The sequence below is a fragment of the Bacillus sp. C-3-6 genome, from assembly GCF_054509685.1.
The window spans coordinates 32,501-80,000 of the sequence record NZ_CM137247.1 but is presented as its reverse complement, the minus strand read 5'-3'; the positions used below and the strand labels follow the sequence as shown (position 1 = coordinate 80,000).

Sequence of the window (47,500 nt, the reverse complement as noted above, 5' to 3'; positions counted from 1 at the left end):
TATAGGAAGTGTGTAGAAGAATGTCAATCTTCTCCGTCCTCCTTATTAACCAACGTAAATTGTTTGTTGTTTCGCCTCTACTTCTTCTACAAATGCACCTAATACATTCGCAAGGTCTTCACGCGTGTTGCAAGTATTGATACCATTACGCACACTCGCATTACCACGAACACCTTTTAAATACCAAGCCGCATGCTTTCTCATCTCTCTTACAGCAACATTTTCATTCTTTAAATCGATAAGACGATCTAGATGCAACATACATACATCAATTTTCTCACGGACTGTTGGTTCCGGCATTAATTCACCTGTCTCTAAATACTTTACCGTACGATAAATCATCCATGGATCCCCAAGAGCTGCACGACCAATCATAACACCATCTACACCAATCTCATCAAGCATACGCTTCGCATCTTGCGGTGTTTCGACATCACCATTTCCGATAACCGGGATATTCACAGCTTGCTTTACTTGTTTAATGATATCCCAATCTGCTTTCCCTTCATACATTTGCACTCGCGTACGTCCGTGAACCGCCACAGCTTGTCCGCCAGCACGCTCAACAGCTCTAGCATTTTCTATTGCGAAAATATGTTCTTCATCCCAACCGATACGCATTTTAACCGTAACCGGCTTTTCAACAGCATCTACAACCGCTGCTACCATTTCGTATATTTTATTTGGATCTAGAAGCCACCTTGCCCCCGCATCACATTTAACGATTTTCGGTACTGGGCAACCCATATTAATATCAATAATGTCTGCTGTCGTATATTTATCTACGTATTTCGCAGCATCTACAAGCGTTTCTTTCTCTCCACCGAAAATTTGTAAACTTAATGGTTTTTCTCTCTCATCAATATATAACATATCTAATGTTCTTTTGTTATTCAGTAATATTGCCTTATCACTTACCATTTCAGCACAAACTAAACCTGCACCAAATTCTTTAACTGTTAAACGGAATGCAGAGTTACACACTCCCGCCATCGGTGCTAATACAACCGGATTTTTCATCTCAATATTTGCAATCTTTAACAATCAACCTACTCCTTCCTGCACAGTTACTTTGGCATTAATTCATCTATCGAAACATTTAACGCCTTAGCAACTTCTACTACAAAATCTTGAGAAGGCGATCGATTCCCTCTCTCAACTTCACCTAAAACAGATACTGATACCCCTAATTCTTTAGCAAAACCTTCTTGCGTGTAGCCTTTTAGCTTTCGAAAAGCACGAATGCGTCTTCCCCATTTTTCTGCTTCCATACCGTTACTCCCTCTCGCCTTTTCATTTCTTCTACTTGTGAACGTGAAATGTTTTGTTTTATATCTTGATTAATCTCTAACAACGGAACGATAACAAAAGCTCTTTCGAACATCCGCGGATGCGGAACAATAAGATTCTCTGCTTCAATATTCTCTTGATTATAAAGTAAAATGTCAAGGTCGATAGTCCTCGGCCCCCACCTAATTTCCCTTTTTCTTCCTAGGTCATTTTCTACTTTTTGTGTTACTTTCAATAATTCTTGCGGTGATAAATTGGTAGAAATTTTTATAACTAAATTTAAAAAACAACTTTGGTCAGTATAGCCAACTGGATCAGTTTCATACACTGACGAAACATCATCAACTTGAATATACGGACTTTTATTTAAAAAATGAATGGCTTCAGTTAAATACGTATAACGCTCTCCAATATTTGACCCTAATGCAATGTACGCTATATTATTCATGGACGTTCTCTCGTAATTTCTACTGCTACAGCGCGATAATGGCCCGGTATCGGCGGATCTGGTTTAATCACCTTAATTGTACACCGTGAAATACTTTTATATTGCTTTAATATATCTGCAGCAATATTTTCAGCGATACTCTCCACAAGCTTATACTTTCTATCCTCAACAACTTTTCTACATAATTCGAAAAGCTCTCCATAATTGACCGAATGCTCTAAGTCATCACTTTCCCCTGCACGCTTTAAATCCAACTCCACCGTTAAGTCAACTTTAAATCTCTGACCTAATCTATTTTCCTCTGGAAACACACCATGATAACCATAAAATTCCATATCGTGGATATAAATTTTATCCAATTACCTTACCCCCTTACCAATCATCGCATCCATCATTTTAGCCATACGCGCCATTTCTTTCACATCATGGACACGAACAAACTCACAGCCCTTTTCAATACCAAGACAAACAGTAGCTCCCGTTCCCTCAAGGCGTTCCTCTACTGGCAAATCTAATACGTGCCCAATAAAGGACTTTCTCGAAGTACCTAAGAGAACCGGATAACCTAGCACATTTAACTGTTCTAAATTACGCATCGCCTCTAAGTTCTGCTCCGGTGTTTTAGCAAAACCGATACCTGGATCTAAAATAATATTCTCATCTCGCACACCAGCATTTTTAGCAATTTTAATACTGTCATACAAATCAGCAATCATATCCGCCATTAAATTACGATAATTCATATTATCACGGTTATGCATTAAAATGATGGGTACATCATAACGGGCTGCGACTTCAGCAATTTTCGGCTCCGCCTTCGCCCCCCAAATATCATTAATAATATGAGCACCAGCCTCAATTGCTTGCTTTGCAACTTCAGCTTTATATGTATCGATAGATATAGGTAATTTTACTTCTTTTGAAACTGCTTGAATCATCGGGACGACTCGCTTTATTTCTTCTTCTACTGATACTTTAGCAAAACCTGGGCGAGTAGATTCGCCACCAATATCAATAATATGAGCACCTTCACCTTGCATTTCTTTTGCGTGACGTACCGCAGCATCTACCTCGTTGTAACTCCCACCATCAGAAAACGAATCTGGTGTTACATTTAAAATCCCCATAATTAATGTCTTTTCATTTAAATTCAATGTATATTCGCCGCAGCGTAAATCATAATCCCACTTCAAACTACACATCTCCTCTTCGTAATTCATTTCTGCTCCATAATTTCTCTCTTTGCATTCCATAAAGGTACATTAAACTTTTTGTAACCACTCCTACTTTACCCGGGAAATCCTGCGCTTCTATACGATAAAGCGGAACAATTTCTTGAATGGAGTTTGTTACGAAGACTTCATCCGCTGAAAGTAGCTCATCTTTTGTAAAGAAACCTTCCTTTACTTCTATGTTTAATTCTTCAGCACTCTTTATAATAAACGCACGAGTGATACCATTTAAAATACCTGTCTCTAACGAAGGTGTATATAAAACATCACCTTTCACAAAAAATAGATTCGAAACAATACCCTCTGCAACATAACCTGCTTCAGTAAGGAAAATGCCTTCCTTGCTCACAACATTTCCAATTTCACGCTTACCTAAAATATTATTTAAATAGTGATGAGACTTCAGGCGAAATGTCCCTTCCGGTGTATTTCGCACTTGTTTTAAAATAACACCTTCTTTTTCTACTACATCTCCTGGAGCTGTTAAAGGTTTTATAAAAACAATAACCGAAGGCTCTTCGTATATTTCCGTTTGTAATCCTATTTCATCTATACCCGCCGATACATTAAAACGTACATATGCATGCTTCAATTCATTCTTAGCGAGTAAATCTTTCAAAATAAGCATCACATCATTTTTTGTCATTGTCCATTTAATTTGCAATGTATCCAGCGCCTCTATTAAACGGTCATAATGATCATCCAATAAGAAAGGATGACCATTATAAATACGAAACGTTTCAAAAACTCCAAGACCATATAAATAACCATGATCATAAGGAGAAATTCTCGCTTCACTTGCTTCTACATACTGACCATTTACGTAAATTAACATAATGTCGCACTTGGACTGTATTTACGAATGAAATTCTGCAATAACTCTTTCCCATGAGAAGTCATAATAGATTCCGGATGGAATTGCACACCCTCTATCGGCAATGTCTTATGACGAAGTGCCATAATTTCCCCTTCCTCCGTCCAAGATGTTACCTCTAAGCAATCTGGTAACGTCTCTTTCTTAACAATAAGGGAATGATAGCGCGTCGCAGTAAACGGATTAGGAATATCCGAAAAAATCGTCTTTCCATCATGATGCATAAGCGAAATTTTCCCATGCATTAATCGCTCTGCACGAACAACCTCTCCACCAAACACTTGTGCAATAGATTGATGCCCTAAACAAACTCCAAAAATTGGAATCTTCCCCGCGAAGTATTTAATAACTTCCATACTAATCCCCGCTTCATTAGGACTACATGGACCTGGAGAAATCATTAGAAAATCTGGTTTCATATTCTCGATATCTGAAATCGTCACTTCATCGTTACGTTTAACAACGAGCTCTTGTCCAAGTTCTCCAAGAAACTGCACTAAATTAAATGTAAAAGAATCATAATTATCAATCATTAATATCATTTCTCTCACCTAACCGTTTCTTCGCTACGTTCTTTTGCACGCCATAAAGCAATCGCCTTTTTTAACGACTCTTTATATTCATTTTCCGGATTTGAATCAATTACAATTCCCGCCCCCGCTTGTACATGAGCTTTTCCATCTTTAGCAAGAAGTGTTCTAATTACAATATTCAATTCTGTATCTCCAGAATAACCAATCCAACCGATTGAACCTGTATAAATCCCTCGGCGAACAGGTTCTAATTCCTCAATAATTTCCATTGTACGTATTTTCGGGGCACCAGTAATTGTTCCACCAGGGAATACAGCCTTCACCAAATCAAAAGCATCTTTATCTTCTTCCACCTCACCACGCACATTAGAAACAATATGCATAACATGTGAGTATTTCTCAATTACCATAAATTCATCTACTTCTACAGTGCCATATTTACAAACACGCCCTAAATCATTTCTTTCTAAATCCACAAGCATTACATGCTCTGCTCTTTCTTTTTCGTTCTCAATTAATTCTCTTGCTAATTCTTCATCCTCTTGCTCATCCGCGCCTCTAGATCTCGTTCCAGCAATTGGTCTTGTACTTACTTCAGTTCCTTGTTTCTTAATTAACAACTCTGGCGATCCACTAACAATTTGAAAATCCCCAAGCTCCAGGTAACCCATATATGGAGATGGATTAATTTCACGAAGACTTGTATAAATTTCTAGTGGATGCGTTTGTAAAGTTCTTTCTTGTCTCGTCGACAAGTTTACTTGGAACACATCACCCGCCCCAATATATTCTTGAATACATTCAACTGCCTTCATAAAGCCTGTTTCTGTAAAGGCAACCGCTTCATTTTTCTTTTTAGGACGTTCAAACGGCATAGTCACTTCAGGCACTTCTGCCACCCAAAGATCCTTCCATTCATTTAAACGTTCTTCTGCTTCTGCATGCTTATCTACATAATGTGTAATAATCCACAATAGCTTTTCTTTTTGATCATAGACAAACACATCGTCAAATAATAAAAAGTATATATCGGGTATATTCAGATCATCCTCTGCAAGAGAAGGGAGTTTTTCGATATAACGGATACAATCATAACTAAAGTAGCCAATTGCACCACCTTGAAAAGGCGGGTACTGTGGATTGTAGTCTGTTTTCCATTTCTCCATATATTCTTGCATTAAATCTAATGGATTCCCTCTTTTTATTGTTTCCTTACCGCTTTCACTTATATGTAACTTTTCACCCTTCCCTTGGATTACCGCTACCGGGTTTAAACCCACTATGTTATAACGACCGCCACGTCCACTTTCCAGCAAAATATGTTGCGGCTTATCCTGAGAAAGAAATTTATATTGCTTAAAGAAATCTAACTGATATGGAATAGAAAGCGCTAAAGATTTTCTTCGTTGCATATCAACACCCCGTCTTCTTTTATCCCACCCTCTTAGATGAACCAGCTCCAACTACATAAGTTATTTATATAGAGATTGATTATACTCGAAGGCTAGTGAAAATAATTTAATTATACTACCTCTTATTTTACATGAAGTTTTCTAGTCATTCACTCTTTTCCTATTTCCAATCCAAAAAGAAAAAGCATCCTTTTTCAAGGATGCTTTTTCAATCGCATTTAATTATGATTCAAATTGATAAAGTGGTGTACTTAAATAACGTTCACCGTTACTCGGAATAATAACAAGTACCTTTTTCCCTTTACCTAACTTTTTCGCAACTTCTGTTGCTGCATAAATAACTGCGCCTGAAGAGATACCAACTAAAATACCTTCCTCTTTAGCCACTCTTCTCGCATATTCAAATGCTTGCTCTGTTTTCACTTGAATAATTTCATCATATACTTCTACATCCAACGTCTCCGGAACAAATCCCGCCCCAATTCCTTGGATTTTATGTGGACCTGGTTTCCCACCAGATAATACTGGTGAATCTGCAGGTTCTACTGCATAAATTTTAATATCTTTATACGCTTCCTTCAGCACTTCACCAGCACCAGTAATCGTTCCACCTGTACCAATACCTGCAATAAACGCATCTAATTGGTCGCCCATTTGTTCAATAATTTCTGGACCTGTTGTTAAACGGTGAATTTCTGGATTTGATTGGTTTTTGAACTGTTGTGGTATAAAGTAGCCATGCTCTTTCGCTAATTCAGTCGCTTTACGAATTGCTCCACCCATCCCTTCAGGACCTGGAGTCAATACTAATTCAGCACCGTAAGCACGTAATAAATTACGACGCTCAATACTCATTGTTTCTGGCATTACTAAAATTGCATTATATCCTTTAGCAGCCGCTACCATCGCTAAACCAATCCCTGTGTTACCACTTGTTGGCTCAATGATTGTATCGCCCTCTTTTAACAATCCCTTTTTTTCAGCATCTTCAATCATAGCTAGTGCAATACGATCTTTAACGCTACTCCCTGGATTCATAAATTCTAGTTTTAAGTATATATCTGCGCTGTCTGATTCTACGATGCGGTTCAACTTAACGATCGGCGTTTTCCCGATTAATTCTGAAACTGATTGTGCCACTCGCATTCCTGTCACTCCTAACACCGAGTATTTTTATTGGTTTTATCTATATTTAGATTTTGTCAGAAAATTCCCTGTTTGTCAATCTATTCGGAGGGTTAATCCCCTTATTACAAATTCTCAATTAAATTTGTAATATCTTCTTTAGAGAACTTGTATCGTTCATTACAGAAATGACAATGAACTTCTGTTTCTTCTTCTTCTTCACGAATTTGCTCTAACTCTGTTTTACCTAAACTAATTAACACACTCTCAATACGTTCACGTGAGCACGTACAATTAAATTGAACATCCATTGTTTCTAATACTTTTACTTTATCTTCTCCAAGGACTGCATATAGTAGCTCTTCTGGAGAAAGACCTTGTTCGATCAATGTTGATACAGGCGGGATTTTTTGCAAACGATCTTCAATGAATGAAATTGTTTCTTCCTGTGCGCCCGGCATAATTTGAAGGATAAATCCACCCGCCGCTAATACGCTGTCATCTCCATTTACAAGTACACCCACACCAACAGAAGAAGGCGTCTGCTCAGAAACTGCGAAATAATACGTGAAATCTTCCCCTAGTTCTCCCGAAACGATTGGAGATTGACCGATAAACGGCTCACGCATACCAATATCTTTAATTACTGTTACAAACCCTTCTGTACCTACCGCTTGATATACACGTAATTTCCCTTGTTCCGTTCCTTCAAAATCAACATGTGGATTCGTTACGTAGCCACGTACATCTCCATTTGCATGAGCATCTACTAAGATAGGGCCAATCGGACCATTACCTTCTACCTTAATCGTTAACTTTTGATCACCTTTTAACATCGCACCCATCATTGTACCTGCAGTTAAAGAACGACCAAGTGCCGCCGAAGCTGTTCTCCATGTATCATGACGTCTTTGTGCCTCACTTACTGTATTCGTTGTACGTACACTATACGCACGTACTTCTCCATCAAACGCTAACGCTTTTACTAAATAATCTTTCATACTTATTTATTCACCTTTCTCATGCTGTAAATTTGCATTACGCTCATATAACATATACAAGCCTTTTAACGTTAAAAATGGATCTACAATATCAATTACATTCGATTCTTCTGAAATTAATTTCGCCAATCCACCTGTTGCAATAACTTTCGGTTCTTGTTTAGCTTCTTCTTTCATACGCTTAACAATACCTTCCACTTGTCCTACATAACCATAAAGAATACCTGATTGCATCGCACTTACTGTATTCTTCCCAACAACACTGCTCGGTTTTGTAATTTCAATACGAGGAAGTTTTGCTGCCCTACTATATAAAGCCTCTGCTGAAATCATAATTCCTGGCGTAATAACTCCACCCATATAATGCTTTTCTTCATTAATATAACAATATGTAGTAGCCGTACCAAAATCAACAATAATAAGTGGACTTCCATACAATTGGATTCCCGCTACTGCATTTACAATTCGATCTGCGCCTACTTCACGTGGATTTTCATATTTAATATTTAGCCCCGTTTTTATTCCAGGCCCTACTACAAGCGGTTTAATTTTAAAATATTTTTCACACATACGTTCTAAAGCGAACATAATTGGTGGTACGACTGAAGACACAATAATACCTTTCACATCTTCAAACGAAAGACCCTCATGATCAAGTAACTGTTTTACAAGCATTCCATATTCATCTTCTGTCTTATGACGATCTGTTTCCATGCGCCAATGCTGACGAAGTTCCCCCTCTTCAAACACGCCTAGTACAGCATTTGTGTTCCCTACATCCAATACAAAAATCATATTCTCACCACTTATCTTATTTAATCTATATTTGTGTAGTATGTATAAAACTTATAAAAACATCATATCACACATACTTATATAATCAGCTTTCCTATCCTCATCATTTTACAAAAAGATTGCTCTCTATTTCAATTTTTAATACTAGTTTTACTTAAATTACTTTATCCACTAAGCCCTTAATAGTAATTAACAAAAATCTTAACAAACAAAAAAGGAGTGACGATAGTCACTCCTTCATTTCTTACTTATCTTCTTTATCTTCATCGTCTTTCTTCATATTGATGTTTACTTTCACATCATCTGAAGATGTTGGACGCTCAGGTAATCTGCCATAATCATATAAATGATTAATTTGCTCTGCGTCTAATGTTTCTACTTCAAGTAACGTTTTCGCGATAATATCAAGCTTATCTCGTTTTTCAGTAAGAATATGTTTCGCACGAGCATAACATTCTTTAATAATTGTTTGCATTTCCACATCAATTTCATGTGCGATTGCATCACTGTAGTTTTGTTCTGAATGGAAGTCTCTTCCTAAGAATACCTGACCACCTTGCGAGCTACCAAATTGCATCGGTCCAAGCTTATCACTCATACCAAATTCCGTAACCATACGTCTTGCAATACCAGTTGCACGTTGGAAATCGTTGTGAGCACCTGTACTTGCTTCACCAAATACAATCTCCTCAGCTACTCGACCACCAAGTAAACCAGTGATTTTATCAAGTAACTCTGGCTTTGTCATGAAGTAACGATCTTCCTTCGGAAGCATTACCGCATATCCACCAGCCTGACCACGAGGGACAATTGTTACTTTATGAACGACATCAGCTTCATCAAGAACAACACCAATTACAGTATGGCCTGCTTCATGGAAAGCAACGATATTACGTTCTTTTTCAGAGATAACACGACTTTTCTTAGCTGGACCTGCAATAACACGATCCGTTGCTTCATCGATATCACTCATATCAATCTTCTTCTTATCTCGACGTGCAGCTACTAAAGCAGCTTCGTTTAATAAGTTTTCAAGATCCGCACCAGAGAATCCTGGTGTACGAGTCGCAATTGCTCTTAAATTAATATGCTCATCAAGCGGTTTATTACGTGCATGTACTTTCAGTACAGCTTCACGGCCATTTACATCTGGACGATCTACTGTAATTTGACGGTCAAAACGACCTGGACGTAATAACGCTGGGTCAAGAATGTCTGGACGGTTTGTCGCAGCAATGATAATAATACCTTCGTTTGCACCGAATCCATCCATTTCAACAAGTAACTGGTTCAATGTTTGCTCACGCTCATCATGACCACCACCAAGACCTGCGCCACGTTGACGACCTACTGCATCAATTTCATCAATGAAAATGATACAAGGAGCATTTTTCTTTGCATTTTCAAATAAATCACGTACACGTGATGCACCGACACCGACAAACATCTCTACAAAGTCAGAACCACTGATAGAGAAGAATGGAACGCCAGCCTCACCTGCAACAGCACGTGCTAATAAAGTTTTACCTGTACCTGGAGGTCCAACTAATAGGACACCCTTCGGAATACGGGCACCAACTTCAGAAAACTTACGAGGGTCTTTTAAGAATTCAACTACCTCGACAAGTTCTTGTTTCTCTTCATCCGCCCCAGCAACATCTCTGAAACGAACTTTTTTCTTTTCATCATTATATAACTTCGCCTTACTTTTCCCGAAGTTCATAACACGGCTACCGCCGCCTTGAGCCTGGTTTAATAAGAAGAAGAATAAAATGAAGATGATGACAAACGGAATGATTGAAGTAAAGAATGTTACCCAAGCACTTGTTTCTTCTGCTGGTTGATACTTAACTTCGGCACCTTTCGCTTTATCATTGATTTTCTTTTGTAATTCCTCAGTATTTGGTGCATAAGTAACAAATTGTTCTCCTTGGCTAGAGTTATTGAATTGTCCTTTTACCTCAAATACACCATTTTTCGGTTGAAGTTGCACATTACGCACTTCACCGCTTTCTAGTTTAGTAATGAATTTGTCGTAGCTAACTGATGTCGTTTTTTGTGTCGAACCATTAAAATAGCTCACGATTCCAATTACTACTAAGAATATCAGTAAATAAAAGATGGTATTACGGAAGATACGATTCATTCCTAACCTCCTCTCACGGCATAAACACTATAGTAAATCGTAACATAGAAAAACTTTCCTATACAATTGTAAAGCCTGTATTTAATTAATTTGAGTAAACGCTTGGTTTTAATACGCCTACATAAGGAAGATTACGGTACTGCTCTTTATAATCTAATCCATATCCTACTACAAATTCATGTGGAACAGTAAATCCAACATAATCCGCTTTCAGATCAACCTTACGGCCTGTTGGCTTATCTAATAATGTAACAATTTTTACAGACTTCGCTTTACGATATTTGAATAAGTCTACTAAGTAGCTTAGTGTAAGACCACTATCAATAATATCTTCGACGATTAAAATATCGCGACCTTCTACAGAAGTATCAAGATCTTTTAAAATTTTCACTTCGCCTGTTGAAACTGTAGAGTGACCATAACTAGATACAGCCATAAAATCCATTTCAAGATATGTATCTGTTCTCTTTAATAAATCTGCCATAAATGGCATTGCGCCTTTTAATACACCAATTGCAAGAGGTACTGTGTTTTTATAATCCTCTGCAATAACTGCACCTAGTTCGCGCACCTTTTCTTGTATTTGTTCTTCAGAAATTAATACTTTTTCGATATCTTGATTCATCATTTCATTATCCTCCCGGAAGACTCCTTGCTTTTGTAGTGAATAATCATATATTTACCCTTCTTTGCCATCTCTTTCGAAATTGCAAATGCAGATCGCTTCAACAAGGGTACCCAAATAATGTTCCCACTTGCATCACAAACGACCGGCCATTCTTCTCTTTTTTCTTTTGGTACTTTCGCTTCGATAAAAATAGCTTTTATCTTTTTCGTGCCATCCATACCTTGTATTGACATGCGATCTCCATTTTCCCTAGAACGAATACGAAGTGGATATGATATATCATTATACTTAGCAACAAATACTGTTTCATTCATGTTACTTGGTATATCTTCGCTCACCTCTGTTACAAATTCATCCCCGTTCAATAGTGTAATGGTCCCGGGTACTGATAAATCTTGCAAAAAAGGAGAGACAATTTCTTGTTTAAATCTAAAGCTACACTCCTCGTATGTGCGAACAATTTTCAAATCACCTGGAAAATCAAGTGAACCTGAAGGTTGTGTCCGCTTAAAAAACTCAATCACCTTGTCAATATGTATAGAAGAAAGAGAAGATGGAATCTTATATTCATAAAGATAGTTTAATATTAGTTGAATCCCTCTTCTTTGTAAAGGCATAGACATGGATTCAAAGGCAGGAATTGATAAGCTAATTTGTTTATCACTTTTTTTTGTAATTACTTTATTCATTTTCTCAAAAGCTAATTCCTGCAAATAAGCCTCATCCTCTTGCATCTGCACGCTAAATTTTTGGAATTTCTCATGCATTTGTGGATTTTCTTCTTTTAAGTGAGGAAGGACATATTTACGTAATCGATTCCTTGTATATACTTCCTTTTTATTACTCGGATCTATACGTGGAATTAAATTTAGCTTATTACAGTAATCAACAATTTCTTCCTTCGTTACCCCAAGTAACGGCCTAATTAAATATCCATTATGAAAAGGACGCTTCACTGCAATTCCTGCATATCCTTTCGGAGTACTCCCTCTTACAAGACGCATTAAAATTGTCTCGACTTGATCATCTCCATGATGTCCAAGAGCAACATATCTTGCATCATATTTCTTCATTATTCTTTCCAAAAATGCATATCTGCATTCTCTAGCAGCAACCTGTGCATTCATTCCGTATTGCTGTTGATATTGTGATACATTAATCCTTATCGTTTCACAAATAATTCCCAGTTCTTCACAAAGGTCCTGCACAAACTGTAAATCCTCATGAGATTCATCACCTCTAAACATATGATCCACATGAGCTACTACAATTTCCAACTGTTTTTCCGCTCTTTTTTCTAATAAATAATATAAAAGGGCTAACGAGTCAGGACCACCAGAAACTCCCACAACAATTGTTGAATTATTCTTTAATACATCATGCTGCTTTACAAAGTCATCTACTTTTTCAACAAATGTATCTTTCAACTTCGCAATCACCTTTCATTAAACAAGAACAGCAACGTTAGTTACCTTGTCTATAATGGTACAACTTTTACAAACATTGTGCAAAAAAAAGATATACAAAAATTACATTTTTATCTTACATCCTCCGTGTATATTCATAAAATCAATAACATTACCTTTTCCCACAAAAAAACCTAGGTATTCACCTAGGTTTTTAAAATCAAATTATAGATAAACATTCCACTTATATTTTACTGCGCCTGCATTCCTACAATCGGAATCGTAGCCCACTTCGGCATATTTTTCTTCACTTTTGCCACCACAATAGTCATATCATCATTTATATAACCATCACAAGAGCGAATCACTTCTTCCATAATGATATCAGCAATTTCTTGCGGGTCTTCGGTTTGCAATTCTTTAATTTTCCGCTTCATCCATAATTCATGATTCTCTACATGCTGCGCGCCCTCAAAAATCCCATCGCTCATCATAATAAGGATATCGCCCGTTTTTAATTGTTCACCCACCACATCAACTTCAACATCTTCGATGATTCCCATCGGTAAATTACTTGCTTCAATTTTCAAAATATTATTCGCGCGTTTAACAAAACTCGGCGTTGATCCAATCTTTAAAAACCTAGCACTCGCATCCCGCAAATCTACCATAGCTAAATCTAATGTTGTAAACATCTCTTCTGTCGTTCTCAAAGAAAGAATTGAATTGATAGACTTAATAGCTATTTCTTCATCAATACCCGATTGGAGTATTTTTTGTAATAATTTCACCGTTTCCTTACTTTCCATATGAGCTCTTTGCCCATTACCCATACCATCACTAATCGCAAGTGCGTATTTACCAACACTTAAATCCATCATTGCATAAGAGTCACCCGAAACAAACCCACCGCCTTTTGCGGCTGTAGCCAATCCTGTATCAAGAGAATACGTCTTCGCCGAACCAAATGATATTAAACTGTGGCCATTCGGATAAGAAGACTTTTCTTCATGTTTAACGACAATATTTTCTTTAAGGATATCCGAAAGCATCGGTGCAACTAACTTTTCACATTCACCATGTTCATTAGATGCAACTGGAATCAACATTTCAATATCAATACTTCCTCTATCTAAACAATAAATATCAACATGCTCTACTTCGACACCAAAATCACGGAACGCTTGCATAATCTGCTCTTCCTGCACTTGATGATTTTCACGCTCTCGTTGTATCTCCTTAGCAAAATCTTCCATAACTTTTGATACACCTAATAGTTGCTCCGCTACTATTCTACGATTTTCCTTCATTTGTTTTCGCAATTTTTGTCCCTCATAGAAGTGATCTAATTCACCCGCTACTAAATCCGTCACTTTTTTCCCTCTCACACAATGCTTGTCCCACTCACGAACTAATTTACGATTATGTTGCAGGGTTCCTTCTTCCGTTTCATTCATTATTTGTTTCATATAATCGTACGTTTTATCGAAATTCACTACCCAGCATTGATCCTTTTTAAAGCACGTTTGACATGTTTTCGCAGTAATTGTACTCAAAAACAAATCTGCTTCTGTCTCTTTATCTTCTTCCTCTACATACCCATATACAGAAAAACTATTAGATAAAGCAGCAAATACATTTGCGAATTGGTTGATTTTGTTCGCTGTAACATCACGCATCCTTCTTAAATATTGTTGTTGATCTTGCGAATGCTCTTGTGTACCCGGCATAAATTTAGCAATACGATCCAAAACAAGCTTTGGCGTTAATAAGAAGATAGCAATCGCTACACCTGACTCAATTAAAGTTGTTACAATATTTGTCTGCTTGTCTACATATAATGTAATTAAGCTTGTCCCTATTAATAAACCTAAACTAACACCTAAACGCTTCCCTTCTTTTAACAACCCACCAAGTAATCCAGAAAAAGCGAGAAGGCTAAGCTGAGACAAACTAGACACATTTGCTAAACTTAATATCAATCCTGTTACGACCCCCACTGTAGATCCTGTAGCAGCACCCGCAATAAATGCAAATACTAGTACTAAATACCTTGTAAAAATATGTTGAATAGAAGCATCATATACAAACCAATCTGTTGTACCCGTTAAAACAGATGCTAGTAATATAATCAAACAAACAATTTCTTCTGTCTCTAACGCCTGTTGTTTTCCTTTCCTTTCCACTAAAAGCGGGACACTTTGTAAAAATATCATAGTTAATACGAAACTAAGCCCAGCCTCAATGGTACTAACGAGTAAATCGTACATGGTGACAGTTTGTTGCGCAAAATATACAACAACTAAGTGTGCGGTTAATGCGGAGATAAATACTTGAAACGGAACAAGTCCAACGGTTTTACGTGTAAATCTACTAAAGAAGATATTATAAATGAAGAAAGTAAAGATAGATGCAAAAGTAAAAAACAAATTATCTATCGAGACTGAAAGAGCTCCTCCCATTAGAGCTAAAAATGCTAGCGGCATCTTATCCCGCTTCATAACATAAACAGCAGCAAAAAACGGTAGTGCAAACGGTAAAATATTTGTTAATATATATGCTCTTCCCAAAAGAAAACCAATAACAACAATAATAAATCCCCATCTAAAGAAAACTTGTTCGAATTTCATTCGCAACTTACTCGTCCACTTTATTCCTCCAAGCTGACTCTCATTCATTGCCAATGCACTTGTATTCATAGTATTCCTTCCTGCTTTAGGCATATTTTTAACACCACCTGCATAGTTTAATTACTGTCATTATAAAAGATGATTGTTGGGATTTTTGTCAAAACAACAGTTTTCACTTTTATAATCGTTCGACTTTTTATTCGAAATAACTCTACAGATATACACGGTATGTAAGTTATCCTTGATTTTTTAATTAAATATTCAGAAAATATAGGGTGATTTTGTAGAAGTGTTGTATGTCTTAATCCATTTAACAAAAAAAGATCATGCAAATTTGCATGATCTTTTTAGATGACCCGTACGGGATTCGAACCCGTGTTACCGCCGTGAAAGGGCGGTGTCTTAACCACTTGACCAACGGGCCGTTAAAATAAATATAGCGGCGGAGGGGATCGAACCCCCGACCTCACGGGTATGAACCGTACGCTCTAGCCAGCTGAGCTACACCGCCATGTCGTCTTATTTAACGGACAATTAGTATCTTACATCAGATATTATTTAAAGTCAACACATCTTGAAAACTTTTTTAAAATATATTTTCACATATAAAAAAGCACCCTGAGCCATCACCCTGGGTACCTCTCTATATGTTAAAAACTAAACGGCCTTATTATCCGCGACGTGCGCCACGGCCACCACGTTTAGACTCTGTGTTACGCTTTAAAGAAGTTAAACGATCTTCGCTATCCTTTAAGAAGCGTGCCATCTTTTGCTCAAATGTTTCTTTTGGAGCTCGGTCGTTACCGCCACCACGATTATCTCTGTTGAAAGAGCGATTATTACGTTGTGGACGTCCAGAACGTTGTTGATCACCACCGCGTTGGTATTCACCGCGTGGACGATCTCCTTCTGTTTTTTCACGTTCTTTCGCTTTTTTGATAGATAAACCAATCTTTCCATCTTTTTCAACATTAATAACTTTTACTTCTACTTGGTCGCCCACTTTTAAGTGATCGTTAATATCTTTTACATAGTTATCAGCAACTTCACTAATATGAACAAGACCAGTTAAGCCTTCTGGCAGCTCCACAAAAGCCCCAAAATTTGTAATACCTGTTACTTTACCCTGTAACTTGCTGCCTACCTCGATTGACATAAAAAAAATGCTCCTCCTTAGTGGTTAAAAAGTCAAATTTTACTTTATTATATATAATCCTAAAATATAGTGTCAATAAGACATACTCTACTTCGAAACAGGAAAAATTATCTCCCCTTTACCAGAGAAGAAATAATCCCTTCTAGCAATCTTTAATACGTACTCTTCATCATTTAACTTTTGAACTTCGTCTTTTAGACTTTTTTCTTTATTCGTTAATGAATCCAGTTCTTTTTTCATGTCCTTAACTTTTGCTTCTTTTGCTTTAATGGAACTGTTTTGTTGATAAAACGTTACACTAATACTCGCAATAATTGTAAAAGTAAAGACAAGAAAAACCGCTAAACGGCGATAAAGTCGCTTCCTGTTCTCATCCGTTTGTATTATATGCTCTTTAACAGGATTTGGACTCTGTTTTTCGATTGTTCTTTGTCTCAGTTCCCTCATTTCCGAGGTCCCCCTAACTTCTTTTTTATACGCTCCCATATTTGGAAGATATGTCCCTTCAATTTTGCTATATATTGCAGGAACCCTATATGTTTCACTATAAAAAGTTTAACACGATTAGGGAGAAGTTTCCATATGAGCGAAGCAATAAATCGAACAGGCCAGAAAAAAACTTTCCATATGAAAAGTAATATCCAAATCACAATTTTCCATAACACATGTCCAATTGAAAGCAGTATACGAAATAAGAATAATATAAATGCAATAAATAGCTGCGCTATAATAATAACAGGTTTTATCATGAGTAGCTGTATAATTCGAACAAAAAAATATGTTGTTTGCATAAAAATATAGATGAGAAAATTTAACAGCTTCATGTATAGTGCTTTCAGTAAGCTTTGATATGCCGCAAAACCACATAACAATGCCAAAAACACATATATACGTAGTTCAGCTTCATTTACGAGAAGCAATACATAAAAGACGAATAATGCTTGGACAATCCAAAATAATATATCTTGTATAAATACAAGCCAACGTTTACGTTCTTGGCGCTTTAAAAAACGTTGATATGTATCTAAAGACGCTCCAATCCAAGCACCCATTCCAATCATTGAAAGCATTGTATACAACTGAATTGTTAGACTCATTTAAACAACTTACTAAAGAAACCTTTAGTTTTTTCCCCTTGATTTTCATCAATATACAGCATCTCATTAACTTTCCCTTTAATCGACACAATACCTTTTTCTACATCTAAATTTTTCATTTGTAAATTTTGACCACGAATCGTTAAAAAACCCATTACGGTCTCTAGCAAAAACTCTTCGCTATCAAAACTCTCTACCTGCTTCACACCGGTAATATCAATTATACGCCTGCCACGCATAATAATGTCATGTTCTACAGAAACATTTTGTTGATTAGAAGACGTAGGTGAGTAACCATTATTCACGTAAATCCCCCCATAGGTTTTTACTAGCTAATAGTAATGTATGAGGGGATACATAATTTTAGAACAAGCCTTCTTCCGCTTTTACTTTTTCTTCACGAACTAAGCTATACATATTTGCTGCATCTTCTTTTTTAGTTGTTTCTTTCAATTCATTTATTTTTACAGTCACTATTTTTTGACCAAAACGAATTGTTAATTCATCAGCTACTTTCACATCAGAACTCGCTTTTGCCACTTGACCATTAATAGATATTCTTCCTTGATCAGCTACTTCTTTCGCTAATGTTCTTCTTTTAATTAAACGTGACACTTTTAAAAACTTATCTAGACGCATATCAAATCCCCCTATTAACGCTCTGTTTGTTTCGCTTCTTCCCATAAAACATCTAACTGTTCTAATGATAAATCTTCCATCTCTTTATTCATTTCAGCTACTTTTGCCTCCATGTATAAAAAACGACCAGTAAATTTCTCATTAGTTGAACGTAACGCCTCTTCTGGATCTATTTTATAATGACGGGCTATATTAACAAATGCAAATAGTAAATCACCAAACTCACCTAGCATCTTTTCCTCATCCATGTTTGTAACTTCTTGCTGGAACTCTTGCCATTCTTCCAAAGCTTTCTCTATCATCGGCTGCACATCAACCCAATCAAATCCAACCTTACCAGCTTTCTTCTGAATTTCAAAGGCGCGTAGTAACTGCGGCAAACTTTTAGGAACGCCATTTAAAACAGATTCTTTCACGAATCCTTTTTCTTGTTTTTTAATTTCTTCCCAATTGGCAATCACTTCATCAGCATTGTTTACATCCGCATTTCCAAATACATGTGGATGGCGACGAACCATTTTCTCAGATAGAGTTCGAATGATATCATCTATAGAGAACCAACCTTCATCTTCTCCGATTTGAGCATGAAGCATAACTTGTAATAATATATCACCTAATTCTTCTACTAAGTGATCATCATCCTCTTCATCAATTGCTTCCAACACCTCATAAGCTTCCTCAATTAAATATTTCTTTAATGATTGATGCGTTTGCTTTTTATCCCACGGACAACCATTTGGACCACGCAGGTCTGCAATAATTTCTCTAAGAACATCAAACTGTTGATACAAGGACGCACGCTCCTGAACAGGTGGCACGTACACACTTGTTAAATTATTCAATTCCGTTTCATGATCTAACATGTACAACGGTACCTTCTTTACTTGTTCAAATGAAGTTCCTGCAGCTGTTACGATATACACTTCATAATCATCTGGCAACATCTCCATTAATGTTAATTTCACATCAGATGCAACGAATGCATCATATACTTGGCAAAAGATTAAATGTTGACGTAATTCTAATTGCCCTCTTTCAAATGATGTAGCATCAAGTAATTGAAATCCTTCAATCGGGTCAATTTTTAGGCTTGCAAACATAGGATCAAGGAAACTTTGTCCACCCTCAATTCGCACTTCAACATTTGAAACGTCTCCTTTTTCCAACAATAGCTGAACTGTTCTTTCTGCTACAAGTGGATGTCCCGGAACCGCATAAATAATTTCTGTACCTTCAGCTTGTTCTAGCAATTTATTCGCAATTGTTTCATATACAATTTCAAACGTATCATGTGCTTCATATACAGCATCAAAAGCCGTATATTGTATGCCTTCTTTCTCTAATTCTTCTATAACCGGATGTTCCTTCGTTCTAACAAACAGATGGTCTGCTTCTTTTATTTTTCGATATACACCCATCGTTAGCTGATCTAATTCACCAGCACCTAAACCTAAAACAGTAATGATTCCACTCACAACCTGTCACCTCTATCCACTCTTCTTCAATGAACCTTCTTTTTTCTCTTGTTTCATAACAGTTCCTAATTCTTTTTTTGTAAATACACGTAATTTTAAAATAAAAAACATATATGTCAATCCGCCGATGGCTACACCTAACAACGCCTCAAGCGTCGCGCTCGCTCTATGTTCCGTATCAATTACTAATCCAGACATCTGCAACACACGCGTGAACATCATTAATACAAACCCCATACAGATACCACTAATTACTACACCTAACATATTTCGCTTATTGATAAGTGACCCTGATACAGCTCTCATAAGCAACAAACTATTTAGTCCAGAAATTATGATTAACGCACATAAAGTCGCTAAGGCTGCCCCTTTCACACCAAAATAAGGCATGAATATATAATTTAACGCTAACTTTAAGCAACCTCCAAATACAACAAATAATGCTGGCTTAAATGTTTGTCCCAACCCTTGTAAAATAGAAGCCGTCGTAATTGACAATGAACTAAATAAAATAGATAAAGATAAAATAGATAAAACATCTGATCCATCACTATTTTCAAACAACATAATATTCGTAGGTTGAATAATACAAGTTAGTCCAATAGCTGCTGCAAATCCAATAACAAATGTTATTTTCATTGCTAACTTTACCTTTTCTTGAATAAAGGAAAGATCTCCTCTTTCCTTCGCCGCTGTAATAATTGGAATAAGTGATAACGAGAAAGAAGTCGTCACAACAGTACCTAATTGCATTAGCGGAATACTTCTATCATAAACACCCTTTAATACTTTTGCACTTTCAGCCTGTTCTCCCGCACCAATAAGTAAAGTGTACAAGGACATTGAATCAGCCATCTGTATAAAAATAAGCACTAAATTACTAACACAAATCGCTAACCCCTGCCAAAAAAGGATTTTAATTATCTTCCTTTTACCCTTAATTCTCGCTACACTTTTAAAAAATATGGAACGAAAATCTCGACGCATATACAACATAAGTACAATAATCCCAATAAGTCCACCCGCAATTGAGCCTAACATAGCCCCTGCACCAACTGTATATAAATCAAATCCGTGAGCAATTAGGAATAGCGATAAAAATACAATAATAGAAACTCGAATTGTTTGTTCTATTACTTGCGAAACAGCCGTTGGCATCATATTATTGAACCCTTGAAAATACCCTCTTGCTACAGACAAAAACGGCATCAATAAGAACGAAAATGAAATAACACGTAGCAACTTATCTAAGTGCATATCGCCCATAGCTATCGCGATTGTTTCAGCCCCAAAAAACAATGTAAAGAAACCTATAAAACCAATTCCTAATAAAAACCAAAAAGATACACAAATAATTTCTTCTGCTTCTTTCTGTTTTCCCCACTCTAGTCGTTCTGCAACCATTTTTGAAATGATAACAGGAAACCCATAAGTAGCTAAAATTAAACAAAATCCATAAAACGGGTAAATTTGTTGGTAAATATAAAAACCAATATCCCCTGCTATATTTTGATATGGAATACGGTAAAAAGCGCTTAATACTTTTGTAACAAAACTTGCAATCGTTAATATAATAGCCCCACGCCAAAAGGCTTGATACTTCTTCGCTTCCATACAAGAAAACTCCTTTTTCTATTCTCACCTCTCGTATTATATCATAAAGAAAAGTACAAACTCCCTTAACACCACGGGTAATACTAGGTCCCTACACGTTAAAAATATTCAACGAAAAAAGGTAGCAAAGCGCTACCTTCATTCAATATACATATATCTCCAAATAATTGATTTCTCAAAAAGAAAGATCATAATTAGGAAAGATTGCTACTTCTAAAATCAATATACCCTTACTGTTCCATTTGTTTCGCTAAGAAACTGGCAGCAGTATTAACCGCTTTATGCTCGATTTCGCTTATAATAGCTTCTTTTGAAAAAATAATGACGGCTCCAATTGGGTCTCCGTTTGCAACAATCGGTCCAACTGTATAAGAATGAACCTTTTCTGTTACACCATCGATAATGGAAATATCACTTTCGTCCGTCATAATAACAGACTTTCGTTCTTCCATCGTTTTTTCGATTAGATCGCCAACACTTTTATTTAAGTATTCTTTTTTCGATACGCCTGATACTGCGATGATAGAATCTCGGTCACAGACAAGCACATTATGTCCTAAGCTGTCATATAAAGCCTCAGCATATTCCTTTGCAAAATCACCTAGTTCACTAATTGGAGAATACTTCTTTAAAATTACTTCTCCATCGCGATCAACAAATATTTCTAGTGGGTCTCCTTCTCGAATACGTAAAGTTCTACGAATTTCCTTTGGGATTACTACCCTGCCTAAATCATCAATTCGACGTACGATTCCAGTTGCTTTCATTCTAATGCTGCCTCACTTTCTACTGATGATCAAAGTGGTGAATTTACCTGTTCATGTAAAAATCACCAACTGTTAGACATAGTATTTTACACATTAGTTCTTCTATGCACGTCGAATTGTATTTTTTTATCTTATTTTAGGCATTTATTACTTCTTTTTTCACATCTGGTAAGCCTTTTAATAAATTTTCAGCAATTGTTAACCACTTCGATGTCTCTAAGCCATTTGTTTTCATAACAATTTTCAATTGTGATCCTTCCATTCCTAGACCGATCATACGCCCAAAACTATTTCCGAGCATGAATAATTTTCCACCATCAATATTTTGACTTGCTTGTTCAGAAAACAGGAATGTTACTTCAAATTTATTCTGCTTAATTAACTCAATTTGTTCTTTCATTGCCAACACTTTAATATTTGCAATTTGTAATAAATAACCAACTTCTTGTGGGTAATCACCGAATCTATCGATCATTTCTTCCTGCAATTCTTCAATATCCTCAATTGCAGAAACACCTCTAAATTGTTTATACATCATAATTTTTTGCTTACTATCTGAAATATAAGCATCTGGTAAGTATGCATCTACCTCTAAGTCAATTTCAACATTAACTGTATTTTCAGCCCCATCTGTTCCTCTTCGCTGTTCAATTGCATCTTTTAACATTTGAGAATATAGATCAAATCCGACAGAATCAATAAACCCATGCTGTTCTGCTCCTAACAAATTACCTGCTCCACGAATAGATAAATCTCTCATCGCAATTTTGAAACCAGATCCAAGTTCTGTGAACTCTTTAATTGCTTGCAGACGCTTCTCTGCAACTTCTGACAGCACTTTGTCACGTTTATAGGCAAAGTATGCATATGCAACACGATTAGAACGTCCAACACGCCCACGAAGCTGGTACAACTGTGATAACCCCATACGATCTGCATCAAATACAATTAACGTATTTACGTTCGGAATATCTACACCCGTCTCAATAATTGTTGTACTTACAAGAACATCATGCTGTCCTTCTAAAAATGATAGCATAACAGACTCTAATTCACTTTCGTTCATTTTCCCATGTGCGTACGTTACGCGAGCATCTGGAACTAACATCGAAATTTCATCTGCTTTTCTTTCAATATCCTCTACACGGTTATATAGGAAGTAAATTTGACCGCCTCTTGCAAGCTCTCGCTCTATCGCCTCTCGCATTAATGCTGGATTATACTCTACTACATACGTTTGGACTGGGAAACGATTTTCTGGCGGTGTCTCAATAACAGATAAGTCGCGCACACCAAGCATAGACATATGAAGCGTCCGCGGAATCGGAGTTGCCGTTAATGTTAATACGTCAACATTCGCCTTCAATTGTTTAATTTTTTCTTTATGCGTCACACCAAATCTTTGTTCTTCATCAATAATAAGAAGCCCTAAATCTTTATAAGTGACATCTTTAGATAAAATACGATGTGTTCCGATTACAATATCTATTGTGCCATCCTTTAAGCCCTTAATCGTTTCATTTTGTTGTTTTCTCGTACGGAATCTACTTAATAATCCTATATTGATTGGATAATCTTGAAAACGCTCTCGAATTGTTTCATAGTGTTGCTGCGCAAGAATCGTTGTCGGTACTAAAATTGCAACTTGTTTTTCATCCATAATTGCTTTAAATGCCGCACGAATAGCCACTTCCGTCTTTCCATACCCTACATCACCACAAAGGAGCCTATCCATCGGGCGTCCGCGTTCCATATCTTTTTTAATCTCGTCAATAGAACGTAACTGATCCTCTGTCTCTTGATATGGGAAAGATGATTCGAACTCTTGTTGTTCTGCCGTATCTGGCGTATATGCATAGCCTTTTGAAGCTTCGCGCTCAGCATATAGTTTAATTAGGTCATCCGCAATGTCTTGTACAGATTTTTCAACTTTCGTTTTAACCTTTTTCCAATCATTTCCGCCTAATTTGTAAACTTTCGGATCCTTACCTTCAGACCCTACATATTTTTGGACTTGATCAATTTGTTCAATTGGAACGTATAACTTATCATTACCTTGATATTTAATATTTAAATAATCTTTATGAACACCATTAATCTCTAATGTCTCAATACCTAAAAATTTACCTATACCATGATTTACGTGAACTACATAATCTCCAACTTTTAATTCCGAATAACTTTTAATACGTTCAGCATTCGATAACTTTTGTTTACGTTGTGATTTTTTAACTTTCTTATGAAAAAGCTCCTTTTCAGTAATGACAACAAGCTTTTGCATCGGCATTTCAAACCCTGCATGTAAATCACCTACAGCAATTTGTAGCCTTCCAGGCAATAAGATATCTGTGCCTTCTACAATATCTGCCTCAATATCATAATCACTTAAAATATGTTGTAATTTCTTCACACGTTCATCATCTGTTCCAAGTACAACAGTCGTAAAATGCCCTTCATTCCATCTATCAATTTCTGTTTTTAACAAATTCATCTGTCCATGGAAATCTTGCATTGTTTTACATGTTACATTTACAATATTTTGCGGATGTGTGTGTGCGATATGACGCAAGAATAACGTTAAATATACAAAACTTCTTTTTTTATGATGAAGAAACCCCTCAAATGCGTGAGAGAAAGATAAATCTTGAATAATTGTTCCTTCACCAAGAAGTGATATATACCATTCCGCCTCTTCTGTTTCAAGATGTGATGCTGTTTCTTGAATACGGGAAATCTCATCTAAAATTACAACACCATCTTCTGGTAAATAATCTATCAGACTAGCAGGTTCTTTATAGAAAATAGATAAGTATTTAAACATCTGTTCTATACTTTGCCCGTTTTTCAACATCTCAATTTCATGACTTACCGTCTCAAGCACTGTAGTCTTTAGTTTATCATCAGAAAGTTTTTGCATCGTCTTAGTCAAACCTTCTTCAAGATGCTGAATTCCTGATTTTAATTCTTCCTGTGAAAATAAAAACTCTGTTGCCGGACCAAACCTAACGCTTTCTTTTTTACCTTGAGAACGCTGTTCATCCACATCAAATAATCGAATAGAATCGACTTCTGTATCAAAAAATTCAATACGAAATGGTAGTTCTTCAGTTAAAGGATAAATATCTAATATTCCCCCGCGCAAACTGAACTCCCCTGGAGCTTCTACCATCGACTTACGTTCATAGCCAATATGATGTAAAGTATGCAAGAGCGCATCTAAATCAATCTCTTGCCCTAGATTGATTTCAACTTGCTTTTGCTTCCACAATTCTTTTATTGGTAAAAATCTACGCAATCCTGCCACTGGCGCTACAATGATTCCATTCTCTCCCGCAGCCAAGCGATTTAACACTTCTATACGTTGCGCCTTCAATTCTGGACTTGCAACCCCAATTTCCGATGCTATCAGTTCATTCACTGGATATAGCCACACATCTTTTTCACCAAGTAACGCCACTAAATCTTCATGTACTTTTTGTGCTTGGTATAAGTTATGTGTAACGATTAATTGTGATTTTTTTGTTTTTTTATATAAAGCCGCCATTAATAATGAACGAGAAGACGTTGCCATCCCTGATATAAGTTGTTCTTTTAACCCATCTTCTAATCCATTAATAACCGATTGTATCTCTTCATTTTTATAAAATTGCTCTAATAAACCTATCATTTTTAAAACTCCTCTCAACATAAAGAGCAAGTCATTCTATTTTATGCAAATATTTTGGAAAAGGAAAACAGAAAAATGCTTTGGACATGCCAAAGCGACAACATTTTATTGCAGAAATTTTTCATACTCATAATACTCAGGATAAGATGCGAGCGTTTCTTGACACGATTCACAAATTGTTTTTATATATATATTTCCATTCTCATGAAAATGAATCATCTCTACTACTTCTTGCTCTGTTAGTTGAAATAAAACGTCGCTATATACTTTTTCTGCGTTAATGGAGCCTACATTACCTCCGCAGTGTCTGCAATAATAATACCCTTCCATACTAGCCTCCTAAAAATTCAATTACTACTAGTATGGGTAAAACAAAAGAGAAATATTCCCAATCTCATTTTTAACTATTGAAAGTATTCATGATTTGGAGAAAAGGCTTATTTAGCCACTCTTCACATGCATCCGCTGCTTTTTCAATAGAATGGTTAACATCCGGAATCTCTTCAGATGTAAAGCGTCCTAATACATAATCGACTACCTTCATTCCATTTTTCGGGCGATCGATTCCCATACGGATACGTTGAAATTCTTGTGTTCCTAGGTGTGAAATCGTTGACTTTACACCATTATGTCCACCAGCACTACCTTTCATGCGAAGACGCAATTTACCTACAGGAATGTCTAAATCGTCGTACATAACAACGAAGTCCTCAACATCAATTTTATAATAATCCATGAGTGGACGAATACTTTCCCCAGATAAATTCATATATGTTAGCGGCTTTAATAAGATTACCTTTTCTCCATTAACAAACCCTGCACCAAATACACCTTTAAATTTTTGTTCATTCAAAGAAATGTTCCAACGCTTCGCAAGTTCATCAATGGCCATAAATCCAATATTATGCCTTGTTAATTCATATTCTCTACCTGGGTTCCCAAGTCCTACTATCAATTTCATTCTTGTACCACTACTTTCTTTTTTCGATACGAAAAGACGTAACCAAAATTGGTTACGTCTCATTCTATCCAATTAATTGAATAATACACTCACAGATTCTTCTTCGTATACACGAATGATTGCTTCTCCAATTAATGGAGCAACTGAAAGTTCATGTACTTTGTCGATTTTCTTCTCTTCTGGTAATACGATAGAGTTCGTTACAACTAACTCTTTAATATTTGAATTTTGAATACGCTCAATTGCTGGGCCAGATAATACTGGGTGTGTACAGCAAGCATATACTTCAGAAGCACCGTTCTCAACAAGAGCGTTTGCTGCTAATGTAATTGTACCAGCTGTATCAATGATGTCATCAATTAAAATCGCTGTTTTGCCTTCAATATTACCGATAATGTTCATTACCTCTGATACGTTCGGGCGAGGACGACGCTTATCAATAATAGCGATTGGCGCTTTTAGACGATCTGCCATTTTTCTTGCACGAGTTACACCACCATGATCAGGAGACACGATTACGATATCTTTAAGACCTTTTGTTTCAAAGTAATCAGAAAGAATCGGTACACCCATTAAGTGGTCGATTGGGATATCAAAGAACCCTTGAATTTGTGGAGCATGTAAATCTAGAGTGATTACACGAGTTGCACCTGCTGTTTCAAGCAAGTTTGCTACAAGTTTCGATGTAATTGGTTCACGAGAACGCGCTTTACGGTCTTGACGCGCATAACCATAATAAGGAATAACAATATTAATTGTTTTCGCAGATGCACGTTTTAATGCATCGATCATAATAAGTAATTCCATGATATGTTCGTTTACTGGGAAGCTTGTAGATTGAATAATGAATACATCGCAACCACGGATACTTTCTTCAATGTTAATTTGAACTTCTCCATCACTAAAACGATCAACAGAACATTTTCCTAGTCCTACTCCAATATGCTTTGCAATCTGCTCAGCAAGTTCCTTATTAGAGTTTAAAGAGAATACTTTCAAATTAGAATTTAGATATTGAGTCGACATCTAGATTAACCCTCCACATTATGATTTTTTCTTATTCAGCAATTGATCAACATAGTCTTCTTTGTTAACTTGACGTGCACGTGCTACCGATAATGCTTTTGATGGAACATTCTCTGTAATTGTAGAGCCTGCTGCCACATAAGCACCATCTTCAACTGTTACTGGAGCAACAAGGTTTGAATTACATCCAATAAATACCCCATTACCAATCACAGTTTTGAATTTATTCTTACCGTCATAGTTCACCGTAATTGAACCACAACCAAGATTCACGTCTTCTCCAACTTGTGCATCCCCGATATAACTCAAGTGTGAAGCTTTACTTCTATTACCAAAGACAGTTTTTTTGATTTCCACGAAATTTCCAACGCGTACTTCGTCTCCAATAACTGAATCTGGGCGAATGTGTGCAAATGGACCAACCGATACTTCTGTACCAAGTTTACTATCATGTACAGTAGATTGACGAATTGTCGTACGATCTCCAATTTCACTATCACGAATTACTGTATGCGGTCCAATTTCACAATCAGAACCAATTACAGTGTTCCCCTCAATAATTGTTCCTGGATGAAGAACTGTATCACTACCGATAATTGCATCAGCAGAAATATAAGTGTTACTTGGATCAATAATTGTAACACCATTTACCATGTTCTTTCGGTTGATACGGTTTTTCATAATAATTTCCGCTTGCGATAGAGCGACTCTGTCGTTAACACCTAACGTTTCATCGAACTGCTCTGTTTGATAAGCTGATACGATATGACCTTCATTTTTTAAAATCTCAATAACATCTGGAAGGTAATATTCACCTTGTACGTTATCATTTGAAACTTTAGAAAGTGAAGCAAATAAAGCCTTATTATCAAAACAATACGTACCTGTATTGATTTCTTTAATAGCTAATTCTTTCTCATTTGCATCTTTATGCTCAACAATCTTTTCAACATGACCATTCTCATTACGAACAATACGGCCATATCCAGCAGGTTCTTCTATGTACGCTGTTAGCACCGTCGCCATTGCTCCTGCTTCTTTATGTTGCTGAAGTAATGCTTCCATCGTTTCAGCAGTTATTAGCGGCGTATCCCCACAAATAACTAAAGTTGTTCCTTCTTCATTTGCAAGTACACTTGCAGCTTGATCTACAGCATGTGCTGTACCAAGTTGTTCTGCTTGTAATGCAAACTCACTTACGTTTCCTAGCTGTTCTTGTACCATTTCAGCACCATGCCCAACAACCGTTACAAGTTTCTGCAATCCTAATTGAGATACTTGATCGACTACGTGTTGTACCATAGGTTTTCCGCATACAGGATGCAGCACTTTGTATAGCTTAGACTTCATACGTGTGCCTTTACCTGCAGCTAGAATCACTGCAAATCTGTTTGACATATAGACCCTCCATCGCAACCTATTTATCCATTAAAGATATTATCCTAAATCATCATATATTTCAAGAAACACATTTTAACTATTAAATTTTACCATAATTCTTATAAGATGTTTTACTCTTTAGTATCTTTTTTAAGAAATAAGCTATACTATTTAAAATGATTTTGAAAAAATTAGTAGTTTCTTCTTTTTATGTTAATGAATTATGAAATTTTCAAATATAAAGCAAAAAAAAACAAACTCCTGTAAATGCTTACAGGAGTTTGCTACAAAATTATAAGGCTTTTCGTCAAAGCCCTTTTCATTCGAATTTTACGAAGCACCTGCTTCTTCAAACTCAACCTCTTCTAACTCGCCTAAACGATGATACTCTGTTAAAACCGCATCTTGAATTTTAGAGCGTGTACCAGAATTAATCGGATGTGCAATGTCACGGAACTCTCCATCTGGAGTACGTTTACTTGGCATTGCTACAAATAATCCATTATTACCATCAATTACACGAATATCATGAACAACAAATTCATGGTCCAAAGTAATAGAGGCAATTGCTCTCATGCGGCCTTCTGTGTTTACGCGGCGTAATCTTACGTCAGTCACTTCCATCTTGTGTTCACCACCCTTTTCTAAATAAGCGATATATTTGTATAAATTCCACAAATTTTCTATTTTCCCTTTAATTTTTTAAAAATTTTTAAGATAAAAATTTTTAATGTAGTTGAATATAGAGATTAGTGGAGGTTATCGCTTACAAAAGGTTACTTAACTAGGGCGATTACTTCAATTTCAACGGAAACATCTTTCGGTAATTTTGCTACTTGCACACAAGATCGAGCTGGTTTATGAGTAGAGAAATAAGAGCTATATACTTCATTCACAGCATTAAAATCATCCATGTCCTTTAAAAATACTGTTGTTTTTACGACTGTATCAAATGAAGCACCCGCTTCCTCTAATACCGCTTGTAAATTTTGAAATACTTGTTCTGTTTGTACTGTTACATCTCCTGTTACAAGCTCCCCATTTTCCGTTAATGGAATTTGTCCTGAGCTATAAAACATATTATTTACAATAATCCCTTGTGAGTAAGGTCCAATCGCTTGTGGTGCCTTGCTTGTTTGAACAACTTTCATACTTTTCACCCTTTTATTATTTATTTTACTCTTTAAAAATAGTGTACGAAAGGCAGTTTGTCCATCTATTTTATAATCTATAAATAAAATAAAAAAAGATAGAGCTATCTGCTCTACCTTTTATTCAGCCTCTACAAGCCCTTCATCAAATGGTGCAAGAGAATAATTCCCTTTTTCCACTTGAATCGTTTTTTCTTTCACATCAACTTCCGATAGACGAATTAATGATACAAAATTATTAATTAGTCGTTCTTCAATATCTGTGGATTCTACTAATACACCAATCCCAACAACATTAGCCTTGAACTCTTCTAACATACTCATCATACCTTGAATCGTTCCGCCAGCTTTCATGAAGTCATCAATAATTAAAACATTCGATCCTTCTGGAAGGCTGCGTTTTGCTAACGTCATTGTTTGAATTCGTTTAGAAGAACCCGACACATAGTTAATACTAACAGTCGGACCTTCTGTTACCTTATTATCTTTCCTTGCAATTACAACTGGTACATCTAAGTAATTTGCCACTGCATAAGCAAGTGGAATCCCTTTCGTTGCCACTGTCATAACCGCATCAATTGATTGCCTAGCAAAAACAGAAGCAAACAAACGACCTGCGCCATTAATATGGCGAGGATTACTCAATAAATCTGTCATGTATAAGTAACCGCCAGGCAAAATACGATCTGGATTTTCAAATAAGCCACAAAGCTCATCAATAATTAGATCTGCCTCTTCTTCACTTATATACGGTATATATTTCACTCCTCCTGCTGCTCCTGGTATCGTTTGCAATGTGCCGACCCCTTGTTGTTCAAACGTTTGCTTAATAATAACTAAATCCTCACTAATGGAAGACTTAGCCGATTGATACCTTTCAGCAAAAAAAGTGAGAGATACTAGCTGACGAGGGTTTTGTAGCAAGTAATAAGTCATATCGACTAATCTTGTACTTCTTCTAATTTTCATACTCTCACCTCAAATCACGAATATTCTAAACAAATCATAACGTATTATACGTCTTTATTCAAGCGTTTCTCGCTCTCCTAATAAACGTACCGCATAGACCTGTTCACAAAATCCTTTTAATCCGTTATAAATGCGATGCATTCGAGAATCATGGTGTACAAGTCCAAATACAGTTGGACCACTTCCACTCATCAATACAGCATCCGCTCCGAATCGCTTCATCTGTGATTTAATACGTGCAACTTCAGGATGCATTCCAAATGTTACATCTTCTAAAACGTTACCAACAGTATCACAAATCCCTTTATAATCTCCAGAATTTATGACATCAACCATTTTATCTACATTTGGATGTGTAACTCGATTTAACTTTAAATTTCCATACACATCAGCAGTAGATACACCTATATGTGGTTTCGCTAAAATAACCCAACAAGAAGGCGGAGTCTTTATATGCTCAATTTTCTCTCCTCTTCCAGTGGCAATTGCTGTGCCGCCATATACACAGAAAGATACATCTGATCCAATTTCTGCGCCAAGCTCTGCTAACTCATCAATTGTAAGCCCTAAATTCCATAATTTATTAAGACCACGTAATGTCGCTGCTGCATCACTACTTCCACCTGCTAATCCAGCTGCTACTGGAATCGTTTTTTCAATAGTAATAGATACACCTTTTTTTACATTAAACTTCTCTTTTAATAATTTCGCTGCCTGATAAGCTAAATTTCGTTGGTCGTCTGGGACATACCGATTATGGGATAAAATTTCAATACGGTCTTCTGCTAATTCCGTTAGTTCTAGACGATCTGCTAAATCAATGGTTGTCATAATCATTTTCACTTCATGATATCCGTCTTGTCTTTTTCCCAGTACATCTAACGACAGATTAATCTTTGCTGGTGCTTTCACTAGTAGCTTCAATCTATTCACCCACTCTATGTACTCAATCTTTTATCGTTTATTTTACCATAAATTTATAGTAAGACGATGACACTTCCCTAATTATAACGAAAAGCATTCAGAATGAAACTACTTATGTAAAATGATGGCACCTTTTAGAGTACAAAAAGCCGAGGAATGTCTCCTCGGCTACCGTAGCATAGAAAGTATCTTACAACTACTGGTTTCGTTTCATTAATTGCTGTTCTGCAATTTCTATAGCACGTTTCACCATGTTACCAGCATCTTTCGCACGAATTCCGCCCCATCCTTCTTTCTGAACAACATCATAAAAGCCAAGCTCTTTTGCTAGCTCTTCTTTAAATTGGTTTGACATGACACCTCTTCGTCTACTCAATGCAGAGTCCCTCCTTATTTTGCTACGGTATAGTTAGTATGCAAAATAATATAGCTTTTCATTTATGGGAATATATGTAATGATATGCGGATTATAAAATGACCTCATCATGAGGGTCTCCATAAAATGTTAACTCTACTGTCTCTGTTAAAACATCTGCATAACTATAAGATACACGTTGCAACGCATCTTCTTGTTGATCCAATTGTACAACAAAAACAGAACGGTATGTTTCTGCTAGTACACCTGATTGCTCCACAGTTTTTCTTCTTCCACTATTTGCTTTTAACATAAGTCGCTGTCCAAGATGGTGATCTAATTCGCTTTTAATTTCATCTAAACGTTTTGACATATACTTCGCTACACCTCGCTGTAATTTAGATTGAACACTTAAAACACGATATATCTATCCTAATTATTAACCGCGATTCACAGCTAATATCATCTTGCGTTTGAATAGATAGAAGAAATACTATATTGTAAAAGTATCATTACGTAGTCTGTACGTTCTTGTCTCTTTTTATCCAAATTCATTTAAATCCTTCCATACAAAAAAGCAAGATACATATGTACCCTGCTTACTCTTCGTAATGTTGAAAAGGTAATCCCGTTCGTAAAATCCCTCTCGTTTCAATTCCACCTAGTCCCTTTTCACCAGTAATTGTATTACGTACGACATCCCATACATTGACTCTCTCCATAAATGAAGTAAAACTAATTTTACCAACTACATATACAGGATCTAGTGCATGAATATTAATTCTAGATGGTGAACTAGCGAAATTGGCGCCTGCACGAATTAGTGCCTCAAAGTGCGATTGACATGCCCCAGCAAAAATAACAAGTTGATCCAATGATGGATATTTTTTTCGCACTTCTCGAACAGCCTGTACAAAATGCCTTGAATGCCTATATGCCGCTAAATCTCCCTTCACTCCTTTCGATTTTGTATATGCATCATGCCCCGTAATAACGAGAATGTCTGGGCGAAAGTGATCTATTAAGTCTACTACTTTTTCATGCATCTCCGTTTCTTTACAATGAATACCTTGTACAGGAACGCCAATTTTGTTATATAAGTCTAAGCACTTGCGCAAATATAAAGGGTCTCCATCTATATGCAATACACGTCCCGGCATTTGAAAATAATTCACCTCACTTGTGTATCCACCAGTTGAAGTATGTTCATGCCTTTGTTTCATTAACACATAATCTTGTTGAAACAAACGATACGTGCGCTCCATTGTTTCTTTCTCACGCTTCACCCTTTTTTTATGTTCTCGTTGATCTATACTAATTAAATCTTCAAGTGGCGCATCCGCCACCAGTCTAATTTCCTCTCCAAACAATATAGCTATCTCGCCTTTTATTTCTATAATACGAAAAAGAATATCCCTCTTATGAGAATATCGTTCCACTAATTCTCCAACATGTAAAGCCATTCTCCTACCTCCAAACTCATTAGGCCATCTTACCTGTTTTTAAAATATGAATTTAGAGGGAGAAAGGTGACAAAAGGGACAGTTCAAGTTGAACTGTCCCTTTCATATTCTTATGATAATTTATGAAGAACCAATGCATTACTTAATGTTGCAAACTCTTCAATAGATAGCGTTTCGCCTCTTCGCTTTGGATCAATTCCTACTTCTGTTAAAATTCGATCCAATAATTCCTTATCTTTCGGGAAACCATTTAAATTATTTGATAAATTATTCATCAAAGTTTTACGGCGCTGTGCGAAACTTGCTCGTACTACTTCAAAGAAGAATGTTTCATCTGTCACCTCTACAACCGGTTTCGGACGCTTTAGAAGGCGAATAATTGCAGAATCAACATTTGGCTGTGGTACAAACACTGTACGCGGTACAGTCATAACTGTTTCAACTTCTGTATAATACTGAATAGCAATCGATAAAGAACCATACTCTTTCGTTCCAGGTTTAGCAGCTAAACGATCTCCAACTTCTTTTTGCATCATAACAACAAATCCACGAACTGGTAACTTTTCTTCAAGCAATTTAAATAAAATTGGCGTTGTAATATAGTATGGCAAGTTAGCTACTACCATTACATCTTGCCCTTCTTCAAATTGCTCATTAAATACTTCATGTACATCCGCTTTTAGTACGTCTTTATTAATAACTGTAACGTTACCATATGGTGCTAACGTCTCATCTAAAATTGGTAATAGTCTTTGATCAATTTCAAAAGCCACTACTTTTTTAGCACGCTTCGCTAATTGCTCTGTTAATGCACCGATACCTGGTCCAATTTCAATTGCACCACTTTCTGAACCGATTTCTGCATGATCGACAATACGATTTAATACATTTGTATCAATTAAAAAGTTTTGTCCTAAACTTTTTTTGAATGAAAATCCATACTTTTCAACAATGTCTTTTGTACGATTTGGCGTTGCGATATCCTTCATTTTTTTTCCTCCTGTATTACTTGCTTATAAGCTTCTCCAAATGATTCCTTTGAAACTTGAAACATCTGTAATCGTTTATGTAACTGTTTTGCATTTGTATAACCAATCTTTAATAGCTTACCCATTCTTTCTCTGCGGCTCTTTGCCATTTCTCCGCCCACTAAGCCTGCATCGACTAAATCACTCCAACTAATTTCACTTGTATAAGCTTCCATTTCTTCATGTATATTCTCTAGAGCACGGCGAATCGACTCATTAGAAGCATGTTCGATTCCAACTCCCTTTTTCCTTTTAGCAAGCGCTTCTTCCTTCGGTAAAAAGGCATGCTTACAGCCGGGAACCTTGTCAGAAATAATTTTTCGAATACGCTCTCCAGGATAATCTGGATCTGTGAAAATAATAACGCCCCTTTTTTGCTGCGCTAATTTAACTTGCTCAATAACATGATCACCGATTGCTGAACCGTTCGTTTCAATTGTATCCGCATCAACAGCACGCTTAATCGCAACTGTATCATCTTTACCTTCTACAACGATAATCTCTTTTATTTTCATGCTTGCCTCCACACTCGTTTCGTCTCTACTTAGTAAAACAAAAAAATGACGACTTTTCCATTATTATTTTCCTCATTCTTATATTTTAAAAAATAGAATAGAAAAATCTTTGTTCTCTGTCCTTATTGTAACACTTCATCATTCACATTTATTTTCTTCATCACTTCTACTAGTGTTTTTTCAAAATAAAAAAGAACAGGTTTCCCCATTCTTTTTATTCAACACCAAATAAAGCTTTTGCATTTTTGGTTGTCATTTCTGCTACTTCCTCATAAGAAACACCTTTTAAATTCGCAATTTCTTCTGCTACGAGTTTTACATAACTCGGTTCATTTCGTTTCCCTCGAAATGGATGCGGCGTTAGATATGGACAATCCGTCTCTATTAACAATTTCTCTAATGGAATCTCCGTAGCAACCTCTTTCGGCTTTTTAGCGTTTTTAAATGTAACTGGTCCGCCTAACGAAATTAGAAAGTTCATGTCAACACATCGCTCTGCTACTTCTACGCTGCCGCTAAAACAATGCATAATGCCTCCTACTTCAGCTGCATTCTCTTCTTCTAGAATATCAACAATATCTTGAGTTGCATCGCGATTATGTATAATAATCGGCAATTTCACTTTTTTCGCTAATGCAATTTGTTTACGAAATACTTCTTTCTGTATTTCTTTTGGAGACTTATCCCAATGATAATCTAAACCCATTTCTCCAAGTGCAACGACTTTAGGATGAGAAGCAAGTTCTTCTAACCAAGCTAAATGTTCTTCTGTCATGTCAATTGCATCAACTGGATGCCATCCAACCGCAGCGTAAATAAAATCATAAGCTTCAGCTAATTCCATCGCCTTTTTTATCGTTACTTCATCAAAACCAACAACAACTGTATAAGTAACTCCCGCTTCTTTCATTCGGGCAATAACTTCTTGCAAATCTTCTTCAAATTGCTCTGCATTCAAATGCGAATGTGTATCAAACAACATAATACATAACTCCTTTTATATTGAAATCAAGTTTATTCTACAAAAATAAGTTCTTTAATAACTTAACGATAACAATACTACAATCTTAATGCAAAAATAGAGAATGTAAAAAGAAAAAAGACGCTTCACACATGTTACACGTGAAACATCTCTTTTCTTGTCTTAATTACTTGATTTTTGTACCATTTGGTAGATTTTGGTCAATTGATGCTAATGACAATACGCCATTCTCTTCACCCGCTAAAATCATACCTTGCGATAATTCACCGCGTAATTTTACAGGTTTTAAGTTTGTTACACAAATAACCTTTTTACCTTTTAGGTCTTCTGGCGAATAGAATTTTGCAATTCCAGAAACAACTTGACGCTTTTCTGTGCCTAAGTCTAGTTGAATTTTTAACAACTTGTCTGCTTTTTTCACAGGTTCAGCAGATAGTACTTCAGCTACGCGTAATTCTACTTTAAAGAAATCATCAATTGTAATTTCTTCTGCCTTCGGCTCTTCTTCTTTTTTCTCTTCTACTTTAGGGGCAGAGCTTTTCATTTGTTCTTTAATGTACTCTACTTCCACTTCTATTTCTAAACGAGGGAAAATTGGGTTTCCTTTTTCTACTTTTGTTCCAGCTGGAATACAGCCAATTGTAGATAGACTTTCCCAAGATTTATGAGCCTCATCAGTAAGGCCAAGCTGAGCAAACATCTTGCTTGGTGCTACTGTTAAGAATGGCATAAGCATAATACCTGTTTGACGAAGTACTTCTGCTAAATGAGCCATTACGGAAGCTAACTTTTCACGATCATTCTCATCTTTTGCTAATACCCATGGTTGTGTTTCATCAATATATTTATTCGTACGACTAACCAATTGCCAAATAGATCCTAACGCTACAGAGAACTCCATATTCTCCATTGCTTCTTCTACTTTTTTCAAAGTATCTTGTGCAAACGCTACTAACGTTTCATCAAATTCTGTTACATTTGCTTTAAATGCAGGGATTTCTCCGTTAAAGTACTTATCAATCATAGCTACTGTACGATTTAATAAATTACCTAAGTCATTTGCTAAGTCGAAATTAATACGCTCCACAAATCCTTCTGGTGTAAATACGCCATCAGATCCAAATGGAACTTCACGAAGTAAGTAATAACGTAATGCATCCAAACCATAACGATCGATTAATGTAACTGGATCTACTACGTTTCCTTTTGACTTACTCATCTTTCCATCCTTCATTAAAATCCAGCCATGAGCAAAGACTTTCTTTGGAAGAGGTAAATCTAATGCCATTAAAATTATCGGCCAATAAATTGTATGGAAACGAACGATTTCTTTCCCAACTAAATGCACATCTGCAGGCCAGAATTTTTTATATTTCTCTTCATTTGCTGTTCCATAACCTAACGCCGTAATATAGTTAGATAATGCGTCAACCCATACGTAAATAACGTGTTTTGGGTTACCAGGAACACGAACTCCCCAGTCAAATGAAGTACGAGAAACTGCTAAATCTTCTAATCCTGGTTTAATAAAATTATTAATCATTTCATTTTTACGAGACTCCGGCTGAATGAAATGTGGATTATCTTCATAGAACTTTAATAGTCTGTCGACATATTTACCCATTCTAAAGAAATAAGATTCTTCACGAACAAGTTCTACATCATGACCACTATCTGGGCTTTTTCCTCCAACTACTTTGTCACCTTCCATAATTGGATCTACTAATTGGTGCTCTGTATAGAACGTCTCATCTTGTACAGAATACCAACCTTCATATTCATCAAGATAAATGTCACCTTGATCTACTAATTGCTTAAAGATTTTTTCGACAACATCTTTATGACGATCTTCAGTTGTACGAATAAAATCATCATAAGAAATATCCATCTTCTCCCAAAGCTCTTTAATTCCTGCAACAATATTATCAACATATGCCTGCGGCGTAATATTTAACTCTTCTGCTTTCTTTTGGATCTTCTGTCCATGCTCATCAGTTCCTGTTAAATAATGCACATTATATCCTTGCATACGCTTATATCGTGCCATCGCATCTCCTGCTACTGTCGTATAAGCATGTCCAATGTGTAATTTTCCACTTGGATAATAAATTGGGGTAGTAATATAAAAGGACTTATTTTCCTCTGTCATTGTTTTGGACCTCCCGAATAACCTCATATGTATTTATAAACAGTATATCAAAAACTCATATATAAAGTGAAACTTTAATCAGTGGGGTTTTTCTTCATCCCCACTGATTATTAGCCCACATCAATCGGGCTTTTACGAGCAGCCCGAATCTCACTTATCTTCTTTAAGCCAACCTAATTTTGAATTCTGGGTCTTAATGCTCGATATCTTTATCATCTATTGCTCATATTTTAAAAAAATATACAATCTCCACTTAAAATTTATTATTTTTTTCTGAAAATATTGTAAATAATTGTGGAATTTCCTCTCAATCTATTATATATAAGAAATAAGAAATCTATAAATCTTTTTAAAAAATATAGAATTTAAGAATTGACGGAAATGTAAATGATTGGTATCATATGTCCATAGGGTATTTTGTCGAAAAATGACGAATCTAAAAATAGACTCGAAACTTATAAACTATTTATTTAGGAGGAAAAAATTATGAAATCTACTGGTATTGTTCGTAAAGTTGATGAATTAGGTCGTGTAGTAATTCCAATCGAATTACGCCGTACTTTAGGTATTGCAGAAAAGGACGCTCTTGAAATCTATGTTGATGACGAAAAAATCATCTTAAAGAAATATAAACCAAACATGACTTGCCAAGTAACTGGTGAAGTATCTGACGGTAACCTTTCTTTAGCTGAAGGTAAAATCATCTTAAGCAAAGAAGGCGCTGAGCAAATCTTAAACGAACTTCAAGATTATATCGAAACAGCAAAATAAGCTTCTCAATTATGAGAAGCTTATTTTTTATCGACATGATAGATTTGGTATACATCTCTTTTCGACAAATCTCGATCTTTAGCGACTGTTTTAATCGCTTCTTTTGAATTCATACCTTTTTCATTTATATAGTGTTCAATATGATCATATACTGAAAGAGATTCCCACCATTGTTCTTCTGGAGCAGGTTCTTCTGTTGAACCAGCTACTAAAATACAAAACTCACCACGTACTTCATTTTGCTTCGTCCACTCAATTGCTTCTTGAATTGTCCCTCGAATAAATTCCTCAAATTTTTTCGTTAACTCTCGACACAATACAATCTCTCTATTTCCCAACACTTCCTGCATCGAAATTAAAGTATCATCTAAACGATGAGGCGCTTCATAAAACATCATTGTAGTTTGTACATAACGAAGCTTTTCTAACTCCATCTTCCGTTCCTTTTTGTTTCTCTGCAAGAAACCATAGAAATAAAACTGCTTTGTTTCAAGACCGGATGCAATTAATGCTGTAAGGGCTGCATTTGCTCCAGGAAGCGGAATTACATGATATTGCTCAGCTACTGCCTCAACAACAATATCGTAACCCGGATCAGAAATACACGGCATACCAGCGTCACTAACAAGTGCTACATTCTTTCCATCCTCTAACTTCTCTAATATTCTCTTTCCACTTACTTCTTTATTATGCTCATGATAACTCGTGACAGGTGTTTCAATTTCAAAATAATTACAAAGTTTTTTCGTTTGTCTCGTATCTTCAGCAGCAATTAAATCAACTTCTTTTAAAATTCGGATTGCACGAAATGTCATATCTTCTAAATTTCCAATAGGAGTTGGTACTAAATATAAAACTCCCTTTTCATTTTGTTGAAAGCTTTTTTGTTGCCACATAGCGTTCTCCTTTTTGCATATATGCCTCTTTTTGTTTTCTCGTTAATTGCTTAAAGTAATACTCCGCTTGCATAGCTGTACGCTTATCATCATGGGTCTCTACATATTTTAAAACGACAGGAAGCCTGACGCGTGTATACTTAGCTCCTTTGCCGCTATTATGAGTCTGTATTCGTTTTTCTATATGGTTTGTATATCCAGCATAATAACTTCCATCAGAGCACTCTACCACATAAAAAAAATGCTTATTCTTCTCCATATAAAATTGAACGTATCTCCTTTGTATATTCGTTATTGTTCTCATATACAACGAGAGGTGGTAAAATTTTTAAATCTGCATTTCCATCCTTAATTCCTTCAATTAACAATGTATTTGCTTCTTTTCCAACCTTAGGATAAACAAATCGCACACGCTTTGGTTCAATTTTATATTTACGCATTAATGTGACAATGTCGAGTAATCGCCCTGGACGATGTACAAACGCCACTTTCCCACCTTGTTTTACTAACTGACTACTTGCAGATACAACATCTTCTAATGTACACATAATTTCATGACGAGCTATCGCTAAATGTTCATTCATATTTTTCTCTGAAGTTTGAGGTGTTTGAAAATATGGTGGATTACATGTAACAACATCATATTGATGACGTCCGAGTTTCTCTGGCATATCTTTCAAATCTCCATGTATGAGGTGAATTCTTTCTTCCAGCCCATTATATTGAACACTTCTTACTCCCATATCATATAAGCGTTCTTGAATTTCCACACCAGTAATCTTTCCTTTTGTTCTTGTACTTAATAGAAGGGGGACAACTGCGTTACCTGTACACAAATCAAGTAAATTCCCCTTTTGAATTGGTACCCATGCAAAATCTGCCAGTAAAACAGCATCTAAAGAAAAATTAAATACTGATGGGCTTTGTATAATCTTCATGTCTTGCGCTAATAAGTAATCTAAACGTTCATCTTCATATAAATTCATATACTGCTCCTTTTCTTACCCTTAACCTACCCTATTTCATGTATAAAAAATTACCTTTCCAATTATAATTGGAAAGGTAATTTCACTTTTTATTTAAGAATGACAGACAGAACAAACAATCTCCCTCTTTACGTACACTTCCATAATGTAGATTGCAAATATGAAAACCTTCTTGATACAGTCTCGCTAAATTGTCATAGCCTTCACCAATATCTGTTTTCGGCTTCACTTCTTTACGCTTTTGAGTTTTTTGTTTTTCTTTATTCTGTACTTCTTCAAAACGGTGTCGCAAATTGTTATTTTCCATTTTTATATGCTGGTTTTCTTCCAACAACTCTGCAAGATGCTGTTTTAACTCTCCCAACTGTTTGTATAAATGTCCAATTTGCTCTTCCATACTAGAAACCGATTCAAAAATATCTTTTTTCTCCACAAGCACCCACCTCATTAATCTGTGGTTTGACTCGAAACGACCCCTTTATTCACTAACTCATCTAACGTATATTCTACTATCCGTTCCTTGTCTACTAGTTCCACTTGAATTAATCTTTCTAAAATATTTAATCCGATCACACGGCCAGTACCATGCGGGGTTTGTATACGTTGATCTAAATCAGGAAGTTGTTCCTTTGCTGCCTCATATTCATCATTCTCATATTTTAAGCAACACATTAAGCGACCACATAAACCAGAGATTTTTGCAGGATTTAATGATAAATTTTGATCCTTTGCCATTTTAATGGATACAGGTTCAAAATCTCCTAAAAAAGTAGAACAACAAAGCATACGACCACATGGACCAATACCACCTAGCATCTTCGCTTCATCACGAACACCAATTTGTCTTAGTTCAATTCTTGTTCTAAAAATTGCCGCTAAGTCCTTCACTAGTTCACGGAAATCAATCCGACCATCCGCAGTAAAATAGAAAATAATCTTATTACGATCGAATGTATACTCTACATCTACAAGTTTCATATCAAGATTATGCTCTACTACCTTTTGCTGACAGACTTGATATGCTTCTTTTGCAGCATGTTTGTTCTCTTCAACAATGGTACGATCATTTTCATTTGCAATACGAATAACCTTTTTTAGCGGTAATACAACGTCGTTTTCATCAACTTGCTTTTTGGTAATAACTACTTTTCCGTATTCAATACCTCTTACCGTTTCTACAATAACAAACTCATTTTCAGAGATATCGAACTGATTTGGATCAAAGTAATATACCTTTCCGGCCTTCTTAAAGCGAACACCTACTACATCATACAAAACGGTCATCCCTCCTGCAACCGCAACACTAACTGTTCGAACACAAGCTGCGCATTTACATTAGCGTTGATTCTATTTTTTGCCTCTAATATATTAAAGAGAGCTGATACAATGCGCTTCTGAGCATAGGAAAACGATTCAAACATCTCTTTCTGCTCATGAAAAACAAGACGATCTTCTTCTCCAAGTTGAACATATAGTAAATCCTTATAAATAAGGAGTAACATATCTAACCCTTGCTGTAATTGTTCTTTCTCTCCAAAGTGTTTTCCCCATTTTTCTTGTACAAAAAAAATAGAGGTTTTATCTTTTTCGAGCGCTTCACATAATTTTATCACTAAAGCTCGTGCTTGTGCAAACCATTCATCACTACATAAAGCTAAAGCTTCATCAAAACTATTTGTGAGTTGAGCAGCAAGTGTCGATAAAGATGCTGTAATACCTTCTTCCTGTAATCTTCTAATTAAAGATTCTGTAGGTAACGGTCTAAACGTAACAACTTGGCAACGAGATAAAATCGTATTTAAAATTTGATGACTTTGTTCAGTAAGTAAAATAGCGGTTGTATCACTACTTGGTTCTTCTAAAAATTTCAAAAGTGTATTTGCCGCATTTGCTGTCATACGATCTGCGTGCTCAATAATATATAATTTTTTATTTGCCTCTAATCCTGTTTTTGAAAACTCTTCTTGTAAATCATGAATTTGCTGCTTCTTAATAGATAATCCGTCTGGTTTTACAATATGTAAGTTAGGGTGGTTACCTGAATCAATTCGCTTACAATTTGTGCATACATGACAGGGCTCTACTCCATTCCGCTGAGAACAGAGGAAACTCTTTGCCATTTGAATTGCTGTCGCAAACTTTCCCGTACCTTTCCCTCCCTCTAACAAGTAAGCGTGGGATATACGCTCTTTTGCAATGCTATTCATCAACATTTTTACACCGATGGGTTGTATAGCAGAAAGCTGCTCCCACGTCTTCATCATAATGCATACCTCACTTATTTCATTCTTTCCTTCTATTATAACAATTTATCTTCTATAATCTGAACAACTTCTTCTATAAGTTTTTCCATCGGCTGATCAGCATTTACCAATACAATACGCTCCGAGAAACGTTCTACAACTTGTAAATACCCTTCGCGCACACGTTTATGGAAAGAGATATCTTCCATATCTAGTCGATTTACTTCACGTCCTGCATCTTTTTCAATCCGAGCCAAGCCAACCTCAGGCTCAATGTCTAGATAAATTGTTAAACTAGGCATACAGTCCTCTGTTGCGAAACGATTTATTTCAAATACCTTATCCATACCCAATCCTCTTGCATAGCCTTGATATGCTAAAGAACTATCTATAAAACGATCACATAACACGAGATAGTTCTCATTAAGTGCTGGCATAACTTTTTCTACTAAGTGTTGTCTGCGCGCAGCAGCATAAAGAAGCGCTTCTGTACGTGCTTCCATCATCGTATATTCTTGTTTATGTAAAATCGTCCTAATGTCCTCAGAAATTGCAATACCACCTGGTTCCCTTGTCGCCATTACCTTTTGTGCTTTTTGTTCAAAATATGGCAATAAGCTTTTAATTAACGTTGTTTTACCTGAACCTTCTGGGCCTTCAATTGTTACAAATAATCCCTTCATCCTAAAACCTACTTTCTATATCATACACTTTCATATATTTCGTATTACCTTGAAAACGAGCTCCTGCTCTCTCTAAATACATAATTTGCTCTTTATGCTCTGAAGTAATTCTCTCTCCATACATAACCAATGGAATCCCAGGTGGATACGGAATCACCATTTCCGCCGCTATCATTCCAACAGCCTCTTCTATAGATACTATCCTTGTTCCATATCTTTCTAGTTGTTTATACGTATACGGCAACGGAGAGAATTCACCTTTATAAGTATAACGAATAGATTCCCTCTTGTCTTTCACGTCATAATGTTGCAATGCTACTCGGATCATCTCTATAACCTTCATATACCCCTCATTTGCTTGCAGGGGTAAAATAAATAGGACATTGTACGGATCAGCCATCTCTGTATATATACCGACCTTTTCAAATACGGACTGTAATTCGTACCCTGATAACTGACAACGAGTTTGTACGGTAACCTTTAACTCGTCTTGCAACGGATATTCTAAAATGGCGATTTGGGGAATAGAACGTAACCGTTCCTTAAATCTCCGTAAAAACTCAACAATTTCACCATGACCTTCTTCTTTTATACGCGCCATTGTAAAGCGTGCTATATCCAAGGAAGCCATAATTGGATACGATGGACTACTAGATTGTAGCATACTTAAATAAGTAGTAACCTTCTCTTCGTCTACTAAGTAACTATTTATATGTAAATAGGAACCCATTGTCATTGCGGGTAATGTCTTATGTGCAGAATGCACTACAATATCTGCACCATATGTTAACGCTGATTTCGGGAATGGTTTTCCTAAACAAAGATGTGCCCCATGTGCCTCATCTATCAAAACAGGGATTTCATGTGCATGTGCAAAAGCGATGCTTGCCTCTAAATCCATGCCCATACCATAATAATTAGGATGCGTTAGAATGAGTGCTTTCACATTTGGATATTTTCCAATTGCTTTCTTAATAATTTCATTACGAACTCCCACTGGTACGTTATAAGTTTCATCAATCCATGGATCTAAAAAAATGGGATTTGCTCCCGCTAGTTTTAAACCATTAATAATTGATTTATGACAATTTCTTTGTACAAGAACAATATCATGTTCCCCACAACAAGACAAAATCATCGCTAAGTTCCCGACTGTTGAACCATTAATTAAAAAATAACTTCTCTTTGTATCATACACTTCAGCCAATAATTGTTGTGCCTCATCTATACATTCAAACGGACTATGCAAATCATCTAGTCCTGCTAACTCAGTTACATCAATAGATAGAATATCTTTAAACTCTCTTATTGCCTTCTGAGGGAAGTTTAAACCATTCTTATGACCTGGGACATGAAAGGATAACGGCCCTCTTTCTTTAAACTCGATTAACGCCTCATATAAAGGCATATGATTTTGATTCATCTACATCTCTTCCTTATTATTCATTCTCCATCTATTATACAGAACAAAAAAAATAATAGGCATATGCCTATTTAAAAATATGATACTTCTAATTTTCGAAGTTGCTTTAAATAATGTATATATTTCGGATCATCTGTCTCTGTATTCACCATATCCTTTTCACATTCATAACATATTAAATTATTATAAACATATATACCTTCTTTTCTTTTTGTCTCACAAACAATACAAACTTCACTTTGTAATTTCATAACCTTCCCTCCCTATTTAAGTGAACCTATTTTATACTTCTAATCCTTAACAATTTCCAGAAAAATATACACCCATCTCTTATATAATATGATTAACTCTTGGGCAACGTGTTTGTATTACCATTACTTCTTTCCCATTCTTTTTAACAATACAAAAAAACACAAGTCAAAAGACTTGTGTTTTTAGTTGCTTGGCGACGTCCTACTCTCACAGGGACAAGGTCCCAACTACCATCGGCGCTAGAGAGCTTAACTTCCGTGTTCGGTATGGGAACGGGTGTGACCTCTCTGCCATCATCACCAAACTATGAAGGCATATTCCTTCAAAACTAGATAACATTGCTACATATTATATGGTTAAGTCCTCGATCTATTAGTATTCGTCAGCTCCACATGTCACCATGCTTCCACCTCGAACCTATCAACCTGATCATCTTTCAGGGATCTTACTAGCTTACGCTATGGGAAATCTCATCTTGAGGGGGGCTTCATGCTTAGATGCTTTCAGCACTTATCCCTTCCGCACATAGCTACCCAGCTATGCCCTTGGCAGAACAACTGGTACACCAGCGGTGCGTCCATCCCGGTCCTCTCGTACTAAGGACAGCTCCTCTCAAATTTCCTACGCCCACGACGGATAGGGACCGAACTGTCTCACGACGTTCTGAACCCAGCTCGCGTACCGCTTTAATGGGCGAACAGCCCAACCCTTGGGACCGACTACAGCCCCAGGATGCGATGAGCCGACATCGAGGTGCCAAACCTCCCCGTCGATGTGGACTCTTGGGGGAGATAAGCCTGTTATCCCCGGGGTAGCTTTTATCCGTTGAGCGATGGCCCTTCCATGCGGAACCACCGGATCACTAAGCCCGACTTTCGTCCCTGCTCGACTTGTAGGTCTCGCAGTCAAGCTCCCTTATGCCTTTGCACTCTACGAATGATTTCCAACCATTCTGAGGGAACCTTTGGGCGCCTCCGTTACACTTTAGGAGGCGACCGCCCCAGTCAAACTGCCCACCTGACACTGTCTCCCGGGTCGATAAGACCCGTAGGTTAGAATTTCAATACAGTCAGGGCGGTATCCCACCAGCGCCTCCACCGAAGCTAGCGCTCCGGTTTCAATGGCTCCCGCCTATCCTGTACAAACTGTACCAAAATTCAATATCAGGCTACAGTAAAGCTCCACGGGGTCTTTCCGTCCTGTCGCGGGTAACCTGCATCTTCACAGGTACTATAATTTCACCGAGTCTCTGGTTGAGACAGTGCCCAAATCGTTACACCTTTCGTGCGGGTCGGAACTTACCCGACAAGGAATTTCGCTACCTTAGGACCGTTATAGTTACGGCCGCCGTTTACTGGGGCTTCAGTTCAGAGCTTCGCTTACGCTAACCCCTCTCCTTAACCTTCCA

Annotated in this window: 49 protein-coding genes, 2 tRNA genes and 2 rRNA genes (1 of these 53 only partly in view); 1 reads left to right on the top strand and 52 read right to left on the bottom strand. The window is 36.5% G+C overall.

The features are described 5' to 3' along the window. Positions 1 to 45 precede the first annotated feature (45 nt). From dusB to metG, 41 genes are all read right to left on the bottom strand, one after another. Positions 46 to 1,044: a tRNA dihydrouridine synthase DusB gene (dusB, locus tag ACW0JX_RS00425; RefSeq protein WP_000912249.1), complete on the bottom strand. Its 999-nt coding sequence runs from the start codon at positions 1,042 to 1,044 to the stop codon at positions 46 to 48. Between the two features lie 23 nt (positions 1,045 to 1,067). Beyond that, entirely contained in the window at positions 1,068 to 1,271 is a 204-nt protein-coding gene (locus tag ACW0JX_RS00420) for a helix-turn-helix domain-containing protein (RefSeq protein ID WP_000387030.1), read from the bottom strand. Continuing rightward, positions 1,223 to 1,738 (bottom strand): 2-amino-4-hydroxy-6-hydroxymethyldihydropteridine diphosphokinase, encoded by a 516-nt coding sequence (gene folK, locus ACW0JX_RS00415; protein ID WP_089170261.1) that lies wholly within the window; start codon positions 1,736 to 1,738, stop codon positions 1,223 to 1,225. Before folK ends, ACW0JX_RS00420 begins: the two co-directional genes overlap by 49 nt. Beyond that, the gene (gene folB / locus ACW0JX_RS00410; protein WP_000358070.1) at positions 1,735 to 2,097 is read right to left on the bottom strand and encodes a dihydroneopterin aldolase; all 363 of its coding nucleotides are present in this window, start codon (positions 2,095 to 2,097) and stop codon (positions 1,735 to 1,737) included. The genes folK and folB overlap by 4 nt, the downstream gene beginning before the upstream one ends. Further along, positions 2,098 to 2,958, bottom strand: coding sequence for a dihydropteroate synthase (gene folP, locus ACW0JX_RS00405; protein ID WP_141544755.1), 861 nt, complete (start codon positions 2,956 to 2,958; stop codon positions 2,098 to 2,100). Then, entirely contained in the window at positions 2,933 to 3,805 is an 873-nt protein-coding gene (gene pabC / locus ACW0JX_RS00400) for an aminodeoxychorismate lyase (RefSeq protein WP_016513295.1), read from the bottom strand. The genes folP and pabC overlap by 26 nt, the downstream gene beginning before the upstream one ends. Beyond that, a complete protein-coding gene (gene pabA, locus ACW0JX_RS00395; RefSeq protein WP_071731622.1) occupies positions 3,799 to 4,386 on the bottom strand; it encodes an aminodeoxychorismate/anthranilate synthase component II in 588 nt (195 codons plus the stop codon). The genes pabC and pabA overlap by 7 nt, the downstream gene beginning before the upstream one ends. Positions 4,387 to 4,391: 5 nt before the next feature. Beyond that, positions 4,392 to 5,789 carry an aminodeoxychorismate synthase component I gene (gene pabB, locus ACW0JX_RS00390; protein ID WP_064531864.1) on the bottom strand — a complete coding sequence of 466 codons (1,398 nt, stop codon included), beginning with the start codon at positions 5,787 to 5,789 and terminating at the stop codon, positions 4,392 to 4,394. Between the two features lie 222 nt (positions 5,790 to 6,011). Continuing rightward, positions 6,012 to 6,935: a cysteine synthase A gene (cysK, locus tag ACW0JX_RS00385; protein WP_001261712.1), complete on the bottom strand. Its 924-nt coding sequence runs from the start codon at positions 6,933 to 6,935 to the stop codon at positions 6,012 to 6,014. A 104-nt stretch (positions 6,936 to 7,039) separates the two neighbouring features. After that, positions 7,040 to 7,915, bottom strand: a complete 876-nt coding sequence (hslO, locus tag ACW0JX_RS00380) for a redox-regulated molecular chaperone HslO (protein WP_000656367.1) — start codon at positions 7,913 to 7,915, stop codon at positions 7,040 to 7,042. A gap of 6 nt (positions 7,916 to 7,921) precedes the next feature. After that, entirely contained in the window at positions 7,922 to 8,710 is a 789-nt protein-coding gene (locus tag ACW0JX_RS00375; RefSeq protein WP_000578365.1) for a type III pantothenate kinase, read from the bottom strand. A 244-nt stretch (positions 8,711 to 8,954) separates the two neighbouring features. Further along, the gene (gene ftsH, locus ACW0JX_RS00370; protein WP_001079669.1) at positions 8,955 to 10,856 is read right to left on the bottom strand and encodes an ATP-dependent zinc metalloprotease FtsH; all 1,902 of its coding nucleotides are present in this window, start codon (positions 10,854 to 10,856) and stop codon (positions 8,955 to 8,957) included. 85 nt (positions 10,857 to 10,941) lie between these two features. Beyond that, entirely contained in the window at positions 10,942 to 11,484 is a 543-nt protein-coding gene (hpt, locus tag ACW0JX_RS00365) for a hypoxanthine phosphoribosyltransferase (RefSeq protein WP_000981846.1), read from the bottom strand. Continuing rightward, entirely contained in the window at positions 11,481 to 12,911 is a 1,431-nt protein-coding gene (gene tilS / locus ACW0JX_RS00360; protein ID WP_089170258.1) for a tRNA lysidine(34) synthetase TilS, read from the bottom strand. The genes hpt and tilS overlap by 4 nt, the downstream gene beginning before the upstream one ends. A 230-nt stretch (positions 12,912 to 13,141) precedes the next feature. Then, a complete protein-coding gene (spoIIE, locus tag ACW0JX_RS00355) occupies positions 13,142 to 15,613 on the bottom strand; it encodes a stage II sporulation protein E (RefSeq protein WP_001123550.1) in 2,472 nt (823 codons plus the stop codon). Between the two features lie 259 nt (positions 15,614 to 15,872). Further along, a tRNA-Glu gene (locus ACW0JX_RS00350) sits at positions 15,873 to 15,944 on the bottom strand. Positions 15,945 to 15,957: 13 nt separating this feature from the next. Next, positions 15,958 to 16,031, bottom strand: a tRNA-Met gene (locus ACW0JX_RS00345). 159 nt (positions 16,032 to 16,190) lie between these two features. Beyond that, complete coding sequence (locus ACW0JX_RS00340; protein WP_000021451.1) at positions 16,191 to 16,676, bottom strand: S1 domain-containing RNA-binding protein; 486 nt, start codon at positions 16,674 to 16,676, stop codon at positions 16,191 to 16,193. A gap of 87 nt (positions 16,677 to 16,763) precedes the next feature. After that, positions 16,764 to 17,123, bottom strand: coding sequence for a cell division protein DivIC (gene divIC, locus ACW0JX_RS00335; RefSeq protein WP_001208739.1), 360 nt, complete (start codon positions 17,121 to 17,123; stop codon positions 16,764 to 16,766). After that, entirely contained in the window at positions 17,120 to 17,773 is a 654-nt protein-coding gene (yabQ, locus tag ACW0JX_RS00330) for a spore cortex biosynthesis protein YabQ (RefSeq protein WP_000059781.1), read from the bottom strand. The genes divIC and yabQ overlap by 4 nt, the downstream gene beginning before the upstream one ends. Continuing rightward, positions 17,770 to 18,078 carry a sporulation protein YabP gene (gene yabP / locus ACW0JX_RS00325; protein WP_001059104.1) on the bottom strand — a complete coding sequence of 103 codons (309 nt, stop codon included), beginning with the start codon at positions 18,076 to 18,078 and terminating at the stop codon, positions 17,770 to 17,772. Before yabP ends, yabQ begins: the two co-directional genes overlap by 4 nt. 58 nt (positions 18,079 to 18,136) lie before the next feature. Beyond that, the gene (locus ACW0JX_RS00320; RefSeq protein ID WP_001234876.1) at positions 18,137 to 18,412 is read right to left on the bottom strand and encodes an RNA-binding S4 domain-containing protein; all 276 of its coding nucleotides are present in this window, start codon (positions 18,410 to 18,412) and stop codon (positions 18,137 to 18,139) included. A 14-nt stretch (positions 18,413 to 18,426) separates the two neighbouring features. After that, positions 18,427 to 19,887, bottom strand: coding sequence for a bifunctional methyltransferase/pyrophosphohydrolase YabN (gene yabN, locus ACW0JX_RS00315; protein ID WP_459245250.1), 1,461 nt, complete (start codon positions 19,885 to 19,887; stop codon positions 18,427 to 18,429). Positions 19,888 to 19,899: 12 nt separating this feature from the next. Next, complete coding sequence (locus ACW0JX_RS00310) at positions 19,900 to 21,501, bottom strand: putative polysaccharide biosynthesis protein (protein ID WP_089170257.1); 1,602 nt, start codon at positions 21,499 to 21,501, stop codon at positions 19,900 to 19,902. A 230-nt stretch (positions 21,502 to 21,731) separates the two neighbouring features. Then, entirely contained in the window at positions 21,732 to 22,268 is a 537-nt protein-coding gene (gene spoVT, locus ACW0JX_RS00305; protein ID WP_000648306.1) for a stage V sporulation protein T, read from the bottom strand. 136 nt (positions 22,269 to 22,404) lie between these two features. Continuing rightward, positions 22,405 to 25,935, bottom strand: a complete 3,531-nt coding sequence (mfd, locus tag ACW0JX_RS00300) for a transcription-repair coupling factor (protein WP_000579684.1) — start codon at positions 25,933 to 25,935, stop codon at positions 22,405 to 22,407. 105 nt (positions 25,936 to 26,040) lie between these two features. Beyond that, positions 26,041 to 26,265 (bottom strand): anti-sigma-F factor Fin family protein, encoded by a 225-nt coding sequence (locus ACW0JX_RS00295; protein ID WP_000399438.1) that lies wholly within the window; start codon positions 26,263 to 26,265, stop codon positions 26,041 to 26,043. 70 nt (positions 26,266 to 26,335) lie between these two features. Further along, a complete protein-coding gene (pth, locus tag ACW0JX_RS00290) occupies positions 26,336 to 26,896 on the bottom strand; it encodes an aminoacyl-tRNA hydrolase (RefSeq protein WP_000767702.1) in 561 nt (186 codons plus the stop codon). 72 nt (positions 26,897 to 26,968) lie between these two features. Beyond that, a complete protein-coding gene (locus ACW0JX_RS00285; protein ID WP_000107420.1) occupies positions 26,969 to 27,922 on the bottom strand; it encodes a ribose-phosphate diphosphokinase in 954 nt (317 codons plus the stop codon). An 18-nt stretch (positions 27,923 to 27,940) separates the two neighbouring features. Beyond that, positions 27,941 to 29,320 (bottom strand): bifunctional UDP-N-acetylglucosamine diphosphorylase/glucosamine-1-phosphate N-acetyltransferase GlmU, encoded by a 1,380-nt coding sequence (glmU, locus tag ACW0JX_RS00280; protein ID WP_000071039.1) that lies wholly within the window; start codon positions 29,318 to 29,320, stop codon positions 27,941 to 27,943. 312 nt (positions 29,321 to 29,632) lie between these two features. Next, the gene (gene spoVG / locus ACW0JX_RS00275) at positions 29,633 to 29,926 is read right to left on the bottom strand and encodes a septation regulator SpoVG (protein WP_000454041.1); all 294 of its coding nucleotides are present in this window, start codon (positions 29,924 to 29,926) and stop codon (positions 29,633 to 29,635) included. A gap of 152 nt (positions 29,927 to 30,078) precedes the next feature. Next, positions 30,079 to 30,453 (bottom strand): RidA family protein, encoded by a 375-nt coding sequence (locus tag ACW0JX_RS00270; RefSeq protein WP_000869823.1) that lies wholly within the window; start codon positions 30,451 to 30,453, stop codon positions 30,079 to 30,081. 120 nt (positions 30,454 to 30,573) lie between these two features. Then, positions 30,574 to 31,422 (bottom strand): pur operon repressor, encoded by an 849-nt coding sequence (gene purR, locus ACW0JX_RS00265; protein ID WP_000702467.1) that lies wholly within the window; start codon positions 31,420 to 31,422, stop codon positions 30,574 to 30,576. 54 nt (positions 31,423 to 31,476) lie between these two features. Further along, positions 31,477 to 32,346 carry a 4-(cytidine 5'-diphospho)-2-C-methyl-D-erythritol kinase gene (gene ispE, locus ACW0JX_RS00260; protein ID WP_000772104.1) on the bottom strand — a complete coding sequence of 290 codons (870 nt, stop codon included), beginning with the start codon at positions 32,344 to 32,346 and terminating at the stop codon, positions 31,477 to 31,479. A 196-nt stretch (positions 32,347 to 32,542) separates the two neighbouring features. Continuing rightward, positions 32,543 to 32,722, bottom strand: coding sequence for an acid-soluble spore protein SspF (gene sspF, locus ACW0JX_RS00255; protein WP_002094215.1), 180 nt, complete (start codon positions 32,720 to 32,722; stop codon positions 32,543 to 32,545). Between the two features lie 91 nt (positions 32,723 to 32,813). After that, on the bottom strand, positions 32,814 to 33,074 hold the full coding sequence (veg, locus tag ACW0JX_RS00250; protein WP_000044346.1) for a biofilm formation stimulator Veg: 261 nt from the start codon (positions 33,072 to 33,074) through the stop codon (positions 32,814 to 32,816). Between the two features lie 226 nt (positions 33,075 to 33,300). Continuing rightward, on the bottom strand, positions 33,301 to 34,164 hold the full coding sequence (gene yabG / locus ACW0JX_RS00245; protein ID WP_001173734.1) for a sporulation peptidase YabG: 864 nt from the start codon (positions 34,162 to 34,164) through the stop codon (positions 33,301 to 33,303). Between the two features lie 110 nt (positions 34,165 to 34,274). After that, on the bottom strand, positions 34,275 to 35,153 hold the full coding sequence (gene rsmA / locus ACW0JX_RS00240; protein WP_000651548.1) for a 16S rRNA (adenine(1518)-N(6)/adenine(1519)-N(6))-dimethyltransferase RsmA: 879 nt from the start codon (positions 35,151 to 35,153) through the stop codon (positions 34,275 to 34,277). Continuing rightward, complete coding sequence (rnmV, locus tag ACW0JX_RS00235) at positions 35,150 to 35,707, bottom strand: ribonuclease M5 (RefSeq protein WP_000692837.1); 558 nt, start codon at positions 35,705 to 35,707, stop codon at positions 35,150 to 35,152. The genes rsmA and rnmV overlap by 4 nt, the downstream gene beginning before the upstream one ends. A gap of 214 nt (positions 35,708 to 35,921) precedes the next feature. After that, positions 35,922 to 36,689 (bottom strand): TatD family hydrolase, encoded by a 768-nt coding sequence (locus tag ACW0JX_RS00230; protein WP_000895840.1) that lies wholly within the window; start codon positions 36,687 to 36,689, stop codon positions 35,922 to 35,924. A 166-nt stretch (positions 36,690 to 36,855) separates the two neighbouring features. Further along, entirely contained in the window at positions 36,856 to 38,838 is a 1,983-nt protein-coding gene (gene metG, locus ACW0JX_RS00225) for a methionine--tRNA ligase (RefSeq protein ID WP_000134131.1), read from the bottom strand. Positions 38,839 to 39,324: 486 nt separating this feature from the next. Between metG and ACW0JX_RS00220 the strand changes: the two genes are divergently transcribed. Next, entirely contained in the window at positions 39,325 to 39,609 is a 285-nt protein-coding gene (locus ACW0JX_RS00220) for an AbrB/MazE/SpoVT family DNA-binding domain-containing protein (RefSeq protein ID WP_000843036.1), read from the top strand. A gap of 20 nt (positions 39,610 to 39,629) precedes the next feature. On the opposite strand, the gene rsmI is transcribed toward ACW0JX_RS00220, so the two are convergent. The 11 genes from rsmI to ACW0JX_RS00165 form a co-directional block, all read right to left on the bottom strand. Continuing rightward, a complete protein-coding gene (rsmI, locus tag ACW0JX_RS00215) occupies positions 39,630 to 40,505 on the bottom strand; it encodes a 16S rRNA (cytidine(1402)-2'-O)-methyltransferase (RefSeq protein WP_000267824.1) in 876 nt (291 codons plus the stop codon). After that, positions 40,474 to 40,764, bottom strand: a complete 291-nt coding sequence (locus ACW0JX_RS00210; RefSeq protein WP_000414350.1) for a GIY-YIG nuclease family protein — start codon at positions 40,762 to 40,764, stop codon at positions 40,474 to 40,476. The genes rsmI and ACW0JX_RS00210 overlap by 32 nt, the downstream gene beginning before the upstream one ends. Next, positions 40,751 to 41,491, bottom strand: a complete 741-nt coding sequence (locus ACW0JX_RS00205; RefSeq protein WP_001055355.1) for a tRNA1(Val) (adenine(37)-N6)-methyltransferase — start codon at positions 41,489 to 41,491, stop codon at positions 40,751 to 40,753. Before ACW0JX_RS00205 ends, ACW0JX_RS00210 begins: the two co-directional genes overlap by 14 nt. 82 nt (positions 41,492 to 41,573) lie before the next feature. Continuing rightward, on the bottom strand, positions 41,574 to 41,924 hold the full coding sequence (yabA, locus tag ACW0JX_RS00200; protein WP_000412063.1) for a DNA replication initiation control protein YabA: 351 nt from the start codon (positions 41,922 to 41,924) through the stop codon (positions 41,574 to 41,576). Positions 41,925 to 41,938: 14 nt separating this feature from the next. Beyond that, positions 41,939 to 42,766 (bottom strand): PSP1 domain-containing protein, encoded by an 828-nt coding sequence (locus ACW0JX_RS00195; protein WP_000272429.1) that lies wholly within the window; start codon positions 42,764 to 42,766, stop codon positions 41,939 to 41,941. A 5-nt stretch (positions 42,767 to 42,771) separates the two neighbouring features. Then, positions 42,772 to 43,755, bottom strand: coding sequence for a DNA polymerase III subunit delta' (gene holB / locus ACW0JX_RS00190; protein WP_000978578.1), 984 nt, complete (start codon positions 43,753 to 43,755; stop codon positions 42,772 to 42,774). A 35-nt stretch (positions 43,756 to 43,790) separates the two neighbouring features. Beyond that, positions 43,791 to 44,417 (bottom strand): dTMP kinase, encoded by a 627-nt coding sequence (gene tmk, locus ACW0JX_RS00185; RefSeq protein ID WP_000677220.1) that lies wholly within the window; start codon positions 44,415 to 44,417, stop codon positions 43,791 to 43,793. A 1-nt stretch (position 44,418) separates the two neighbouring features. Then, entirely contained in the window at positions 44,419 to 45,840 is a 1,422-nt protein-coding gene (locus ACW0JX_RS00180) for an aminotransferase class I/II-fold pyridoxal phosphate-dependent enzyme (protein ID WP_459245249.1), read from the bottom strand. A gap of 71 nt (positions 45,841 to 45,911) precedes the next feature. Next, positions 45,912 to 46,091 (bottom strand): sigma factor G inhibitor Gin, encoded by a 180-nt coding sequence (locus ACW0JX_RS00175; RefSeq protein ID WP_000776279.1) that lies wholly within the window; start codon positions 46,089 to 46,091, stop codon positions 45,912 to 45,914. A gap of 189 nt (positions 46,092 to 46,280) precedes the next feature. Continuing rightward, positions 46,281 to 46,396: ribosomal RNA gene (gene rrf / locus ACW0JX_RS00170) — 5S ribosomal RNA — on the bottom strand. Between the two features lie 48 nt (positions 46,397 to 46,444). Continuing rightward, positions 46,445 to 47,500: ribosomal RNA gene (locus ACW0JX_RS00165) — 23S ribosomal RNA — on the bottom strand (it continues 1,866 nt past the right edge of the window).

Bases quoted from the DNA above. Each gene is read 5' to 3' on its own strand.
- ACW0JX_RS00320 (WP_001234876.1), bottom strand. From the start codon at position 18,412: ATGCGTCTAGATAAGTTTTTAAAAGTGTCACGTTTAATTAAAAGAAGA.
- metG (WP_000134131.1), bottom strand. From the start codon at position 38,838: ATGACAGAGGAAAATAAGTCCTTTTATATTACTACCCCAATTTATTAT.
- cysK (WP_001261712.1), bottom strand. From the start codon at position 6,935: ATGCGAGTGGCACAATCAGTTTCAGAATTAATCGGGAAAACGCCGATC.
- holB (WP_000978578.1), bottom strand. From the start codon at position 43,755: ATGATGAAGACGTGGGAGCAGCTTTCTGCTATACAACCCATCGGTGTA.
- ACW0JX_RS00230 (WP_000895840.1), bottom strand. From the start codon at position 36,689: ATGTTGTTTGATACACATTCGCATTTGAATGCAGAGCAATTTGAAGAA.
- ACW0JX_RS00180 (WP_459245249.1), bottom strand. From the start codon at position 45,840: ATGAATCAAAATCATATGCCTTTATATGAGGCGTTAATCGAGTTTAAA.
- spoIIE (WP_001123550.1), bottom strand. From the start codon at position 15,613: ATGCCTAAAGCAGGAAGGAATACTATGAATACAAGTGCATTGGCAATG.
- ACW0JX_RS00375 (WP_000578365.1), bottom strand. From the start codon at position 8,710: ATGATTTTTGTATTGGATGTAGGGAACACAAATGCTGTACTAGGCGTG.
- ACW0JX_RS00340 (WP_000021451.1), bottom strand. From the start codon at position 16,676: ATGTCAATCGAGGTAGGCAGCAAGTTACAGGGTAAAGTAACAGGTATT.
- ACW0JX_RS00175 (WP_000776279.1), bottom strand. From the start codon at position 46,091: ATGAAATTACAAAGTGAAGTTTGTATTGTTTGTGAGACAAAAAGAAAA.
- glmU (WP_000071039.1), bottom strand. From the start codon at position 29,320: ATGTCAAACAGATTTGCAGTGATTCTAGCTGCAGGTAAAGGCACACGT.
- ACW0JX_RS00220 (WP_000843036.1), top strand. From the start codon at position 39,325: ATGAAATCTACTGGTATTGTTCGTAAAGTTGATGAATTAGGTCGTGTA.
- rsmI (WP_000267824.1), bottom strand. From the start codon at position 40,505: ATGTGGCAACAAAAAAGCTTTCAACAAAATGAAAAGGGAGTTTTATAT.
- folK (WP_089170261.1), bottom strand. From the start codon at position 1,738: ATGAATAATATAGCGTACATTGCATTAGGGTCAAATATTGGAGAGCGT.
- folP (WP_141544755.1), bottom strand. From the start codon at position 2,958: ATGAATTACGAAGAGGAGATGTGTAGTTTGAAGTGGGATTATGATTTA.
- hslO (WP_000656367.1), bottom strand. From the start codon at position 7,915: ATGAAAGATTATTTAGTAAAAGCGTTAGCGTTTGATGGAGAAGTACGT.
- mfd (WP_000579684.1), bottom strand. From the start codon at position 25,935: ATGATAGGTTTATTAGAGCAATTTTATAAAAATGAAGAGATACAATCG.
- hpt (WP_000981846.1), bottom strand. From the start codon at position 11,484: ATGATGAATCAAGATATCGAAAAAGTATTAATTTCTGAAGAACAAATA.
- ACW0JX_RS00420 (WP_000387030.1), bottom strand. From the start codon at position 1,271: ATGGAAGCAGAAAAATGGGGAAGACGCATTCGTGCTTTTCGAAAGCTA.
- ACW0JX_RS00205 (WP_001055355.1), bottom strand. From the start codon at position 41,491: ATGAATTTATATGAAGATGAACGTTTAGATTACTTATTAGCGCAAGAC.
- rnmV (WP_000692837.1), bottom strand. From the start codon at position 35,707: ATGAAAATAAAAGAGATTATCGTTGTAGAAGGTAAAGATGATACAGTT.
- spoVG (WP_000454041.1), bottom strand. From the start codon at position 29,926: ATGGAAGTGACTGACGTAAGATTACGCCGCGTAAACACAGAAGGCCGC.
- rsmA (WP_000651548.1), bottom strand. From the start codon at position 35,153: ATGAAGGATATCGCAACGCCAAATCGTACAAAAGACATTGTTGAAAAG.
- veg (WP_000044346.1), bottom strand. From the start codon at position 33,074: ATGTCAAAACGTTTAGATGAAATTAAAAGCGAATTAGATCACCATCTT.
- pabC (WP_016513295.1), bottom strand. From the start codon at position 3,805: ATGTTAATTTACGTAAATGGTCAGTATGTAGAAGCAAGTGAAGCGAGA.
- tmk (WP_000677220.1), bottom strand. From the start codon at position 44,417: ATGAAGGGATTATTTGTAACAATTGAAGGCCCAGAAGGTTCAGGTAAA.
- divIC (WP_001208739.1), bottom strand. From the start codon at position 17,123: ATGAGGGAACTGAGACAAAGAACAATCGAAAAACAGAGTCCAAATCCT.
- ACW0JX_RS00270 (WP_000869823.1), bottom strand. From the start codon at position 30,453: ATGAAAGTTGTTCAAACAAGCAAGGCACCACAAGCGATTGGACCTTAC.
- ACW0JX_RS00310 (WP_089170257.1), bottom strand. From the start codon at position 21,501: ATGGAAGCGAAGAAGTATCAAGCCTTTTGGCGTGGGGCTATTATATTA.
- ACW0JX_RS00295 (WP_000399438.1), bottom strand. From the start codon at position 26,265: ATGGAAGGGTATTATTATTGCAGACACTGCGGAGGTAATGTAGGCTCC.
- purR (WP_000702467.1), bottom strand. From the start codon at position 31,422: ATGAAAATTAGAAGAAGTACAAGATTAGTCGATATGACTTATTACTTG.
- ftsH (WP_001079669.1), bottom strand. From the start codon at position 10,856: ATGAATCGTATCTTCCGTAATACCATCTTTTATTTACTGATATTCTTA.
- ACW0JX_RS00210 (WP_000414350.1), bottom strand. From the start codon at position 40,764: ATGGAGAAGAATAAGCATTTTTTTTATGTGGTAGAGTGCTCTGATGGA.
- spoVT (WP_000648306.1), bottom strand. From the start codon at position 22,268: ATGAAAGCAACTGGAATCGTACGTCGAATTGATGATTTAGGCAGGGTA.
- yabQ (WP_000059781.1), bottom strand. From the start codon at position 17,773: ATGAGTCTAACAATTCAGTTGTATACAATGCTTTCAATGATTGGAATG.
- pth (WP_000767702.1), bottom strand. From the start codon at position 26,896: ATGAAATTGATAGTAGGACTTGGGAACCCAGGTAGAGAATATGAATTA.
- pabA (WP_071731622.1), bottom strand. From the start codon at position 4,386: ATGATATTAATGATTGATAATTATGATTCTTTTACATTTAATTTAGTG.
- ACW0JX_RS00285 (WP_000107420.1), bottom strand. From the start codon at position 27,922: ATGTCGACTCAATATCTAAATTCTAATTTGAAAGTATTCTCTTTAAAC.
- yabG (WP_001173734.1), bottom strand. From the start codon at position 34,164: ATGGCTTTACATGTTGGAGAATTAGTGGAACGATATTCTCATAAGAGG.
- pabB (WP_064531864.1), bottom strand. From the start codon at position 5,789: ATGCAACGAAGAAAATCTTTAGCGCTTTCTATTCCATATCAGTTAGAT.